Here is a 57,305-nt window from a genome sequence, read left to right as displayed (position 1 = left end):
TCCGCGGCGTCGCGACGCCCGGCACGCCCTCTCGCCGCACCGGGCGAAAGCCCGAGTACGTCCAGTACGAGGTCTTCCGCCCGGCACGCCGAGAGCACGCACCGAACGCCGCTCCTTCTCCCACGGAGATCCGTCAGAAGGGCCCTAGTGGTGGAACCCCGTCGCCGCCCCCGCATCCCGCGTCAACGGCCCCCGCTGCCGCCGCAGTTCGGGCAACAGGCTGCCGAGGTCCTCCATGAACAACCCCGCGAGATCCGACGTGAACCCGTTGCGGCACACCACCCGCAGCACGGACAGATCCTCCCGGTTCTCCGGGAACGTGTAGGCCGGCACCAGCCACCCCCTCTCCCGCATCCGCCGGGCCACGTCGAAGACGTCGTACGCGGTGACGTCCTCGTTCGTGGTGAACGCGAACACCGGCAACTCGTCGCCCCGTGTGAGGAGCCGGAAGTCCCCGAACCCGCCGACCTGCTGCGCGAGCAGCGTCGCCACGTCCCGCGTCGACTGCTGCACCGCGCGGAACCCCTCACGCCCCAGCCGCAGGAACGTGTAGTACTGCGCGACGACCTGCGCCCCGGGCCGCGAGAAGTTCAGCGCGAACGTGGGCATGTCCCCGCCCAGGTAGTTCACCCGGAACACCAGCTCCTCCGGCAGCTCCTCGGCGGACCGCCACAGCGCCCAGCCGACCCCGGGGTACACCAGCCCGTACTTGTGCCCCGAGGTGTTGATCGACGCGACCCGGGGGAGCCGGAAGTCCCAGACCAGCTCCTCGTCGAGGAAGGGCGCCACCATCGCGCCGGACGCGCCGTCGACGTGGACGGGCACGTTCAGCCCCGTACGTTCCTGCAGATCGTCAAGGACCGCGCACAGCTCTGCGATCGGCTCGTACGACCCGTCGAAGGTCGAGCCGAGGACACCCACGACCCCGATCGTGTTCTCGTCGCACAGCGCCGCGGCCGCCGCCGGGTCGAGATGGAACCGGTCGCCCTCCATGGGCACCTGCCGGGCCTCGACCTCCCAGAAGTTGCAGAACTTCTCCCAGCAGACCTGGACGTTGACGCCCATCACGAGGTTGGGCCGGGCGTCCGCCGAGGGATACCGGTCGGCGTTCCGCTTCGCCCACCGCCGCTTGAGGGCCATCCCGGCGAGCATGCAGGCCTCACTGGACCCGGTGGTCGAGCAGCCGACGGCGGCGGCCGGGTCCGGCGCGTTCCACAGATCGGCGAGCATCGACACACAGCGCCGCTCCAGCTCGGCCGTCCGCGGGTACTCGTCCTTGTCGATCATGTTCTTGTCCCGGCACTCACCCATCAGGACCCCGGCCTCGGGCTCCATCCAGGTGGTGACGAAGGTGGCGAGGTTGAGCCGCGAGTTGCCGTCCAGCATGAGTTCGTCGTGGACGAGCTGGTACGCCGTCGAGGGGGGCAGCGGGGCGTCGGGGAGCCGGTGCTTGGGCGGGGCCTCGGTCATCCCGCCCGCCGGGTTGGCCTGGCCGTAGAAGGGGTTCACGGCGAGCCGGTGTCCGTCCTTCCGGCCGTTCCCGCCGTCCCGCGCGTCGTCGCTGTCCCATCGGTGCAGTGGCATGAGTCCGACGGTAGGTCCGCCGCCGGGGACGCGCATCTCACGCGTGTGCGTCAGGGGCGCGCGGGGCCCGTGAGGACGATGTGCCGGTCGTCTCCTCCGTCGATTACGCTGCCGAACGCGCATCACGGAGGACAAGAGCGAACACAGCAGGTGGAGTTGCGCGTGCCGCGGACCCACGTGCGCGACCGGGGAGGGACGGCGGAGTTGCCCACCCTTGACCATCTGATCGACGAGCGGCCGCTGCGGCTGCGGTTCCTCCAGCCGGGCCACGCCGCCCGCTACGGGGCGAACAGGGTCACCGAGGTCGTCGCCCGCCCGCTGGCGGACCCGCCGCACCCGCTCGGCGACCTCTCGGCCGACACCCCGTTCGCCGACGGGACGCTGTTCCTGGCCACGCTGAGCACCCCCGGCCCGACCCGGGCCCACCTGCGGGCCCTCGACCAGCTGATCCGGCTCCTGGCCCGGCGCAAGGCGTCCGGTCTGGTGATCGGCACCCCCGGCCACGAGCTGGGCACCCTTCCCGACGCCGTCCTCACCGCCGCCAACCGTCTGCAGCTGCCCCTGCTGACCACCTCCGCCGAGACCGCCGCCTGGGGCCGTGTCAACGAGGATCTGCGGCTGCGGCGCGCCGAGCTCGCCGAGCGCCAGGTCGCCCATCTCGACGGTCTCCTCAACCGGCTGCCGGCCCGTCTCGCCGACCCCACGGCCGCGCGGCGCATCGCCGACTGGCTCTCGGTGGCCCTGGACGCCGAGGTGCTCGTCAGCTCGGCCCGGCGCGGCGTCCTGGCGGCCGTGCCCGACAGCGCGCCCGCCGGACTCGCCCACGCCGTCATCACCGGCGCCCACGGCGCTCAGTACGGCGCACACGCCTCCCCACACGCCTCCCCGTACGACGCGGCGACCGCACCGCAGCCGGGCGCCGCCCCCGCCGGCACCATGCACACCCGCATCGTGCCCGTCTCCCCAGGCGCCCCCACAGCCCGCACCGCCCCCACAGCCCCTTCAGTCCCCTCGGCCCCCAGCGCCCCCAGCGCCCTCGATACCCCCGCCACCCTCGGCTTCCCGGCGGACGCGGACGAGGTCAGGCTCGCCATCGCCTCCCACACCCCCTTCGACAGCGCGGGCACGGCCCTGATCCGGCACGCGGCGAAGCTCCTCGGCCTGTGCGACCAGGCCCGCCGTGAGCACCAGGCCACGACGGAGACCCCGAGGGCGGTGCGGCATGCCGCGTTCCAGCTGCTCATGCGCGGAGAAACGGTTCTGGCGCAGGTGGTCTACACGGGCGCCGCGCAGGCCCTGCTGGACACCGACACCGCACGCGTCTACGTCGTCGACACCGGCCCGCAGGAGCGCGAGGCCACCCTCAGCTGGTGCGAGCGGGCCCTGGCCGAGCAGGCCATCGTCTCCGCCTGTCCGGGCAAGCCCCGGCACATCCTGATCCTCGACCCCGTCCGCGAGAGCGACCGGGTCGAGACGCTCCTCAAGGAGATGATCGCGGCCCGCGAGGGCCACCTGATGGGCCAGAGCCGCCTGCATCCGCTCGCCGAGACCGCGGTGGGCTATCTGGAGGCACTGACCGCGGTGGGCGACGCGGCCGGGACCCCGCACCGCGTCCGGCTGGGCGGCTCCCGGGCCAAGTTCGCCCCGCTCCTGCCCAGACGGGAGGCGAAGGCATGGGCGGCGGCCCTGATGGCCCCGCTCCTCGACGACTTCCCCGGCCGGGGCGACGAGCGCAAGCTGCTGCTGGAGACCCTCCCCACCGCCCTCGGCTTCAAGCACACCGAGGCCGCCGGCGGCCTGGGCGTCCACCGCAACACGGTCACCCAGCGGCTCACCCGGGCCGGGAAGATCCTCTCCCTCGACCTCCGGGGCTCGGCCAACGACCGTGTCCTGACGCTGCTGGCCCTCGACATCCTCGCGCTGCCGGACCAGGGGACTCCCTCGGACGCGGGCGCCCCCGACCGCTCCCGGGCGCCGGACTTCGCGGCGCTGACGGCGGCCGCCGTCGAGGACGGCGGCCCCACGGCCTGGGCCGAGGAGCGGCTGCGCCCCGTACGGGAGGATCAGCGCGGCCTCGTCGAGACACTCTGCGTCTGGCTGGAGTCCGACCTCAGCACCCGGGAGGCGGCCCGCGCCCTGGGCCTGTCCGAGGCCACCGTCCGCAACCACACCCGCGACGCGGCGGCCCTCCTCGGCATGGACTTCTCGACGAGGACGGTGGGCGTCACCGACACCGACGTGGTGACCGTGGCCGACATCGCCCTCGCCCTGCACGTCCTGCTGGGCCGCCCGGCCCTGACCCAGCCGCCCCGCCCCTGACCGCCGGGGCACGAGTCCGCCGTACCCCTGCCTGGATCGGACGGACCCGCAACCCGCGCACGTGCCCCCGCACGCGCGCGGGCGGCTCGGGTGCCCCGGCGGCGCGAGCGGCCTGCCGGCCCGCCGACGCCACACCTGGCCCGCACCCCCGTGCCGGGCCGGGCGTCTCGTCGACGGACACACCGTAGGAGGACCGCCGGGCGGCGGGCCATGGCACGGATGCACAGTCCGCACGCCCGGACTTCGCGTTGTGCACAGGGAGACGCGTGTGACCGGACGCCAGTGCGTTTCACCAGCACCCGGCCCTGCGGAACCGCACAGTCCGCCACGGTCCGCGCGCGTGCCCGGCGCGTACGGCACGAAAGGACTTGCACCTCACGCGACGTGAGGACCCAGTCTTGAAGACGTACCGAGAAAGGGAGCGGAAGCATGGGCCACACCGTGGGACAGGTCGCGGGCTACGCCGGCGTCACGGTGCGCACGCTGCACCACTACGACGAGATCGGTCTCCTCGTCCCGAGCGAGCGCACCGGCGCCGGTCACCGCCGCTACGGCGAGGACGACCTCGACCGGCTCCAGCGGATCCTGTTCTACCGGGAACTCGGCTTCCCCCTCGACGAGGTCGCGACCCTGCTCGACGACCCGGAGGCGGACCCGCGGACGCACCTGCGCCGCCAGCACGAACTGCTGACCGCCCGGATCGAGAAGCTGCGGAAGATGGCCGCGGCCGTGGAACACGCCATGGAGGCACGCAAGATGGGCATCAACCTCACCCCCGAGGAACGGTTCGAGGTCTTCGGCGACAAGGACCCCGACCAGTACGCCGAGGAGGCGGAACAGCGCTGGGGCGGCACGCAGGCGTACGCCGAGTCGCAGCGCCGGGCCGCCTCGTACACCAAGGCCGACTGGAAGCGCATGCAGGACGAGGTGGCCGACTGGGGCGCGCGCTACGACGCCCTGATGACCGCAGGCGAGGAACCGGCCGGCGAGGCCGCCATGACCATGGCCGAGGAGCACCGGCAGCACATCTGCACCTGGTTCTACGACTGCCCGTACGAGATGCACGAGAACCTGGGCGAGATGTACGTCTCCGACGAGCGCTTCAAGGCGTTCTACGACGCCATGCGTCCGGGTCTTGCCGAGCATCTGCGGGACGCGATCCACGCCAACGCGGCCCGGCGGCGCCCCTGACCCCCTCCCGACCCCACCGCTGACCACACAGCTTGGTCTCAGTGCGGCCACAGGGCACCCTGGGGGAGCCGGTGGAACCTAGCGGGGTGACCGTGCGTTGATAGCTTTGGTCACCCCTGTGGGCCCCACCGTCGTGGGCCCCCGCCCACAGGCCCGCACTGTCTCTCACCCCCCAGGAGCCCGGAACCGTGACGACGATCGCCCTCGGACCGAGCTGGTTGGATCCGGACTATCTGCTCGACTCGTTCGGTATCTGGGGCCTGCTCCTGATCGTGTTCGCCGAGTCCGGCCTCCTCATCGGCTTCTTCCTGCCGGGCGACTCGCTGCTGTTCACGGCGGGCATGCTGATCGCCACCGACGTGCTGGACTTCCCGCTCTGGCTGGCCATCGTCCTGATCTGCGTCTCCGCGATCGTCGGCGACCAGGTGGGCTACATGTTCGGCAAGAAGGTGGGCCCCGCGCTCTTCAGGCGGCCCGACTCCCGCCTCTTCAAGCAGGAGAACGTCACCAAGGCCCACGAGTTCTTCGAGAAGCACGGCCCGAAGTCCCTGGTCCTGGCCCGCTTCGTGCCCATCGTGCGGACGTTCACGCCGATCATCGCGGGCGTCAGCGGCATGAAGTACCGCACGTTCCTCATCTTCAACATCGTCGGCGGCATCCTCTGGGGCGCGGGGGTCACGCTCCTCGGCGCCTGGCTCGGGCAGATCGATCTCGTCCGCAAGAACATCGAGGCGATGCTCATCCTCATCGTCCTCATCTCGGTGCTCCCGATCATCATCGAACTCCTCAAGGCGAGGAAGGCGAAGAAGAACGAGCCCCAGCAGTCCTCGCAGCCCCCCGCCGCCCCGGCCATGGACGACGCCACGACCCAGCTCCGCCGCGTCCCGTCCTCCGACCGGCCCCAGCAGCAGCCGTACGGCCCGGACCAGGGCTACGACAACCAGGGTTACCAGCAGCAGGGCTACGGCAACCAGGGCTACCCGCAGCAGGGTTACGGCGGCCAGGGGCACCAGGGCCACCACGGCGACCAGGGCCAGGGCCGGCAGGACTACGGCTACCAGCAGCCCCAACAGCAGCCGTACGCCCCGCAGTACCCCCAGGGCAACCAGTACCCGCCGAACCAGAACCAGCAGGGGTACCAGGGCCAGGACTACCCGCAGTACTGAACGCCGGAAGTACCGAACGCCCGCGGTACCGAACGCCCGTAGTGCCGAACGCCCGAGGCCCCGCGACCCGCTCCTGCGGGGCGCGGGGCCTCGGCCGTTCAGAAGCCCCTGGTGCGCTTCGCGGCCTTCCGGCCCGCCCGCGCGGCGCCCGGCAGGAAGAGCCGGAACACCTCGGACCCGAGGTTCACCCCGATCGCGATGGCCATCGCCAGCGCCGCCGCCTTCGTCAGCGACACCAGGCCCGCGTCCACGTCGTTCTGCGCGAACCCCAGCAGCCCGAAGTACGTCGCCGAGCCCGGGAGCAGGGGCCCGATCGCGGCGGTCGTGTAGGGCAGCGCGGAGGCGAACCGGTAGCGCGAGAGCAACTGCCCGAACAGTCCCACGAGCCCCGCGGCCACCGCCGTGGAGGCCACCGGCGAGATCCCGCCCGCCTCGTGCATGGCTCCGTACACGGCCCAGGCGACGCCCCCGTTCAGGGTCACCGCCAGCACGGTGGACCGTTCCTGCTGGAGCAGCACCGCGAAGGTCAGCGACAGCAGCATCGACGCCCCGAGCTGCAGCAGCGGGCGGTCCGCGCTGCCGAGGGCCGCGTCCGGGTTCAGTTCGGCACCCACCTTCACGCCGAAGTACAGGACGAGCAGCACCCCCACCACGATGCCCACGAAGAGGTACATGACCTCCAGCAGCCGGGCGGAGGCGGTGATGTAGAAGCCGGTGAGCCCGTCCTGGACACCCGCGACCAGCGCCCGCCCGGGCAGCAGGGCGAAGAGCCCACCGGTGATCACGGCGGACGCGGCCACGTCCACGTGCGTCACCGTCAGGGCCACGCCGATCGCCGCCGGAGGCATCGCCGCCACCAGGAACTGGTAGAACTCAGGCAGCCCCCGCCCCGAGCACAGCCAGGCCAGCCGGTCGCCGAGCATCGCGCCCAGCGCGGCGGCGACGAAGACGACGACCCCGCCGCCGACCAGCAGGGAGGCGGCGCCCGCGAGCAGTCCGCTGGCCGCGGTCAGCGCCCAGCCGGGATAGGGGTGCCGGTTGCGCCGTATCTCCGCGAGGCGCCGGTATGCCTCCTCCAGCGAGATCGCGCTCTCCGGTGCGCTGAGGTCGTCCACCAGATGGAAGACGGCCGCGAGCCGGGTGTAGTCGGTGGCCCGGCGCCGTACGATCCGGGCCGCCGTCACCGGGTCGTCCACCAGCGACGGCTGGTAGGTGACCGACAGCTGGGTGAAGGTGACGGTCGGCTCGCAGCGGTCGAGGCCGTAGGAACGGCACACGGCGAACATCGCCGCCTCCACGTCCTCCGCGCCCTCGCCGCCCGCGAGCAGCAGCTCCCCGATACGCAGGGTGAGGTCGAGTACGCGCGGTACCGCGGGCCCCGTGTCGCCCTCCGCGCGCGAGGGCGGCTCCGGCGCGGGACGGTCCGCCACCGGCATCCGGAGCATCGTGCGCATCCGGTCCTGCCAGGGCACGTCCTTGGTCAGACTGACGGCCGGAATCCCGCCCGCCGGGGTGAAGGCGACCGGCGCCTGCCGCGCGCTGTAGGTGCGCGGCACGCTGAACGCGGACCCCTCGTGCTCCGTCGCCGGCGGCTCGGGCTGCGCCAGCCCCTCCGGCAGCGCGAACTCGGAGGTCGTCTGTGACTCCGACTCCGCCCCGGCGGCCGGAACGTCCAGCCCGGCCGGGATCTGGAACTCCGAGGTCACCGACGCCTCGCCGTCGATCCCCAGGGCCACGCCCACCGGCACGAACGCCTCGCCCGCCTCGTCCGACACCGGCTTACGGCCCTCCCCGGGTCCGCGCTTCCCCGGTTCCGTCACTCCCACTTCGCCGCACTCCCTGAACGACACCTCAGTACGTCTCAGTATGCGCACCGGCACACACCGGCACACGAACGGGCCGCGCGCCCCTCCAGGGGGCACGCGGCCCGTTCGTGTGATCAGCCGACAAGTGTGGCCAGGGTCAGTGACCCTGCTCCTTGAAGCGCAGGTACGACTTCTCGACCTCGGCCTCGGCCTCGGTGCGGCCGACCCAGTCGGCGCCCTCGACGGACTTGCCGGGCTCCAGGTCCTTGTAGACCTCGAAGAAGTGCTGGATCTCCAGGCGGTCGAACTCCGAGACATGGTGGATGTCACGCAGGTGCTCCACACGCGGGTCGGTCGCCGGGACGCACAGCAGCTTGTCGTCGCCGCCGGCCTCGTCCGTCATCCGGAACATGCCGATCGCGCGGCACTTGATGAGGCAGCCCGGGAAGGTCGGCTCGTCCAGGATGACCAGCGCGTCCAGCGGGTCGCCGTCCTCGCCGAGAGTGTTCTCGACGAAGCCGTAGTCGGTCGGGTAGGCGGTCGAGGTGAAGAGTCGACGGTCCAGGCGGATCCGACCGGTCTCGTGGTCCACCTCGTACTTGTTCCGCGAACCCTTCGGAATCTCGATCGTGACGTCGAACTCCACCGGTGGCTCCTCCATGATCAACACATAGTTCTGGTGGTTAAGTGTCCCTCACGCAGGTGGGTGATCGCGAAAGGGGCTGGTGGTCGTGCGGGAGCCGAAGGTCTGGCGGGCCGCGAGACCGCATGTGGCGCGGGTCGCGCACAGCGTGAAACCGGGGATCGCGCGCGTCACGCGCGCCGTACGGCCCGGTGCCGCGCGCGTCGCACGGGTGGTGAAACCCGGCGTCGAACGCGTCACGAGCGCCGTCACGGCACGCTCTTCGCAGCTCGCGGGGAGCACGAAGAAGCTCACGACCCTCCAGTTCACCGCCGGCGCGGCCACCCTGGGGCTGGTGCTCTCGGCCGGGGCGGTGACCGCCGCCGGACCCTGGGACTCCTCCGGTCAGCGTACGGCCGAGCGCGACCGGGCCGCATCGGGGGCCCGTCAGGGTGGCGCAGATCACGGACGCGGCTCGGGGCGGTCGTCCGGCACGGCAGGGGCGCCCAAGCCCGCGCCGAGCGCCCCCGCCGTGCTGGCCGGTGTGGACGGCGCCTCCGGCGCGAACTCCCTGCCCGAGGCCGGCGCCCTGGCCGCCGCCCTCGACCCTTTCCTGAAGGCGCCCGTCCTGGGCCCCCGCCGCGCGGCCGCCGTCGTCGACGTCAAGACCGGCGAACGGCTGTACGCCCAGAACGCGGACGACGCCCTGACCCCCGCCTCCACGACCAAGATCGCCACGGCCGTCGCGGCCCTCTCGGCGGTCGGCCCCGACCACCGCATCGAGACCCGCGTGGTCCTGGCACCCGGCTCCGCCGAGGCCGTCCTCGTCGGCGGCGGCGATCCCACCCTCACGGCCCACAAGGACACGGGCGGCTACGCGAGCCTGCGTACCCTCGCCGACAAGACGGCCGCCGCCCTGGAGAAGCGTCACCTCAAGAAGATCACACTCACCTACGACACCTCCCTCTACGAGGGCCCCGAGCAGCACACCATCGGCCGGAACGGCAATCTCGCCCTGGTCGTCCCGCTCATGGCCGACGAGGCCCGCCTCAACGACTCCTCCAGCGGCAGCGCGGACCGCGACCCGGACCCGGCGGCGGCCGCGACCGCCACGTTCGCGGACCTCCTGGAGGAACGGGGCATCGGCACGCGGACCGAGGGTTCCGCCCGGGCCCCGAAGGACGCCGCGGAACTCGCCGCGGTCTCCTCGCCGCCCCTGACGACCCTGGTCGAGCGCATGCTCACCCACAGCGACAACGACATCGCCGAGGCCCTCGCCCGCCAGGTCGCGCTCGCGACGGACGGGAAGCCCAGCTTCGACGGCGGCGCGGCGGCCATCAAGAGCGCGCTGAAGAAGCTCGAACTGCCCCTCGCGGGGGTCGCGTTCGCGGACGGCAGCGGCCTGAGCCGGGGCAACCGGCTCACCCCGGACCTCCTCACCGCCCTCCTGGCCAGGTCCGCGGACCCCGCCCACCCCGAACTCCGGACCGTCCTCACCGGCCTGCCCGTCGCCGGCTTCACCGGCACCCTGCGGAGCCGCTACCCCGGCGACGCCATGGGAACCGGCGTCGTCCGCGGCAAGACCGGCACCCTGAGCAACGTGAACACCCTCGCCGGCACGGTCGTCGACGCCGACGGCCGGCTGCTCGCCTTCGCGTTCCTCGCCACGGAGACGGACCTGGCCGACACCGACCTCGCCAAGAAGGCCCTGACCGACGCCACCTCCACGCTGGCGAACTGCGGCTGCCGCTGAGGCCGGGGAGAGCAGGGGCGAAGCCCCGTGCTCTCAGGGGCGCGGGGCAGAGTCGACGTGCGGCTCCGCCGCGTGGGCGCGAGAACCCCCACCGACCCGCACGTACCCACCGGCCCTCACGCACCCTCACCCCACGGCCTGCCCCCAGCGGCAGCGCTCACGTACGGTTGACGACATGACTCGTATCGGTGGTGCCGAGATGGTCGACTGGAATCTCGCGGTGGCGACCGCGACCCGGCTCGTGCGGCCGGGCCCCGAGGTGAGCCGCGACGAGGCCAGGGCCATCGTCGCCGAGCTCCGCCGGCACGCGAGGGCGTCGGAGGAGCACGTCCGCGCCTTCACGCGGATGCTGCCCGACACCGGCGACGACACCCCCGTGCTGGTCGTGGACCGGCCCGGCTGGGTCCGGGCCAACGTGGCCGGCTTCCGGGAACTGCTGAAACCGCTGCTGGAGAAGATGCAGGAACGTCGCGGCAGCACCCCGGGCGGGGCCGTCCTCGGCGCGGTCGGTGGCAAGGTCACGGGCGTCGAGCTGGGCATGCTCCTGTCGTTCCTGTCCTCCCGGGTCCTCGGCCAGTACGAGACGTTCGCCCCGGCGACCCGCGAACTCCCGGCGGGCGAGAACGGCGGTGGCCGGCTGCTTCTCGTCGCGCCGAACATCGTGCACGTGGAACGCGAACTGGACGTGCGGCCGCACGACTTCCGCCTCTGGGTCTGCCTGCACGAGGAGACCCACCGGACCCAGTTCACGGCGGTCCCCTGGCTGCGGGACCACCTGGAGGGCGAAATCCAGTCGTTCCTGGCCGAGACCGAGGTCGACCCCACGACCTTCCTGGAGCGCATCCGGGAGGCCGCCCAGTCACTCGCGGGTGGCCGGCCCGAGGGAGAGGTGGGCGACGACGGTCACTCGATCGTGGAGTTGGTGCAGACCCCCGCGCAGCGCGAGATCCTCGGTCGGCTGACCGCCGTCATGTCCCTCCTGGAGGGCCACGCCGACTTCGTGATGGACGGCGTCGGCCCGGCCGTCGTGCCCTCGGTCGCGGAGATCCGCGAGAAGTTCCAGCAACGGCGCGCCAAGGGCGCCTCCCGCCTGGACCAGGCCCTGCGCAAGCTGCTCGGCCTGGACGCCAAGCTCAGGCAGTACAGGGACGGCGAGCGGTTCGTACGGGCGGTCGTCGAACAGGTCGGCATGGACGGTTTCAACCGCGTGTGGACCTCCCCGAACACCCTGCCGACCAAGGCGGAGATCGCCAAACCGGCGGACTGGGTCGCCAGGGTGCACCGCAAGGCGGAGTCGTGAGCCACGCGTGAGCGGGGTGGGCGAAACCGGCCGACGGCAGGCGAACGCACCTCCAATCACCCGTCCGAGGGACCGTGAGCGAAGGGTAGGCGTGCAATGCTCGGGGAACGGCCCGGTTCTGTCACCATCTACACACGCTGAGTGACTGAACTCGGGCTCACCTCCCGACAACTTCATGAAGGGAACCGGACATGGGTCCCCACCCCGCGGTCGCGGCGATACGCCTGGCGGTCCGCCGCGTACTCCACGACCTCCTCACCGAACTCGACACCCACGACGCCCCGCACGCGCCCGCCCGCGCGACCGCCGGCGCGCCGTCGCCCACGGGCGCACGACCGGCGTCCGCGCCCCCCGTGGCCGGCCCGCCCGCGGTCGTGCCCATCGACGTCAGGCGCGGCGCGTCCGCGCGCCCGGGTGTCCCGCGCCCCGGGACCACCGGCGACGAGCGGCCGCTCGTGCTCGTGGCGTGCTCCGGCGGCGCCGACTCCATGGCCCTCGCCTCCGCCCTCGCGTTCGAGGCGCCCAAGCTGGGCGTCCGCGCCGGCGGCATCACCGTCGACCACGGCCTGCAGCCCGGCTCCGACCTGCGCGCCGAGGAAGTCGTCCTGCGCCTGCGCGAACTGGGCCTGGACCCCGCCGAGTCCGTCGCCGTGACCGTCGGCCGCGACGGCGGCCCCGAGGCCGCCGCCCGGGACGCCCGCTACGCCGCCCTCGACGCCGCGCTGGAACGCCACGGAGCCGCCGCCGTCCTGCTCGGCCACACCCGCGACGACCAGGCCGAGACCGTCCTGCTCGGTCTCGCCCGGGGCTCCGGCATCCGCTCCCTGTCCGGCATGGCCGCGGTCTCGGGGGCCGACGGCCGCTACCGCCGGCCGTTCCTGCAGCTCGACCGGCAGACCGCCCGCAAGGCATGCATGGTCCAGTCGCTGCCCGTGTGGGACGACCCGCACAACACCGACCCCGCCTACACCCGGTCCAGGCTCCGCCACGAGGGGCTGCCCGCCCTGGAGAAGGCGCTCGGCAAGGGTGTCGTCGAGGCCCTCGCCCGTACGGCCCAGCTGTCCCGGGACGACGCCGACGCCCTCGACACCTGGGCCCGTCAGGCCGAGCCCGGCGTCCGGGACGCCGCCGGCCTGCTGGAGTGCGCGAAGCTCTACGCCCTGCCGCCCGCCGTACGCCGCCGGATCCTGCGCCGGGTCGCGATCGAGGCCGGTGCCCCGGCCGGTTCCCTCTTCGCCCGGCACATCGAGGAGGTCGACCGGCTCATCACCGGATGGCGCGGTCAGGGGGCCATCAATCTCCCCGGCCGGGTCGTCGCCCAGCGCCAGGGTGGCAGACTGGTGATTCGGCAAGGCTGAATCCGGACGCCGAAGGGGCCCTCGTGCAGGGCCCCGAACCCCCCGCACGGGGTGTGCGCGTCCGGGAGCGGCCCTGGGACGACCGACCGAAAGTGATGCGGGTGGACGCGAAAGACATGGGTGCCGACCTCAAAGAGGTGCTCATCACCAAGGAAGAGATCGACGCGAAGCTCGTCGAGCTGGCCTCGAAGATCGACGCGGAGTACGCGGGCAAGGACCTGCTGATCGTCGGAGTGCTCAAGGGCGCGGTCATGGTCATGGCGGACCTCGCGCGGGCGCTGTCCACCCCGGTCACCATGGACTGGATGGCCGTGTCCTCCTACGGCGCGGGCACCCAGTCCTCGGGTGTGGTGCGGATCCTCAAGGACCTCGACACCGACATCAAGGGCAAGCACGTCCTGATCGTCGAGGACATCATCGACTCGGGCCTGACCCTGTCCTGGCTGATCTCCAACCTCGGCTCCCGCGAGCCCGAGTCCCTGAAGATCTGCACCCTGCTGCGCAAGCCCGACGCCGCCAAGGTCGCCATCGACGTGGAGTGGGTCGGCTTCGACATCCCCAACGAGTTCGTCGTGGGCTACGGCCTCGACTTCGCCGAGAAGTACCGCAACCTCCCGTTCGTCGGTACGCTCGCGCCCCACGTCTACGGCGGCTGAGCAACCCCGGTAAGACGCTCGGGAACCCCAGCGGGTTTCGCGCCGTTGGAGCATGCGTGGACGGGATTGCGAGCAGTCCCCTGCGGCTTCGGGTGACAATGCTGGGGTACCGTCCGAAGAACAGTCTTTTATCAAACTCACTATGGCAGGAGGGACGGGGCGGCACCGCTCCGTATGGATGGACGTGAAGCGATACTTCCGTGGGCCAGTCATGTGGATCGTGCTGGCCGTCCTTGCCGTGGTCGTGTTGATGCAGGTCGTCGGCTCGTCCGGCGGCTACAAGACGGTGGACACCGGCCAGGTGGTCCAGGCGATCAATGACAACAAGGTCAAAGAAGCCAAGCTGACCACCGGCGAAGAGCAGCTCATCAAGGTGCAGCTCAAGGACGGTCAGAAGATCGAGGACAGCTCGAAGATCCAGGCGAGCTACATCGGCGACCAGGGCGTCACCCTCGCCAACACCCTGCAGGACAAGTTCCAGAACAAGCAGATCCCCGACGGCTACACGGTCTCCCCGACCAAGCAGAACGCTTTCGTCGGCATCCTGCTGTCCCTGCTCCCCTTCGTCCTGATCGTCGTCGTCTTCCTGTTCCTGATGAACCAGATGCAGGGCGGCGGCTCCCGGGTCATGAACTTCGGGAAGTCCAAGGCCAAGCTCATCACCAAGGACACCCCGAAGACGACGTTCTCCGACGTCGCCGGTGCGGACGAGGCGGTCGAGGAACTCCATGAGATCAAGGAGTTCCTGCAGGAGCCGGCCAAGTTCCAGGCCGTCGGCGCCAAGATCCCCAAGGGTGTGCTGCTCTACGGCCCGCCCGGTACGGGCAAGACGCTGCTGGCGCGTGCCGTCGCCGGTGAGGCGGGCGTCCCCTTCTACTCGATCTCCGGTTCCGACTTCGTCGAGATGTTCGTCGGTGTCGGTGCCTCCCGGGTCCGTGACCTCTTCGAGCAGGCCAAGGCGAACGCCCCGGCGATCGTCTTCGTCGACGAGATCGACGCGGTCGGCCGCCACCGCGGCGCCGGCCTCGGCGGTGGTCACGACGAGCGCGAGCAGACGCTGAACCAGCTGCTCGTCGAGATGGACGGCTTCGACGTCAAGGGCGGTGTGATCCTCATCGCCGCGACGAACCGCCCGGACATCCTCGACCCGGCGCTGCTGCGCCCGGGCCGCTTCGACCGTCAGATCGCCGTCGACCGCCCGGACATGCAGGGCCGTCTGGAGATCCTGAAGGTCCACCAGAAGGGCAAGCCGGTCGCGCCCGACGTCGACCTCGGCGCCGTCGCCCGCCGCACCCCCGGTATGACGGGTGCCGATCTGTCCAACGTCCTGAACGAGGCCGCGCTCCTGACGGCCCGCAGCGACAAGAAGCTGATCGACAACCACATGCTGGACGAGGCGATCGACCGTGTGATCGCGGGCCCGCAGAAGCGGACCCGGATCATGTCGGACAAGGAGAAGAAGATCACCGCGTACCACGAGGGCGGTCACGCCCTGGTCGCGGCGGCCTCACCGAACTCCGACCCCGTCCACAAGATCACCATCCTGTCCCGGGGCCGCGCCCTCGGGTACACGATGGTGCTGCCGGACGAGGACAAGTACTCGACCACCCGTAACGAGATGCTCGACCAGCTCGGCTACATGATGGGTGGCCGCGCCGCCGAGGAACTGGTCTTCCACGACCCGACCACGGGCGCCTCGAACGACATCGAGAAGGCCACCGGCCTGGCCCGTGCGATGGTCACCCAGTACGGCATGACGGAGCGTCTGGGCGCCATCAAGTTCGGCGGCGACAACTCGGAGCCGTTCCTCGGACGTGAGATGGGTCACCAGCGCGACTACTCGGAAGAGGTCGCCGCCCTGGTGGACGAGGAAGTCAAGAAGCTCATCGAGAACGCGCACAACGAGGCCTGGGAGATCCTGGTCGAGAACCGCGACGTCCTCGACAACCTGGTGCTCCAGCTGCTGGAGAAGGAGACGCTGGGCAAGGAGCAGATCGCCGAGATCTTCGCCCCCATCGTCAAGCGTCCGCCCCGGCCCGCGTGGACCGGCTCCTCCCGCCGCACCCCCTCCACCCGTCCGCCCGTGCTCTCCCCCCGGGAGCTGGCACTGACGAACGGCGCGAACGGCGCGACGCCGGCGATCACCACCAAGGCGCCCGTCGACGCGACTCCGGAGGAGAACGCGGAGAGCTGACGCACCACCCGGTGAGAACCGGCCACCGGGAGCCCCGGCTTCCGGCCCGGATTCCTCACCAGGCCCGGAATGGATGCCGTGCCCCCCAGGTTCTAGCCTGGGGGGCACGGCATTTTCGTATAACCGGAACATGGCCGAAAAAATGAGACGCGTGGCCGTGCGCGTCGCAGGCTCGGCCCAGGAGCGAGGCACAGCATGACCGACCCCGTGACGCTGGACGGTGGCGGCGCCATCGGCGAGTTCGACGAGAAGCGCGCCGAGAACGCCGTACGGGAGCTGCTGATCGCGGTCGGCGAGGATCCCGACCGGGAGGGGCTCAAGGAGACGCCGGCGCGGGTGGCGCGGGCGTACCAGGAGATCTTCGCGGGGCTGTGGCAGCAGCCGGAGGACGTGCTGACCACGACCTTCGACCTCGGGCACGACGAGATGGTGCTCGTGAAGGACATCGAGGTGTACAGCACCTGCGAGCATCACCTGGTGCCCTTCCGCGGTGTCGCGCACGTCGGGTACATCCCGTCGACCAGCGGAAAGATCACCGGTCTGTCGAAGCTGGCCCGGCTCGTGGACGTCTACGCCCGGCGGCCGCAGGTGCAGGAGCGGATGACGACGCAGATCGCCGACTCGCTGATGGAGATCCTGGAGCCGCGCGGGGTGATCGTGGTCGTGGAGTGCGAGCACATGTGCATGTCGATGCGGGGCATCCGCAAGCCCGGCGCGAAGACCATCACGTCGGCCGTGCGCGGCCAGCTGCGGGACGCGGCCACCCGTAACGAGGCGATGAGCCTGATCATGGCCCGCTGACCCGCGGGCCCTTCGGGGACGGGTCGCTCTACGTCGCCCGGGCCGCCCCGCCGCCCGTGTCGTCGTCCTCCGGGAGCTTGCAGACGCGCTCCAGGAAGAAGGCGGCCACTATGACGGCGATGCCCGCGAGGACCGAGAACCCGGCGTAGATGGCCTGGTCGCGGCGGGCCGGGACGTCCAGGGACTCCAGGAGGAAGATCCCGACCCCGCCGTACATCCCGGCGACGAGGGCGGCGACGAGGGCGCTGGCCTGGCCGAAGACGACCGCGCGGGCGGCCATCAGGGGCTCCACGCCCTTGGCGCCCGGCCGGCGCTCGCGCTGGGCCTTGAGCCGGTTGCGCAGGGACAGTGCGGTGGCCGTCAGGACGGCGGCGATCAGGGCGAGCACGATGGGCGCGGCCAGCGGGACGCTCGGCAGCGTGTCCAGCGAGTTCCACAGCCGGGCCCCGGCCCAGGACAGCACCCCCGCCACCACGAACACCGCGGCCAGCGTCCTGATGCGCAGCTCTTTCACGATGCCCCTTCGACGAGCCCGATGCGGCGGCGTCGGGGATGTCCCGACCCGGTAGACCTTAACGACTACGCGGGCAGGTGGAGTTCCAGGTCGGCGCGGGGCGTCACGCCCTCGCGGGCGACACCGTCGAGGAGCGCGGCGACCGGGCCGCGGCCCGTCAGCAGGGCGTCGGGGTCGACGTCGTGCCAGGGGACGAGGACGAAGGCCCGCTCGTGCGCGCGCGGATGCGGCAGGGTGAGCAGCGGGTCGTCGGAGACGACGTCCGCGTACGCCACGATGTCGACGTCCAGCGTGCGCGGCCCCCAGCGCTCGTCCCGCACCCGGTGGAACGCCTCCTCCACGGCCTGGGCCCGCTCCAGCAGCGAGGAGGGCGGCAGGGTGGTCTTCAGGACGACGACCGCGTTGAAGTACGAGGGCTGGCTGCCCGGCGCCACCCCCCACGGCTCGGTCTCGTACACCGGCGACACGGCCTTGACGCGGACGCCCGGCGTGTCCTCCAGCGCGTCGATGGCGCCCTGGAGGGTCTCCAGCCGGTTGCCCAGGTTCGAGCCGAGGGAGAGGACCGCCCGGCGGGGGTTGTGCAGGGTCGAGTCGGCCTCGTCCACCTTCCGCACGACGGAGGCGGGCACCGGCTGTACGGTCGGGTCGCTCTGACCCGCGGTGAAGGACGCGGTCATGCTCGGCTCCGGGTGATGGTGACGGTCACGTCGTCGAAGGGGACGGTGATCGGCGCGTTCGGCTTGTGCACGGCGACCTCGACCTCCTGGACCCCCTCGTGCGCGAGGCACGCGCGGGCGATGCGCTCGGCGAGCGTCTCGATGAGGTTCACCGGCTCGCCCTCCACGAGGGCGACGACCTCCTCCGCCACGATCCCGTAGTGCACGGTCTTCGCCAGGTCGTCGTCGGCGGCGGCGGGCCGGGTGTCCAGGCCGAGCGTGAGGTCCACCACGAAGGTCTGGCCCTCCTCGCGCTCGTGCGGGAACACCCCGTGGTGTCCACGGGCCCTGAGGCCACGCAGCGCGACACGATCCACGCGAATCACTCCTGCAGTCGTCGGGAACGGCCGGTGCCACCCGCCTCGTCCGTGTCGTCCGTACGCGGTCGGCACACCGGCCACCTTCGAATCTACCTGCGAGCGACGACAACGCTCACGCACGTGGACCCGGGTGGACCGCCTACCCCGTCAGGAGGGTGTGTCCTCGCTCTCGTCCTCATCGGTTTCGGTCAGCACCGGGGAGCCGTGGTGCGACCAGAGCTTCCAGCCGTCGGACGTGCGCCGGAACACGTTCGTGGCCACCACCAGCTGGCCCACGAGCGGCCCCAGCTCGTCACTGCCGTCCGGCGCCGGAGCGCCGCTGAGGATGTTCTCGGTGCAGGTGACGAGCGCGGTGTCCCCGGTGACCGACACATGCACGTCGGTGAGGAAGAACTGGATGTACTCCGTGTTCGCCATGATCAGCGCGTACGACCGCAGCACCTCGCCGCGCCCGGTCAGCACCGGCCAGCCGGGGTGCACGCAGGAGATCACGCCCGTCTCGGCGGGGTCGTGGTACTCCTCGTCCACGCCCACGTCGGCCGGGACCAGCCAGAGCGAGGAGAGCGTCTCGAAGTCGCCCTGTTCCATGGCCTCGTAGAAGGCCCGGTTGGCGAGTTCGACCTGTTCGACGTCGGTGTGGGGAGCGCTCACCGCTCCCGGGCCCCTTCGACGGCGCGGGCCACGCGGACCGCGTCGGCGGTGGCGCGCACCTCGTGCACCCGGACCGCCCAGGCGCCCTGCCGGGCGGCCAGGGCCGACACGGCGGCGGTCGCGGCGTCCCGCTCGCGCGCCGGCGGCGGGGCGCCCTCCGGGCCCGCCAGCACCCGGCCGAGGAATCGTTTGCGGGACGCGGCCACCAGCAGGGGGTGGCCGAGGCCGAGCAGCCGGTCGAGGTGGGCGAGGAGGGAGAGGTCGTGCTCGGCGTCCTTGGAGAACCCGAGTCCCGGGTCGACGACGACACGGTCCGCGCGGACACCGCCCTCCAGGACGGCCTCCACGCGCGCGTGCAGCTCCCGCGTCACCTCGGCGACGACGTCCTCGTAGACGCCGCGGACGTTGCCGCCCTCCAGGAAGCCGCGCCAGTGCATCACCACGAAGGGGGCGCCCGCCTCGGCGACCACCGGGATCATCGCGGGGTCGGCGAGGCCGCCGCTGACGTCGTTGACGAGGGCGGCGCCGGCGGCGAGCGCCTGTTCGGCCACGGAGGCGCGCATGGTGTCCACGGAGACGGTCACGCCCTCGGAGGCCAGGCCCCTGACGACCGGGACGACCCTGCGGAGCTCCTCCGCCTCGTCGACCCGGGCCGCGCCGGGGCGGGTCGACTCTCCGCCCACGTCCACCAGGTCCGCGCCCTCCGCGACCAGGTCCAGGCCGTGCTTGACGGCCACCGTGGTGTCGAACCAGCGGCCGCCGTCGGAGAACGAGTCGGGGGTGACGTTGACGACCCCCATGACCGCGCAACGGTCCCACACGGGCATTCCGGCCACCCGGCCGCGCCCGTTCTGCATGCTCATGCGTCAAGCCTAGGCCCACGGCGCCGGCGGCCCCGACCCGAGCCGAAGCCGTCCGGCGCTCGCGCGTCCGGGTTTCCTCGTGCGTCCGGGTCCGCCGGCACGGCCCTAGGCCGCCCGTACGTTCTGTTCGCCCACGCCGTGCTCCGCCACCGTGTGGGCGCACGGCCGGTGGGTCTTCGCGCGCAGGCGCAGGAAGCGGGGGAGGGCGAGCTGGACGAAGCCCTCGGCCTGCATCGCGGCGAGGCCGATGCGGGGCAGGTCGCGCGAGGCGGCGTAGACGACGAAGCGCGGCTCCCAGCGGGGGCGGAACTTCGCGTTGAACTTGTACAGGGACTCGATCTGGAACCAGCGGGACAGGAAGACCAGCAGTCCGCGCCACGCGCGCAGCACCGGGCCCGCGCCGATCTTCTCGCCGCGCGCCAGGGCCGAGCGGAACATCGCGAAGTTCAGGGACACCCGCTCGACGCCGAGGCGGGGGGCCGCCTCCAGGGCCGCGACGATGAGGAGCTCGTTCATACCGGGATCCGCCGAGCGGTCGCGGCGCATCAGGTCCAGGGAAGCGCCGTCGGGGCCCCAGGGCACGAAGTGGAGCACGGCCTTCAGGTCGCCGTACGCCCCGGGGGTCTCGTCGGCCCGGTGGGCGGTGGCGATGAGGCAGTCCCCGTCGGCCGGGTCGCCGACGCGGCCGAGTGCCATGGAGAAGCCCCGCTCGGTGTCGGTACCGCGCCAGTCCTCGGCGGCGCGCCGGATCCGCTCCAGCTCGGCCTCGCCGAGGTCACGGACGCGCCGGACCCGGGTCTCGTAACCGAGCCGCTCGATGCGCTTCACCATTTGACGCACGTTGCGCATCGCGCGTCCGGCCAGGGAGAAATCCGCGACGTCCACCACCGCCTCGTCGCCCAGTTCGAGGGCGTCGAGACCGGTCTCGCGGGTCCACACCTCGGCGCCCGTCTCCGAGCAGCCCATGACGGCGGGGGTCCAGGAGTGGGCCTTGGCCTCGTCCATGAACCGTTCGATCGCGCCGGGCCATGCCTCGACGTCGCCGATCGGGTCGCCGCTGGCCAGCATCACGCCGGAGACCACGCGGTAGGTGACCGCCGCCTTGCCGCTGGGGGAGAAGACGACCGCCTTGTCGCGGCGGAGCGCGAAGTGGCCGAGCGAGTCGCGGCCGCCGTGCCGGTCCAGCAGGGCGCGCAGCCGGGCCTCGTCGTCGGCGGTGAGGCGGGCCGCCGGGTGCTCGGGGCGGAAGGCCAGGTAGACGGTGGTGATCGCGGTCAGCAGGCCGAGGGCGCCGAGCGAGAAGGCCACCGTCCAGGAGGTGTTGCCGAGGTAGCCGACCGGGCCCTCGAAGCCGAACAGGCCGTAGATGACGTGTTCCAGCCGGTCGGCGAGGCTCGGGTCGCCGACCATGCGGTGCGGGTGGGCGCTGACGACGAGCAGGCCGAGGAGGATCGAACCCGCGCCCATCAGCACGAAGTTGGCCAGGGCCCGCCAGCGGCTGGTCGGGTCGGGCAGGGCGCGGAACTCCTCGCGGTGGCGCAGGAGCGGGACGAGCAGCGCGACCGAGACGAGGACACCGACGAGCGAGTGACGGTAGGTGAACTGGGCGATCGCCCCGGCTGGCAGCAGGACCACGGCCGCGCGCCAGGCCCGCCTCTTGCGCCGGCGCAGGCCGTGGGCGAGCAGGAGCAGCAGGACGCCCACGCTCAGGGAGAGGGCCGCCGCGAACGGGCCGAGGGCGCCGGGAAGCACCTCGGCCAGGGCGTGCATCCGGCTGTAGCGGAAGCGCGGGAACACCCCCGCGGCGATGTCCACCAGCCCGACCAGCGTGCAGGCCCTGGCGACCAGGGCGGGCACGGCCTCGGGGCGCGGCCCGCGCAGCGCGCCGCGCACGGCGCCGTATCCGCGCCCGGCGGCGCTCACCGGGAGGTGGTCCGGACGAACCGGAACCTCGCCCGACTTTTCCCCATCTGTCCTGACAGACATCGCATCCCATTGTTCCGCGAGTGAGCTTGGATCCGGCGCCTTTCCGGCATCCGGCGACATTGCGCCCTCTAGGACGGTGCCGTGGCGAGCGAGGTTCACTCTCCAACGGAAAGCTGAACCCAAGGAAAGCCAAAGGTAAGGAAAGAAAGGTCGGCAGGGGACAACCCGATGGGTCTTACGAGCAACAACGTGCTGTTCCTGGCGGTTCTGTCCGCCGTGCTGCTGTTCGTCGGCACGGTGTGGCTGTGGCCCGGACTGGCCCGCCGCGGCTGGCGCGCGGTCGGCGGCCGGGTCGCCGCGCTGCTGGCCACGCAGATCGCCCTCTTCGCCTGTGTCGGCCTCGTCGCGAACCAGGCGTTCGGGTTCTACGCCAGCTGGGCCGACCTCCTCGGCCGGGAGACCGGCCAGGGGGTGGTCGTCGACCACGACGGCGCCGGCACCGGCGGCGGTCCGTTGCGGGTCGTCGGCACCCGGCCGGTGGACGTGACCGGGGGCGAGCGCCCCCAGGTCGGCGGCCAGATCCAGAAGGTCGAGATCGCCGGCCGTACGACCCGGATCGCCACCCCCGCCTACGTGTATCTGCCGCCGGAGTACTTCCAGGCCCGGTACCGCACCCGGACCTTTCCGGCCGTCGTGGTCCTCACCGGCTACCCCGGCACCGCCGAGGCGCTCGTCAAGGGCCTCCACTATCCGCGGACGGCCCACGGGCTGGCCCGCGAGGGCGCCGCCCAGCCGATGATCCTGGTCATGCTGCGGCCGACCGTGGCACCGCCGCGCGACACCGAGTGCGTGGACGTCCCCGGAGGCCCGCCGGCCGAGTCGTTCTTCGCCCGGGACCTGCCGGACGCCGTGGGACACCACTACAGGGTCGGCAGGAAGCCCGGCAGCTGGGGGATCGTCGGCGACTCCACCGGCGGCTACTGTGCGCTGAAACTGGCCATGCACCACCCCCGGGTGTACGCCGCCGGGGCGGGCCTCTCGCCGTACTACGCGGCCCCGCACGACCCGACGACCGGTGATCTCTTCCACGGCGACAAGACGCTGCGGAACGAGGCGGATCTCTTCTGGTATCTCCGGCACAGGCCGGCGCCGGACACCTCTCTGCTGGTCACCAGCAGCAAACAGGGAGAGACCGACTTCAGGACCACGTCGGAGTTCATCGAGTTGGCGGAGAAGAAGCGGCCGACACGGATCTCGTCGATCATCCTCGACAGCGGCGGACACAACTTCAACACGTGGCGGCGGGAGATCCCGGCGACTCTGCAGTGGATGAGCGGGCGGCTGAGCGACCGGTGAGGGGCGTGCGGGCCGGGGCGCGCAGGGGGCGGCGGGAGCGCCGGCAATTCGACGGAATTCACCGGCCGGAGGGGAGCGTCAGATGTGGCCAAGACGTATGCGGATTCAATGAGGTTGATCCAACAGAGGAGTTGCCGGTGGACGCATTGGTGCACCGGCGGTGAGGGAGCTTGTGAGGGCTTGTGAGAGGTGAGAGGGACGGCTGAGTTTTTACGGCCCGGGCCACCATCATTCGCCTACGCGCGGTAAGTTTCTGGCCATGCCACGTGGACGTCACCGCCATTCACCTCCTCTGCACAGGCTGCTGCCCCCCACGGCTATCGCCGGCGTCTCGCTCGTCTGCGCCCTCGGGCCCTGGGTGTTCTCCGAGCCGTCCGTGCTCCGGGTCACCGCCGCCATCGCGGCGGCGACCGCGGCCGTGGGCGCGGCGGTGATGCGCCGCTGGGACGTCGAGGCGGGCAAACGCGTCGCCGACCTCACGCGCGCGCGGGCGAGTGACGAGTGGCGTCACGAGGAGCGGATCGCCGAGCTGGAGACCGACCTCGACGAGTCGCGTGAGCTGCGGACCAAGCTGGAGCACAAGCTCCGGGCCAAGCGCACCGAACTCGCGGGCCTGCGCAACGAACACGCCGCGCTGCTGCGCCGCTACGCCACCGCCGAGACCGAGCGGGCCAGCGCCCTGGAGGGCCGCCGCCTGCTGGAGATCGAGGCGACGGCCCCGGAGGAGGCGCGGGAGCTGCCGGCGGCCGGTGCGGGTGAGGACGCGGGCGGGAGCGACAAGGACAAGGCGCGCCCGGCGGCCGAGGCATCGCCGGTGCCGCCGCAGGGCGTTCCGGCGGCGGGGGCGCCGTGGGCCTCGTGGGAGACGGCCTCCAAGGCCGCCGCGAAGGCTGCGGAAGCGGTGGAAGCGGTGGAGGCGGCCAAGACCGCGAAGGCCGCGAAGTCGGGTGCGTCGGAGGACGCGTCCGAGGACGCGCCGGACGACGGGGCTGTGGCTGCCCCGGCCGGGGCGGGTGCGGGCGGTCCGGCGGCCGACGGGGACGCGACGGACGGCGCCAACGAGGCCGCCGGTGCCGAACCGGCCGACGAGGAGGCGCTGATCGCCGCCGGGACGGACGAGGCGGACTCCGGGGCCGGGGAAGGGCCCCTCGAAGGCACCGGGGAGAAGTCGGCGGGTGCCCCGGTGTTCTCGCCGTCCGGGTCCGGGCTCTTCCTGCGCGCCAACTCGGCGCTGGACCGCATCATCACCCAGCGGGGCTCGGCCGAGGACCGGGAAGAGGGCGCCGAGACCACCGGCGAGGCCGGGACCACCGGCGAGGCCGGGACCACCGGCGAGGCCGGGACCACCGGCGACGCCGAGACCGAGGCCGAGACCAGGATCGAGTCCGTGTCCGAGGGCGACGAGCGGCCCGAGGCCGAGGTCGGGACCGCGGACATGACCGGGCCCGAGGCGACCACGGAGCCCGAGTCCGAGGCCCCCACGGAGCCCGAGGCCGTCGCCGAGCCCGAGCCGGTGTCCGAGGCCACCCTTGAGCCCGAGTCCCGGGCCGCCCAGGTCCCGAACGAGGCGGCAGCGCCCGCCGACGCGGAGGCCGAAGGCGCCCCTGCCGCAGGGGAGAACGCCGCCGAGCCCGAGCAGGAGGCAGGGCCCGAGCCCGAGCAGGAGCCCGAGCCCGCCGGCACCACGAAGGCCGGCGCCGACGCGCCCGTGCCGGGCGGGACGGTCGGCGAAGCGCCCGCCGAGGACCGGGCGCCGAAGGGCGGTGCGCCCAAGGGGCCCTGGCCCGAGGGCGATCCGGACGGGCCGACCGGCGGAGGGACCCGGCAGGGACGTTCCGCCGGGCCGGCACAGGACACCGCCGCGGTGCTCACGGCGGAGGAGGACGACGCGACGGGGAAGTCCGTGGCGGTCCGCGGACACGAACGCGCGGCCGCCGACCCCGTACCCGCGGTCACCGCTCCGGCCCCCTCGACGGGGGCGGGGGAGCTGACACGGGTGGAGCCGTCGGGGCGGGCGCTGCCCGCGCTCCCGCCGGCCGGTCACTTCACGGTGCCCACCGCTGTGGCCGTCGTGCCGGCCACGCCGCAGCGGCGGGCCGCCGTCGAGGGCGGGTTCGACTTCTTCGGTACGCAGAAGGGCGCGGACGCACTGGAGGCCGTGCAGAACGAGGACCTCGCCGACGTGGTCGGCCAGGAGGCCCTCGCGCTCCACAAGGCCGAGTCCGAGGCCCGGTTCAAGCCGGCCGACGAGGCGTCCCGCGGTGTCGGCCAGGTCATCGACCTCACGGCCCACGACGAGACGGAGCAGATCGACCTGAAGGGCCTGCGCACCGCGGCCTCCTAGCGACCAGCGACCAGCGACGAAGGACCCGCGACGAAGGACCAGCGACCGCGTCGCGGCACTGGTCCCCGTGGGGCGCCCGGCATCAGCCGCCGGGCGCCCCACGTGTCGTCCGCCTCCGTCCCGGACTCACGCCATCCAGCGGTCCGGCAGGGCCTCCCGCCGCCCCGTGCGGGATCGTTCCGCCTGGGCCCGCAGCAGCTCAGCCGCCTCGCCCGCGTCCCGCAGCCGCGCGGTCACGGTCTTGGAGGCGCCGGTGTCGACATGGACGTCGGCGAGCCCGTGGTACCGCTGCCAGGGCCCCTGCGCCAGCCGCACGCTCTGCACCTTCGCGTGCGGGACGAGGTCGAGCCGGCGCCGCAGCAGCCCGTGCCGCGCGGCGAACACCGCGTCGCCGACGGCGAGTCCGTACCCCCGCCACCAGAACGGCACGCACCACCGGGCCCGGTCCGGCGGGCGGACGAGCGCCACCGAGTCCGGCACGCTCACCCCGGGCAGCACGTGCGCGATCACCGCCTCGGCCACCTCGCGCGGCGCGACCGGCACGAGCACGGAGTTCGAGGAGCCGGCCACGTCCAGCTCGACCCGGACCCATCCGCGGCGCCGCCACAGCAGCGGCTCGACGACACGGACGGTCTGCACGCGGCCGGGCGGCACCGTCTCGTGGGCCCGGTCGAGCAGCCCGTGGTCGATGCGGAGCCCGTCGGGGGAGTCGCCGACCGTCCAGTCGTACTCCCCGACGAACCGCCCCACGCTGCTCGCCCCGGCGGCGCCGAGCAGCGGCAGCGCGGTCGCGAGGACGGTCCACACGCTCTCCGTGGCGAACCACAGCACGGACGGCACGACGACCGCGGCCACCAGGGTCCCCCAGGTGGCGCCGGTCAGGACGAGGGACATGGCCAGCACGCCCGCCGGGACCCTGAGCAGCTGCCGCACGGGAGCCTCGCCGACCTCGTGCGCGGTCTCCGGCGCGAAACCGGCGGCCCGGGCGAGGAGTTCGGCCCGCAGCGCGCCCGCGTGCGCCTCGCCGAGGTAGGCCAGCTCGTCCTTCTTGTCGGTGCCCACGACGTCCAGCTTGAGCTTGGCGACCCCCGCGATCCGGGCCAGCAGCGGTCGGGTGACGTCGATGGCCTGAATGCGTTCGAGGCGGATGTGGGCGGTGCGGCGGAACAACAGGCCGGTACGGATGCGCAGTTCGCTGTCCGTCACCGCGAAGTGGGTGAACCACCAGGTCAGGAACCCGTACAGGGCGGCGGCCGGGATGAACACGCCGAGCGCGATCAGCAGGGTCGTGGTGTCGAGCCGCATCAGATTGCGCTGCGCCCCGTCCGGATCGTGCACGGCCCAGCCGATCAGCACCGCCACGGGCGCCCAGGCCCGCCGCAGGGGCGTCACCGGATGCAGCCGGTGCTCGACGACCGCCGGCGCCCCGTCCACGCCACCGCCGCTCAGCTCCATGGCCTCCCCGCCGTCCGCCGTGCCCGCCGCCCCACCGGCGTCCTCCGCCCCGTCCTCCGGCCGGTCGCCACGGGGCGTCTCGTGCGCGTCCCGCGCCGGCACCGTCACAGCCCCGCCGATCGGGCCTCGCCCAGCTGGGTCAGATGATCGCGCAGGCGTTCGGCCTCGGCCGGTTCGAGGCCCGGTATACGGGCGTCCGAGGCGGCCGCGGCCGTGTGCAACTGGACGCTCGCCAGGCCGAAGTGCCGTTCCACCGGCCCCGAGGTCACCTCGACCAGCTGCATCCGCCCGTACGGCACCACGGTCTCCTCCCGCCAGAGCACTCCCCGGCTGATCAGCAGGTCGTCGGCGCGTTCGGCGTACCGCCAGGACCGCCAGTTGCGGCCGATCATCGGCCAGCCCCACAGCAGCGCGCCCAGCGGCAGCAGCGCGCACGCCGCCCAGGGCGGGCCCGCCAGCCGGCCCGGCAGCACGGCCGCGGCGATCGTGAGCGGTACCAGCCACACCACCAGCAACAGCCGCCTCATCCGCAGCAGCCCGCGCGGCAGTCCCGTCCAGACCGGTTCGCCGTCCGCGCGACCGGCGCCGTTCTCCAAGGTCCCCGTCTCCATTCCGTCAGCGTACGTACGACAGACTGTGTCCATGACTCCCCCGACGGAGACCCGAGAGACGACGGTCGGTATCGGCGGTGCCGCCGAGAGCACGGACATGGTGCTCAACATCGGCCCGCAGCATCCGTCCACCCACGGTGTGCTGCGGCTGCGGCTCGTCCTCGACGGCGAGCGCATCCAGCACGCCGAGCCGGTCATCGGCTACATGCACCGGGGCGCGGAGAAGCTGTTCGAGGCGCGCGACTACCGCCAGATCATCATGCTCGCCAACCGCCACGACTGGCTCTCCGCCTTCTCCAACGAGCTCGGCGTCGTCCTCGGTGTCGAACGCATGCTCGGCATGGAGGTGCCCGAGCGCGCGGTCTGGACGCGTACGCTCCTCGCCGAGCTGAACCGGGTCCTGAACCACCTGATGTTCCTCGGTTCCTACCCGCTGGAGCTGGGCGGCATCACTCCGGTCTTCTACGCGTTCCGGGAGCGCGAGGAGCTGCAGAACGTCATGGAGGAGATCTCCGGCGGGCGCATGCACTACATGTTCAACCGCGTCGGGGGCCTCAAGGAGGACCTCCCGGCCGGCTGGACGGCACGCGCGCGTACGGCGGTCGCGGACGTCCGCTCCCGGATGGGCGTCTTTGACGACCTGGTCCTCGGCAACGAGATCTTCCGGGGCCGTACCCGTGACGTGGGCGTCCTCTCCCCGCAGGCCGTGCACGCGTACGGCGTCAGCGGCCCGATCGCCCGCGCCTCCGGCGTCGACCTCGACCTGCGGCGCGACGAGCCGTACCTGGCGTACGGCGAACTCCAGGACGTCCTGAAGGTCGTCACGCGGGAGGAGGGCGACTGCCTCGCCCGCTTCGAGTGCCTGCTGGAGCAGACCCACAACGCCCTCGCCCTCGCCGACGCCTGCCTCGACCGGATCGCCGACCTGCCGCCCGGCCCGATCAACCAGCGGCTGCCGAAGGTCCTCAAGGCGCCCGAGGGCCACACCTACGCCTGGACCGAGAACCCGCTCGGCATCAACGGCTACTACCTCGTCAGCAAGGGCGAGAAGACCCCGTACCGCCTCAAGCTCCGCTCCGCCTCGTACAACAACATCCAGGCCCTCACCGAACTGCTGCCGGGCACCCTGGTGGCCGACATGGTGGCGATCCTGGGCTCGCTGTTCTTCGTGGTCGGGGACATCGACAAGTAGGGCCGGTGATCCGGGGCCGCTACGGGGTGCCGCCGGGGAACGGGTCCGGGATCCCGGCCGGCTGCACCAGCCAGCCGAAGTCGCCCAGCCCGCCCCGCGCGGTCAGTTCGGCGGCCTCGCCCGCGCCCGCGAGGGCCCGTACGTACGCCGCCGGGTCGGAGGTCGCGAGGGCGAGCGGCGGACGGCCCGCGGTGACCCCCAGGGCCCGCAGCGCCTCCCGCTGGGTGAGCAGACGGGCCCCCGGCAGCGCGCACGCGTCCAGCGCCACGTGCGCGGTGAGGTCGCACGACCCGTCCGGGACCGGCGCGGTCTCCCTCCCCTCCCGGAACCCGGTGAGCGTCCCGAAGGGCGGCCTGGCGTCCGCCAGGTGGCCGTAGTCGACCGCGACGGCGAGCCCCCGCGCCACGCCCGCCACGGCGGCGGCCCACGCCCGGTCCCTCGGCAGCCCGACCTCGGCCCGCAGCCCTTCCCCGGGCCCCGGCGGCCACCACCTGTCCAGCCACCGGGCCGCCTCCCCGGCCACGGGCTCCCCGAGCCGCTCGCTCCCGTCCTCCCGTACGAGCACCAGCCGGGCCGTACCGGCCGCGTCCACCTCGACGACGTCCACGGGCACGTTGTCCAGCCACTCGTTGGCGAACAGCAGCCCGGTGACCCCCGTCGGCGGTTCCGCGTGCCACTCGATGCGGTGATCGAGACCGTCCGGCCTCCCGGCCAGTTCGACGGCGTACGCGCGCGTACGGGACGACACCGGCGCTGGCAGGGCCGCCAGCACCCCGCTGACCAGCTCCCCCCGCCCGGCCCCCAGGTCCACGAACGCCAGCTCGCCGGGATGCCCCAGCGCCTCGTCCACCCGGCACAGCAGCCGTGCCACGGCGGCGGCGAAGAGCGGGGAGGCGTGCACGGAGGTCCGGAAGTGCCCGGCGGGCCCCTCCGGCCGCCGGTAGAAGCCGGCGGGCCCGTACAGGGCCTCCTCGGCCGCGTCGCGCCAACGACGCCAGGTTTTCGGCCCTTCCGGGGCGGCGGGCGGTGACGTGTGCGGTGGCGCGGGACGATCCCTCATCACGTCAGGCTATGCGGAACGGCTAACACGGCCTCCACCTTGGGGAGTACGTGCCCCGGTCACGGATCGGCCCTCCGGTTGACCCCGGCACACCGACCCCTTCCCTACGCTGGGTCACGTGCAGCGCCTCTATGACTTCCTCCGCCGGCACCCGACATGGGTCGACGGCTTCTGGGCCGTCGTCCTGCTCGGGACGAGCCTGGTGAGCGGGCCGATCGACTCGGTCTACGCGAACGACATCAACGAGCCCGCGTTCGTGGTGATCTCGCTCGCGCTCTGCCTGTCGATCGCCCTGCGGCGCCGCATGCCCGAGAAGATGCTGGTGCTGGCCGCCGCGGCGGGCATCGCCCAGCTGATCGTCGGAGTACCGAGGATCCCCGCCGACTTCGCGATGCTCGTGGTCATCTACACGGTCGCGGCGGACGGCGCCCGCTGGGCCTCCTGGTTCGCCCTCGGCGGCGGCCTCTGCGCGGCCTCGCTGGCGCAGCTGCGCTGGACCGAGCAGCAGACCAGCACGCTGGGCAACGCGGTGCTCGCCGTGGTCCTGACCGTGCCGTTCGCGCTGGCCTGGGTGCTCGGCGACTCCCTGCGCACCCGCCGCGCGTACTTCGCGCAGCTGGAGGAGCGCGCCGCCCGGCTGGAGAAGGAACGCGAGGCCCAGGCCAAGGTCGCGGTCGCCGCCGAGCGCGCCCGGATCGCCCGGGAACTGCACGACGTGGTCGCGCACAACGTCTCCGTCATGGTCGTCCAGGCCGACGGCGCCGCGTACGTCCTCGACGCCGCCCCCGACCAGGCGAAGAAGGCGCTGGAGACCATCTCCTCCACCGGCCGTCAGGCCCTCGCCGAGATGCGCCGCCTGCTCGGCGTGCTGCGCACCGGCGAGCACAAGGAGGTCGGCGAGTACGTCCCGCAGCCCGACGTGGAGCAGATCGACGACCTCGTCGAGCAGTGCCGGGTGGCCGGCCTGCCCGTCGACTTCAAGATCGAGGGCACCCCGCGCCCACTGCCCAGCGGGGTGGAGCTGACGGCGTACCGCATCGTCCAGGAGGCCCTCACCAACACCCGCAAGCACGGGGGCCCGAACACCGGCGCGAGCGTCCGGCTGGTCTACTTCGACGACGGGCTCGGCCTGCTGGTCGAGGACGACGGCAAGGGCGCGCCCCACGAGCTGTACGAGGAGGGCGGCGCCGACGGGCAGGGGCACGGCCTCATCGGGATGCGGGAGCGCGTCGGTATGGTCGGCGGCACGCTGGACGCGGGGCCCAGGCCCGGCGGCGGCTTCCGGATCAGCGCCCTGCTGCCCCTGAAGCCCGCACACTGACACCCGCTCCTTCAGACCCCTCGCGAAGACACGGAAGAGGACCCGATGGCGATCCGCGTGATGCTCGTCGACGACCAGGTGCTGCTGCGCACCGGTTTCCGGATGGTGCTGGCGGCCCAGCCGGACATGGAGGTCGTGGCGGAGGCGGGTGACGGCGTCGAGGCCCTGCAGACGGTCCGGACGACCGAGGTGGACGTGGTCCTGATGGACGTCCGGATGCCGAAGCTGGACGGCGTCGAGGCCACCCGCCGCATCTGCGCCGAGCAGGACCCGCCGAAGGTGCTCATCCTGACCACCTTCGACCTCGACGAGTACGCCTTCTCCGGGCTGAAGGCGGGCGCGTCCGGCTTCATGCTCAAGGACGTGCCGCCCGGCGAGCTGCTGGCCGCGATCCGCGCCGTGCACAGCGGCGACGCGGTCGTGGCCCCCTCCACCACCCGGCGGCTGCTCGACCGCTTCGCCCCGATGCTGCCGAGCACCGGCTCGGAACCCCGGCACAAGGAGCTGGAGCGGCTCACCGAACGCGAGCGCGAGGTCATGATCCTCGTCGCCCAGGGCCTGTCCAACGGCGAGATCGCCGCCCGTCTCGTCCTCTCCGAGGCCACGGTCAAGACCCACGTCGGCCGCATCCTCACCAAGCTGGGCCTGCGCGACCGCGTCCAGGTGGTTGTCCTCGCCTACGAGACGGGACTGGTCCGGGCGGGCGGACAGGGCTGACCGGCGCCCGGGGCCTGCCGGACGGGCCCTACTCGCCGGCGACCTTGCCCACCAGCGTCACGAAGTCCGCGACGGCCCCGTGCACGTCCGCCGCCGTCCACTCCAGGGCGGCGGCCCGCACCTCGATCTCCGTGACCGCCAGCCCCGGCCCGCCCCGGTCCCAGGGGCGGGCGAAGAGCAGCGCGCCGGTCTGTTCGCCCTGACGCACCGACGCCTCCGCGACGACGTCGACCTCGTACGGCAGCCAGACCTGGAACTCGTGGGTGTGCGGCTCCTCGGGGTGCACCCGGGCCCAGGGCACCCCCGCCGCCGCGAACCCCTCGCGCAGCGCGGCGGCGACCACGCGCGCGTGGCGCACGTACTCCGGCAGCCGGGGCAGCTCCCGCTCCAGGCCGACGAGGGCCGACAAAGCGGTGGGGAACTGCTGGAAGATCTGGCCCCCGTACCGGTGCCGCCAGGACTTCGCCTCGTCGACCAGCGTCCTGGGACCGGCGACCGCGGCACCGCCGTAGGCGCCCAGCGACTTGTAGTACGACACGTAGACGCTGTCGGCGAGGGCCGCGATCTCGTCGACCGGGCGGCCGAAATGCGTCGTGGACTCCCACAGGCGGGCCCCGTCGAAGTGGACCACCGCCTCCCGCGCGCGTGCCGCCTCGGTGACCTCCTCCAGCTCCTCCCAGGAGGGGAGCGCGAAACCGGCCTCCCTGAGCGGCAGTTCGAGCATCAGCGCCCCGAACGGCTCGTCCAGACCGCTCACCTCCTCGGCGGTCGGCTGCCGCGGCTCGCTCGTCAGCCGGACCGGGCGCAGGCCGCTGACCTGGCTGAAGGCATGGCGCTCGTACATCTCGGGGTGCGAGAGGGCGTGCAGGGCGACCGCCGGGTTCCCGGTGCGGGCCGCCCAGCAGCGCAGCGCCACCTGCTGGGCCATCGTGCCGGTCGGGAAGAACGCGGCGGCCTCCATGCCGAGCAGTGCGGCGGTCCGCTCCTCCAAAATCTCGACGACCCCGTTGCCGTACATGTCGGCGGTCCGGTCCAGGTCGTACACCTCCGCGGCCGAGTCCAGCAGCGCCAGCCGCTCCCGGACCGTCGCCAGCGCACTCGCCCGTGCCAGCACCCGCCCGGCCGCCCGATGGGCGGCCTGCCGCCGCTCGTACCGTTGCCTCACCGCATCGCTCATCCTGGGATCATCCCCCCGGCCCGCCCCGCCCGGCACCCGGATTTCGAGCCGACGGGGCCGCGCGACCGGGGCCCGTCACGACCCGCGGGAACGGGCCGCGGCCGTCCACGGCCTGTGGACGACCGAACGCCCCTCGAACCAATCGCGTTAACATGACGAGAAATCGTCCGGTACCCAGAGCGGACTGGAACGGGAAGGCCACCACCGAGTGAGTACATTCCAGCAGCCAGAGCCGAAGGACCGCCCCGCGCGGCTCGCCGTCGGGGTCGTGGGCGCCGGCCGCGTCGGCCCCGCGCTGGCGGCGTCGCTCCGCCTGGCGGGCCACCGCCCCGTCGCCGTCTCGGGCGTCTCCGACGCCTCCCGCAGGCGCGCCGCCGAACTGCTGCCCGACGTGCCGCTGATGTCCCCCGCCGAGGTGCTGCGCCACGCCGACCTGGTGCTGCTGACCGTCCCCGACGACGCCCTGCCGGGCCTGGTCGAGGGCCTCGCCGAGACCGGCTCCGTACGGCCGGGACAGCTGCTCGTGCACACCTCCGGCCGGTACGGCGCGAAGGTGCTGGACCCCGCGCTCCGGGCGGGTGCGCTGCCGCTGGCGCTGCACCCCGCGATGACGTTCACGGGCACCGCGGTGGACGTGCAGCGGCTCGCCGGGTGCTCCTTCGGGGTCACCGCCCCGGACGAGCTGCGGATGGCCGCCGAGGCCCTGGTGATCGAGATGGGCGGCGAGCCCGAGTGGATCGCCGAGGAGAACCGCCCGCTCTATCACGCGGCCCTCGCCCTGGGCGCCAACCACCTGGTGACCCTGGTCGCCCAGTCCATGGAACTGCTGCGCACGGCCGGCGTCTCCGCCCCCGACCGCATGCTCGGCCCGCTGCTCGGCGCCGCCCTGGACAACGCGCTCAGGTCGGGCGACGCGGCGCTCACCGGTCCCGTCGCGCGCGGGGACGCGGGCACGGTCGCCGCGCACGTCGCCGAACTGCGCGCGCACGCCCCGGCGACCGTCGCCGGGTACCTGGCGATGGCCCGCGCGACCGCCGACCGGGCCCTCGCCCACGGCCTGCTCAAGCCGGAACTGGCCGAGGACCTCCTCGGCGTGCTCGCCGGCGGGACGGACCGGACCACCGGAGCGGGCGGCACCGACGGGACCGAGGGGGACGCCCGATGACCATCACCGTGCTGCGCACCGCCGGCGAACTGTACGCACGCGCGCGTGCGGGACGCCGGGCCGTCGTGATGACCATGGGCGCCCTGCACGAGGGCCACGCCACCCTGATCCGCACCGCGCGCGAGATCGCGGGCGGCACGGGTGAGGTCGTCGTGACGGTCTTCGTGAACCCCCTCCAGTTCGGCGCCGGAGAGGACCTCGACCGCTATCCCCGCACCCTGGACGCCGACGTCGAGCTCGCCGCGGCAGCGGGCGCCGACGTGGTGTTCGCCCCGTCCGCCGACGAGGTCTACCCGGGCGGCGAACCACAGGTCCGCGTCACCGCGGGACCCATGGGCGAGCGTCTGGAGGGTGCCTCCCGGCCCGGCCACTTCGACGGCATGCTCACCGTGGTCGCCAAGCTGCTGCACCTCACCCGCCCCGACGTGGCGCTCTACGGCCAGAAGGACGCCCAGCAGCTCGCCCTCATCCGCCGCATGGTCCGCGACCTGAACTTCGGCATGGACGTCGTGGGCGTGCCGACCGTCCGGGAGGACGACGGCCTGGCCCTGTCCAGCCGCAACCGCTACCTGTCCACCGAGGAGCGCCGCACGGCTCTGGCGCTCTCCCAGGCACTGTTCGCCGGCCGCGACCGGCACGCCGCCCAGGAGGCGCTGCGCGCGCGTGCCCGCGAGGTGCCCGCCACGCGTGCCCGTGCCGAGGCCCTGAGCGCGATCGGCGAGTCCCGCGCGGCCGCCGACGCGCACGCCATGGCCAAGTCGGCCCCCGGCGGCCCGGCCGCCGTCCGCGCCGCCGCCCGCCTGGTCCTCGACGAGGCCCGGCGCATGAAGCCGCCGCTCGCCGTGGACTACCTGGCCCTGGTCGACCCGTCGGACTTCACCGACATCCCCGACGACTTCACCGGCGAGGCCGTCCTCGCCGTCGCGGCCCGGGTGGGGACGACCCGGCTGATCGACAACATCCCCCTGACCTTCGGACCCCTCGGAGCCGCCTCGTGACCAGCACCGGCATACGACTGCACGCGCCCGCACCGGGCTGGTCCATCGACGCTGACGTCGTGGTCGTCGGCTCGGGCGTCGCCGGACTCACCGCCGCGCTGCGCTGCGAGGCCGCCGGTCTCAGCACGGTCGTGGTCACCAAGGCCCGCCTCGACGACGGCTCCACCCGCTGGGCCCAGGGCGGCATCGCCGCCGCCCTCGGCGAGGGCGACACCCCCGAGCAGCACCAGGACGACACCCTGGTGGCCGGCGCGGGCCTGTGCGACGAGCAGGCGGTACGGCTCCTGGTCACCGAGGGACCCGACGCCGTACGCCGTCTGATCGCGACCGGCGCCCACTTCGACGAGTCGGAGGAGGGCGGCCTGGAGCTGACCCGCGAGGGCGGCCACCACCGCCGCCGCATCGCGCACGCGGGCGGCGACGCGACCGGCGCCGAGATCTCCCGGGCACTGGTCGAGGCCGTCCGCGCGCGGGGGCTGCGCACGGTCGAGAACGCGCTCGTCCTGGACCTCCTGCTGGACGCCGACGGCCGCACCGCCGGTGTCACCCTGCACGTCATGGGCGAGGGCCAGCACGACGGCGTGGGAGCCGTCCACGCCCCCGCCGTCGTCCTCGCGACGGGCGGCATGGGCCAGGTCTTCTCGGCGACCACCAACCCGTCGGTGTCGACGGGCGACGGCGTGGCCCTCGCCCTGCGCGCCGGGGCGGAGGTCTCCGACCTCGAGTTCGTCCAGTTCCACCCGACCGTGCTGTTCCTCGGCGCGGACGCCGAGGGCCAGCAGCCCCTCGTCTCCGAGGCGGTCCGCGGCGAGGGCGCCCACCTGGTCGACGCCGACGGCGTCCGCTTCATGCTCGGACAGCACGAGCTGGCCGAACTGGCGCCCCGCGACATCGTCGCCAAGGGCATCATGCGCCGCATGCAGGAGCAGGGCGCCGAGCACATGTACCTGGACGCCCGGCACTTCGGCGCGCACATGTGGGAGCACCGCTTCCCGACGATCCTCGCCGCCTGCCGCGCCCATGGCCTCGACCCCGTCACCGAGCCCATCCCGGTCGCCCCGGCCGCGCACTACGCGTCCGGCGGCGTCCGCACCGACTCCCACGGCCGGACCACCGTCCCCGGCCTCTACGCCTGCGGCGAGGTCGCCTGCACCGGCGTCCACGGCGCCAACCGGCTCGCCTCCAACTCCCTCCTGGAGGGTCTGGTCTACGCCGAGCGCATCGTCGCCGACATCGCCGCCGCCCAGGCCGGGAACGGCCTCCCCGCGCGCGTGCCCCAGCCCGTCCCGTACGCGGCGAAGCCCGCGCACCCGCTGCTCGAATCGGAGATCCGGTTCGCGATCCAGCGGACCATGACCGAGGGCGCCGGCGTCCTGCGCTCCGAGACCTCCCTCGCGACCGCCGCCGAGGCCCTGGACCGGCTGCACGCGCAGGCCCGCGACACCCTCGCCGAGAACGGCAAGACGGCGGAACCCGGCGTCGACACCTGGGAGACCACCAACCTCCTGTGCGTGGCCCGGGTCCTGGTCGCCGCCGCCCGGCTGCGCGAGGAGACCCGCGGCTGCCACTGGCGTGAGGACCGCGCCGAGCGCGACGACACCGCCTGGCGCCGCCACATCGTCGTCCGGCTGAATCCGGACCGGACGCTCGCCGTACACACCACGGATACCGCAGACTTCCCCCCGACCCGGCCGCATCACCAGGAGCAGTGACAGACGTGAGCACCCCCGAACTTCCCCTCGCCTCCGGCGGCGGCTGCGGCGACGGCTGCGCCTGTGGCGCCGACGACGGCCTGACCGAGGCGTACCTGGAGTGCGGGCTCGACCCCGCGCTCGCCCAGCTCCTGGCCGACGCCGGACTCGACCCCGTCGAGGTCGAGGACATCGCCAACGTCGCCCTCCAGGAGGACCTCGCCCACGGCGTGGACGTCACCACGGTCGCGACCATCCCCGAGGACGCCCGCGCCACCGCCGACTTCACCGCCCGTGAGGGCGGCGTCGTCGCGGGCCTGCGGATCGCCGAGGCGGTCCTCTCGGTGGCCTGCACGGACGAGTTCGAGGTCGAGCGGCACGTCGACGACGGCGACAGCGTCGAGGCAGGCCAGAAGCTCCTCAGCGTCACCGGCGCCACCCGCGACCTGCTCACCGCCGAGCGCAGCGCCCTGAACCTGCTGTGCCGCCTCTCCGGCATCGCGACCGCCACGCGCGCGTGGGCGGACGCCCTGGACGGCACGAAGGCGAAGGTCCGCGACACCCGCAAGACGACGCCGGGGCTGCGCTCCCTGGAGAAGTTCGCGGTCCGCTGCGGCGGCGGGGTCAACCACCGCATGTCCCTCTCGGACGCGGCCCTCGTCAAGGACAACCACGTGGTCGCCGCCGGCGGTGTCGCCCAGGCGTTCGAGGCCGTGCGCGCGATGTTCCCCGAGGTGCCCGTCGAGGTCGAGGTCGACACCCTCCACCAGCTCCGCGAGGTCGTCGACGCGGGCGCCGACCTGATCCTGCTCGACAACTTCACACCGGTCGAGTGCGAGGAGGCCGTGGCGCTCGTCGACGGCCGCGCCCTCCTGGAGGCCTCGGGCCGGCTGACGCTCACCAACGCCAAGGCGTACGCGGACACGGGCGTCGACTTCCTGGCCGTCGGGGCCCTGACGCACTCGTCCCCGATCCTGGACATCGGCCTCGACCTGCGCGCGGCCGAGTAGGGCGGGGACGGCCATGCTGCTGACGATCGACGTGGGCAACACCCACACCGTCCTCGGTCTGTTCGACGGCGAGGACATCGTCGAACACTGGCGCATCTCCACCGACGCGCGCCGCACCGCCGACGAACTGGCGGTCCTCCTCCAGGGCCTCATGGGCATGCATCCGCTCCTCGGCGAGGAACTGGGCGACGGCATCGACGGCATCGCGATCTGCGCGACGGTCCCGTCCGTCCTGCACGAGCTGCGCGAGGTGACCCGCCGCTACTACGGAGACGTCCCCGCGGTCCTCGTCGAACCGGGGGTCAAGACGGGCGTCCCGATCCTCACGGACAACCCCAAGGAGGTCGGCGCCGACCGCATCATCAACGCGGTCGCCGCCGTCGAGCTGTACGGCGGGCCCGCCGTCGTCGTCGACTTCGGTACGGCGACGACGTTCGACGCGGTCAGCGCGCGCGGGGAGTACGTGGGCGGCGTCATCGCCCCCGGCATAGAGATCTCCGTGGAGGCGCTCGGGGTGAAGGGCGCCCAGCTCCGCAAGATCGAGGTGGCCCGGCCGCGGAGTGTGATCGGCAAGAACACGGTCGAGGCGATGCAGTCCGGGATCGTCTACGGGTTCGCCGGGCAGGTCGACGGGGTGGTGAGCCGGATGGTCCGCGAACTGGCGGACGACCCCGAGGACGTGACGGTCATCGCGACGGGTGGGCTCGCGCCGATGGTGCTGGGCGAGTCGTCCGTGATCGACGAGCACGAGCCGTGGTTGACGTTGATCGGGTTGCGGCTGGTGTACGAACGGAACGTGGCCCGGCTCTGAGGGACGCGGCAGGGGGTGCGGGGTGAGGGTCGTACGGCGGGTGCGGGTCCGGTGGGGCTTCTCGCGCAGTTCCCCGCGCCCCTGAAAAGCAAGGGCTGCGCCCCGTGCTTTTCAGGCCCGCAGGGCCGTTGGCTTTCAGGCCCGAAGGGCCTGGTGCTTCTAGGGGCGCGGGGAACTGCGCGACCAGCCCCCACCCACCCGCACCCGACAACGCACCGCCCCCTCGCCCCGCCGCGCGCCCCCGTCCCCCCAGGCGGGTGGTCCCCGGCGCCACACGCCCCGATCGACCCGCTTTTGTCTGATTAGCGCGTATCGTCGCGGCATGCCCACGCCCCACGGAACCCGCGGCGGCATGGCGTTCGGCGCCGAGGAGCTTCGTGTGCTCCGCCGTGCCCTCGCCCTCGCCCTCAACCCCAGCCCCGCCTCGGCGCAGGAGGTGCAGGACTGCCTCCGGCTCGCCGAGTCCGTCGACGAGGCGACCCGCGAGGACGCCCGTCTGAGGGCCTTCCTGCTGGCCGACCTCGCCCGCTACCGCGCCGCGCTCCCCGGCACGCTCACGGGCTACGCGGCCCTCCTCGCACAGGCCCTGGACGCCGGGTACCGTCCCGGCCCGGACGACCTCACCGCCCTGCGCGCGCTGCGCGGCAATCCCACCGCCGCGGCCCTTCTGGAACGCTGCCGCCCGCTCGCCGAAGAGGACGTGCGCGCCCGCTTCGCGGGGCGCGCGGCCCCCTCGGCGGTGGTCGTCCCCGCCTCCCGCTCCGGCTCCGGCCGCTCCCGGCTCCGGCTCACCGCCCTCCCCGGCGGCCTGCTGGAACCCGGCGCCCCCGCCCTCGCGCACGACGCCGCCGGGGATCCCGCCGCACCCAAGCCCGGCCGGCCGTCCCGCCCGGCCCGGCCCGCCGAGAAGCCGGGTCCCGTCCCGCGCCCGGACGCCCCGAGTCCGGCCCGCCGCCCCGTCCCCACCCCGGGCGAGGTCTTCCCGCCCAAGCGCAAACCGGCCGCCCCGCCCGCGAATCCGCCCCAGCAGCTGGCCGCCGTCTAGCCCTGGCTAACCTGGACCCATGGACTACGTCTCCGCGCTGCTGCCCCCCTTCGTGATGGCCGTGCTGTTCCTCGCCCTCATCAGGGTGATCGTGAAGACCCAGGGCGGCTCCAACAAGGCCAAGGAGGACGCGGCGGTCGACGCCGCCCTCGCCCGCGCGGAGAACACCCGCCAGGCCGGTGACGCCGGCCCCGGCGGCAACGGCGCCTGACGCGACGCCCCATCGGCGTACGACTCGTGTGTTTTTCGAGTCGTACGCCCTTTTCGTTCTGCTTCCAGCGGTTTCTCCGGATATTGTGCGGAACTGTGCCTCGCCCCTTGGGAGAACTCGAAGACGCGGTCATGACGCGGGTGTGGAAGTGGAACCGCCCGGTGACCGTTCGGGAAGTCCTGGAAGACCTCCAGAACGAACGGACCATCGCGTACACCACGGTGATGACCGTGCTGGACAATCTTCATCAGAAGGGCTGGGTGCGCCGCGAGGCGGAAGGCCGGGCCTATCGATATGAGGCGGTCTCCACGCGTGCCGCCTACGCGGCCGCACTGATGAACGAAGCCTGGTCGCAGAGCGACAACCCCGCGGCCGCCCTCGTCGCCTTCTTCGGGATGATGAGCGAGGAACAGCGTCAGGCGCTCACCGACGCCGTGCGCATCGTGCAGGGCCCCGGCACCGCCAAACCCGAACCGCCCGCCGGCGCCGCCCCGGCCGTCGAAACCCCTGTGGAAACCCTGGGCGAATCCACCGAATCGTCCGGCGAAACACAGGGGACCCCCGGCGAATCCCCTGATCTCCCCGGGCGATAGCGTCCGCTCATGCCAGCATCGAGTCCCGAAGTCACCTCAAAAGCCATCACCGTCCGGCGGGCTCGGACCAGCGATGTCCCGCACGTACGCCGCCTCCTCGACTCGTACGTCCAGCGCAGCATCCTGCTCGACAAAGCGACGGTCACCCTTTACGAGGACCTCCAGGAGTTCTGGGTCGCGGAACGGGACGACAACGCCGAGGTCGTCGGCTGCGGCGCGCTGCACGTGATGTGGGAAGACCTCGCGGAAGTCCGCACTCTCGCGGTGAACCCGGCCGCCAAGGGGCTCGGCGTCGGCCACCAGTTGCTGGAGAAGTTGCTCCACACCGCTCGCTGGCTGGGTGTTCGCCGGGTTTTCTGTCTGACCTTCGAAGTCGAGTTCTTCGCGAAGCACGGCTTCGTGGAGATCGGCGAGACTCCGGTCGACACCGATGTCTACGCCGAGCTGCTGCGTTCCTATGACGAGGGCGTCGCGGAGTTCCTCGGTCTCGAACGGGTGAAACCGAACACCTTGGGCAACAGTCGGATGCTTCTGCATCTGTGATCGTCGGCCGATCCGCAAGGAAGGCAGACGTTCATCGGGGAACCCCGGCCCCTATTCAACCGGGGCTCCTTGCCCAGGTGCCCTATGTCCGAAACGCGCATGTTTCCGGTCTTCCCGGGGCTCCCCGCCCTCTCGGTCGCCTCTCCCCGGTCTCTCCCCGGTCTCTCCCAGGGGTTTGTGTTTTTCCTGGAAAAGCGGTTTGCTTTCCGACGTACTGCAGTACTGCATATAACAGGGGACGCGAAACAGCGGTGCACGCCGCAGGCCCTCGGCCCTGAAGTTATCGATGAAAGGAAATCCGGTGGCACAGAAGGTTCAGGTCCTTCTTGTCGATGACCTCGACGGCGGCGAGGCGGACGAGACCGTCACGTTCGCGCTGGACGGCAAGACGTACGAGATCGACCTCACGACCGCCAACGCGGACAAGCTCCGTGGCCTGCTCGACCCCTACGTCAAGGGCGGCCGTCGTACCGGAGGCCGTGCTGCGGGGGGACGGGGCAAGGCCCGTGCCGCCGCCGGCGGCAGCCAGGACACCGCGGCCATCCGCGCCTGGGCGAAGGAGAACGGCTACGAGGTCAACGACCGCGGCCGCGTCCCCGCCTCCATCCGCGAGGCCTACGAGAAGGCCAACGGCTGAGATTCCGACGGCCCGGTGCTCGCGCGCCGCAGCCGGACGCGGTGGCAGTGCGTCGCCACCGTGTCCACCACCCGCACGAGGTCAGGGGCGACCCCACCGCCCCCCAGCGCCGACAAGCTCGGCAGCGAGGGTTCCATCTCGCACCCCGGCTCGGGGGGCCGCAGCCACACGGCGGCCCCCTGTGAACCGGCCTCCCCGCGCCCGCCCACCGGCCTCACGGCCCCGCCCGGTGGCGCCGGCGCCACCAGGTGACCGCCCGTTCCGACGGCAGTGAGGTCCAGGTCGAGGCCGCCCCAGTCCAGCCACTGCAGCAGGCCCGGCAGCTCCTCCGCGCAGCCCGCCGCGACCAGCAGCAGCATCCGCCCGCCGCGCAGCGCCACCGGTGAGCCCGGACCGGGCACCGGACCCAGATGCCTGAGTGCCGCGACGCCCGCTTCCTCCGGTACGTCGAGCACATCGAAGCGCAGGCCCGTAATGAGGTGTACGGGCGCCCCGGGCAGGGTCGCCCAGCCGAGGTCGTTCTCGTACCACCGCCGCACCGCGTCGCACGCGGGATCACCCGGGACATCGCGGGCGACGGCACCCGGGACGTCGCTCGGGTCGAGCGGTCGGCGGGGAAGGGGGACGATGGCCATGTCAGGAGCAACCGTGCGAAGAGGCCCGGAGTTACGCTGGGTATCTGCTCGAATGCGAGGAGTACCGGGAAAGGGGGCGTTCGGCTATGAGTGACGGCGCAAGGATGTTCGCCCTTAGCGGAGGGAACCGGTGCATCCGGCATGGAGTGTCAGTCCCTACGGGTAAGACATCCCTAGTGGGAGGGGGCGACACGCAGGAAAGGCCGTCTCACGTTCGCCATCGGCGTACTGATGGTGGGGGTAACTGCCTGGCCTGCGGGAACATCGTCTCGCACCATCGGGTTGGAGCAGATGTCGGCGTTCGGGACCCAGGAGGCAGCAACTTCTGTCTCCGCGAGAGCGGAGGTGAACCGGACGGTGTCGGCAGTTGGAATGAGCGGTCCCCGCTTGCGGGACTAAGCTGCGGAAGGACAGAGAGGGGAGCGTCCCCTCACTGCCTGACCGCTCTGAGGAGCGATTAACGATGTTCGAGAGGTTCACCGACCGCGCGCGGCGGGTTGTCGTCCTGGCTCAGGAAGAAGCCCGGATGCTCAACCACAACTACATCGGCACCGAGCACATCCTCCTGGGCCTGATCCACGAGGGTGAGGGTGTCGCCGCTAAGGCCCTGGAGAGCCTCGGGATTTCGCTCGAGGCGGTCCGCCAGCAGGTGGAGGAGATCATCGGGCAGGGGCAGCAGGCTCCGTCCGGCCACATCCCCTTCACCCCCCGTGCCAAGAAGGTCCTGGAGCTGTCGCTCCGCGAGGCCCTTCAGCTGGGCCACAACTACATCGGCACGGAGCACATCCTGCTCGGCCTGATCCGTGAGGGCGAGGGCGTCGCCGCCCAGGTCCTGGTCAAGCTGGGCGCTGATCTCAACCGGGTGCGGCAGCAGGTCATCCAGCTGCTCTCCGGTTACCAGGGCAAGGAGACCGCCACCGCCGGCGGCCCCGCCGAGGGCACCCCCTCGACGTCCCTGGTCCTCGACCAGTTCGGCCGGAACCTCACCCAGGCCGCTCGTGAGTCCAAGCTCGACCCGGTCATCGGGCGCGAGAAGGAGATCGAGCGGGTCATGCAGGTGCTGTCCCGCCGCACCAAGAACAACCCGGTGCTGATCGGTGAGCCCGGCGTCGGCAAGACCGCCGTCGTGGAGGGCCTCGCCCAGGCCATCGTCAAGGGCGAGGTGCCCGAGACCCTCAAGGACAAGCACCTCTACACCCTCGACCTCGGCGCGCTGGTCGCCGGCTCCCGCTACCGCGGTGACTTCGAGGAGCGCCTGAAGAAGGTCCTCAAGGAGATCCGCACCCGCGGCGACATCATCCTGTTCATCGACGAGCTGCACACGCTGGTCGGTGCGGGTGCCGCCGAGGGCGCCATCGACGCCGCCTCGATCCTGAAGCCGATGCTGGCCCGCGGTGAACTGCAGACCATCGGTGCCACCACGCTGGACGAGTACCGCAAGCACCTGGAGAAGGACGCGGCCCTGGAGCGCCGCTTCCAGCCCATCCAGGTCGCCGAGCCCTCGCTCCCGCACACCATCGAGATCCTCAAGGGCCTCCGTGACCGGTACGAGGCGCACCACCGCGTCTCCATCACGGACGAGGCCCTGGTGCAGGCGGCGACGCTCGCCGACCGGTACATCTCGGACCGCTTCCTCCCGGACAAGGCGATCGACCTGATCGACGAGGCCGGCTCCCGGATGCGCATCCGCCGGATGACCGCGCCGCCGGACCTCCGCGAGTTCGACGAGAAGATCGCCGGCGTCCGCCGCGACAAGGAGTCCGCGATCGACTCGCAGGACTTCGAGAAGGCCGCCTCCCTGCGCGACAAGGAGAAGCAGCTCCTGGCCGCCAAGGCCAAGCGCGAGAAGGAGTGGAAGGCCGGCGACATGGACGTCGTCGCCGAGGTCGACGGCGAGCTGATCGCCGAGGTCCTCGCGACCGCCACCGGCATCCCGGTCTTCAAGCTGACCGAGGAGGAGTCCTCGCGTCTGCTGCGCATGGAGGACGAGCTCCACAAGCGGGTCATCGGCCAGGTCGACGCCGTCAAGGCGCTGTCGAAGGCGATCCGTCGTACGCGTGCGGGCCTCAAGGACCCGAAGCGCCCCGGTGGTTCGTTCATCTTCGCCGGCCCGTCCGGTGTCGGTAAGACCGAGCTGTCCAAGGCGCTCGCCGAGTTCCTCTTCGGTGACGAGGACGCGCTGATCTCCCTCGACATGTCGGAGTTCAGCGAGAAGCACACGGTCTCCCGTCTCTTCGGTTCGCCCCCCGGTTACGTGGGCTACGAAGAGGGCGGCCAGCTGACCGAGAAGGTCCGCCGCAAGCCGTTCTCCGTCGTCCTCTTCGACGAGGTCGAGAAGGCCCACCCGGACATCTTCAACTCGCTGCTGCAGATCCTGGAGGACGGTCGCCTGACCGACTCGCAGGGCCGGGTCGTGGACTTCAAGAACACGGTCATCATCATGACGACCAACCTCGGCACCCGGGACATCTCCAAGGGCTTCAACCTGGGCTTCGCGGCCTCGGGCGACAAGAAGACCAACTACGAGCGCATGAAGAACAAGGTCTCGGACGAGCTGAAGCAGCACTTCCGGCCCGAGTTCCTCAACCGTGTCGACGACGTCGTCGTCTTCCCGCAGCTGACGCAGGAGGACATCCTCAAGATCGTCGACCTGATGATCGGCAAGGTCGACGAGCGCCTCAAGGACCGGGACATGGGCATCGAGCTCTCCCAGGCCGCGAAGGAACTGCTGTCCAAGAAGGGCTATGACCCGGTGCTGGGTGCGCGACCGCTGCGTCGCACCATCCAGCGCGAGGTCGAGGACACCCTCTCCGAGAAGATCCTCTTCGGCGAGCTGCGCCCCGGCCACATCGTGGTCGTGGACACCGAGGGCGAGGGCGACGCGGCCACCTTCACCTTCCGGGGTGAGGAGAAGTCGGCGCTGCCGGACGTCCCGCCGATCGAGCAGGCGGCCGGCGGTGCGGGCCCGAACCTGAGCAAGGACGCGTAACCGCTGCGCTCGGCCTGAGCAAAGCGACAAGGGGCTGCCCCGGGACTTCGGTCCCGGGGCAGCCCCTTTTTGCCGTGCCGGGGAGTGCTCCTGGTTGTCGGGTTGGGGCGTCGGCAGGGAAATGAGTGACGCGGACCTCGTAGTCGCCGTCACATGCGCGCGTGCTTTCCGGCCGTTATCGGTGACGAGCCGCACAGGTCTTTTGTCCGGTACTAGGCGGAATAGTGGCGAGAGATCGTCGGGCAAAACGGACATTCGGGTCTCGGGGTGAGGGATTCGGTTCGTGCTGTGCAGGTGAGGGGCGGTTTAGGGGGTGATGTCAATGTGAGGTGTGATTGCGGGATATCTACGACTTTCCGTCGTAGGTCACATGTTTGAGGCGTTTCGGGGCGTCGGGGTACCAAGGGGTGTCCCGTTCGGCGGACGCAGAAGTGCGCCGGGTGGGACGCGTGTCCGTCGAGGCACGTTCCCCTGTCTCCGTCCCCCGTGAGGTACTCCATGTCGCAGCGTGTTCGCACTCCCCGTTCCGGTATGTCCCAGCTCCGCGTCCGCGCCGCCGTGATGGCCGTGGGCGTGGGTGTCTCGGGTGTGCTGGGGGCCGGGGTCGCGGCCGCCGCCGGTGGTGCCCAGGCCACGAGCGCCGGCACCGCCACCGTCCAGGCCGCCGCCGCCAAGAAGGCGGTCTCCTGGGTGAGCCCCGTCAAGGGCTACAAGCTGAGCGCGCGCTTCGCGCAGGCCGGCAACATGTGGTCCGCCAAGCACAGCGGTCAGGACTTCGCCGTCAAGAGCGGTACGGCCGTCGCCGCCGCGCACGGCGGCACCGTCGTGAAGGCCGGCGGCAACGGCGCCGGTGACGGTCCGGCGTACGGCAACGCCGTCGTCATCAAGCACGGCAACGGCACGTTCTCGCAGTACGCCCACCTGTCCAAGGTCGGCGTGAAGGTCGGCCAGGTCGTGAAGACCGGGCAGCGCATAGCCTTCTCCGGCAACACCGGTAACTCCAGCGGGCCGCACCTGCACTTCGAGATCCGTACGACTCCGAACTACGGCTCCGCCATCGACCCGGTCGCCTTCCTGCGGACCAAGGGCGTCAAGGTCTGAGTCGCTCGCGCCTCGGGCCGTGGCCCTTCAGCACGGGCCGTAGTCCTGGCCCGTGCCGCACATCGGAGTGTCGGCGTAGTAGTCGTTGAGCCAGACCATGATCAGGAGCGACACGATTCCGACCGCCACGGTGACGGCGAGGGCGATGCGGTGGCTTCTGCGGTCGCGGGCGGCGCGCTCCTCGTCGGTCATCCGGGCGTGGTCCTCGGCGTTCACGCGGGCCTCCTCGTGCGGGTGTCCGGGAGACTCCCGAAAGCTCTGCGGGTCTACCCGGAGACGACGGGCTTCAGGCATCCCCGGTTCCGCGGTGTGCCTGGGTCACCAGGTCGATCGCGACCTCCAGGACCGCCTTGCGCTTCTCCTCGGGGTCGCCCTCGACGTCCCGGAGGACGAACATGCCGGCGTGCATGGTGAACAGGGCGCTGGTGCAGCGGACCTGGTCGGTCAGGGCGGCGTCGGGTTCCTTGATGGAGTCGATCAGCCGGAGCATGCGGTCCTTGAACGTCTCGCCGACGCTCAGCTCGCGCACCGTCGCCTGGTTCTCCTGCATGAAGCGGAACAGGGGGGCCACGTCGACGAGGGCCACGCTGTAGCGGCGCAGGATCTCGCGCTTGGTGTCGAGGGTGCGCGGCTGGGTGCCGGCCCAGTCGATCAGCTCGTCGATCGGCCGCTGCAGATCCTGGAAGAGGCTGACGAGGATGTCTTCCTTGGTCTTGAAGTGGTAGTACAGCGCCGCCTTCGTCACGTCGAGGCGTTCGGCGATCTCCCGCAGTGAGGTCTTCTCGTAACCCTGCTCGGCGAAGAGTTCGAGGGCGACGTCCTGGATGCGCTGGCGGGTGTCGCCGCGGCGCTGCCGTTTCGCCGCCGGCGCGGGCGCTCCGTGGGGCACGTCCGCCGCGCCCGCCACGTCCGCCGCGCCCGTCGCGTCCGCTGTCGGGTCGCTCATCCTCGTACTCCTCGCCGTCACGGAAGGTCCTGCACCGGTCAAGCCTCGACCAAGCCGGTCGAACTTACTTGACGCCCGGCTAGTTAGGGGCCTAGCTTCCCTTAGTGTAGACAACTAGCCGGTCGGCAAGTAAGTACTCGGTGGCTCCGGGGGGAGTGGAGGACCGCGATGGATGCGGAGACGAAGAACGACGTGAGCGGTGGGTCCGGCAAGGACGGACCGCAGCCGCGCAGTGTGCGGGTGGTCCTGCTCGCGCTGATGATCGCCATGCTGCTGGCGATGCTCGACAACATGATCATCGGCACCGCGATGCCGACGATCGTGGGCGAGCTGGGGGGTCTGGAACATCTCTCCTGGGTCGTGACCGCCTACACGCTGGCGACCGCCGCCTCCACCCCGATCTGGGGCAAGCTCGGCGACCTCTACGGCCGCAAGCGCATCTTCATGACCTCGATCGTGATCTTCCTGATCGGTTCGGCGCTGAGCGGTATGGCCCAGGACATGGGCCAGCTGATCGCGTTCCGCGCGGTGCAGGGACTCGGCGCCGGCGGGCTGATGGTCGGCGTCATGGCGATCATCGGCGACCTGATTCCGCCGCGTGAGCGCGGCAAGTACCAGGGGATGATGGCCGGTGTCATGGCTCTGGCCATGATCGCCGGACCGCTGGTGGGCGGGTCCATCACCGACCACTGGGGCTGGCGCTGGTCCTTCTACATCAACCTGCCGCTCGGGGTCGTGGCGCTGGTCGCCATCAGCGCCGTACTGCACCTGCCGAAGCCGTCGCGGGACGGGCGGTCGGCGCGGGACATCGACTACCTGGGTGCGGCCCTGCTGACCGTCGGCATCACGGCGATCGTGCTGGTCACGACGTGGGGCGGAACCGAGTACGCCTGGGGGTCGGCCGTCGTCATGGAGCTGATCGCGCTGGGTGTGGCCTCGCTGGTCGGCTTCCTGTTCGTGCAGAAGCGGGTGGCCGAGCCGGTGATCCCGCTGCACATCTTCCGCAGCCGGAACTTCACGCTGATGTCCCTGATCGGTTTCTTCACCGGCTTCGTGATGTTCGGCGCGGTGCTGTTCCTGCCGCTGTTCCAGCAGTCCGTGCAGGGGGCGTCCGCGACCAACTCCGGGCTGTTGCTGCTGCCGATGCTGGGCGCGATGCTCGCGGTGTCGATGGTGGCCGGACGGGTGACCACGGGAAGCGGCCGCTACAAGGTGTTCCCGGTCGTCGGCAGCGTCCTGATGATGGTGGGCCTGTTCCTGCTGGCCCAGATGGACACCGGTACGAGCCGGCTGACGTCCGGGGTGTACATGGCCGTGCTGGGCGCCGGCATGGGATGCCTGATGCAGATCACCATGCTGGTCGCGCAGAACAGTGTCGAGATGAAGGACATGGGTGTCGCCTCGTCCACGACCACGCTGGCCCGCACGCTCGGGTCCTCGTTCGGGGTCGCGATCATGGGGGCGCTGTTCAACAGCCGGGTCCAGGACGTGATGGCCGAGCGGGCCGGGGCGCTGGGGTCCCAGCTGACCGAGCGGTCGGCTCAGCTGGACGCGGCGAGCCTGGCGAAGCTGCCTGCGGCGGCGCGGGAGGCGTACCAGTACGCGGTGGCTTCCGGGACGCACTCGGCGTTCCTGCTGGGGGCGGTCGTGTCCGTGGTGGCGCTGGTGGCCGCGGTGTTCGTGAAGGAGGTGCCGCTGCGGGGGGCCGGGGGGCCGTCGGCGGTGGACTCCGCCGGTGCGGGTGCCGGTGGGGCCGAGGCGAAGGAGGCGGCAGGGGTCTGATCGGGCCGTTCCCCCCGGGTGCGCGGGAGAGCTCGGGGGGTTCGGTGCGGGTGCGGGTGCGGGTGCGGGTGCGGGTGCGTGGGGCTTCTCGCGCAGTTCCCCGCGCCCCTGAAAAGCAGGGGCTGCGCCCCGTGCTTTTCAGGCCCGCAGGGGCCTGGGTTTTTAGGGGCGCGGGGAACTGCGCGACCAGCCCTCACCGGACCCGCACCCACCCACGCTTCAGCCCGCCCCGTCCAGCGAAGCCGGCAGCATCGGATAGCTGCCCGTGTTCGTGGGGGCGTGTTCCGGGAGCCACAGGACCGCTACCGCGCCCTCGGCCGGGACGCCCTCCGGGGAACCGGGCGGGCGGACGTTGCGGAAGGTGAGCCGGGCACCGAGAACGCGGGCCTGCCCGGCGGCGATCGTGAGCCCGAGGCCGTGCCCCTGCCCCGCACGGTCGGAGGCACCGGTGCGGAAGCGGCGCGGGCCGTCCGCGAGCAGGTCCTCGGGGAAGCCGGGCCCATGGTCGCGGACCCGGATGACCCGGCCCTCGACGGACACCTCGATCGGCGGCCTGCCGTGCTTGGCCGCGTTCGCCAGAAGGTTCAGCAGGACACGTTCGAGGCGGCGGGGATCCGTGGTCACCTCCGACTCGTGCACGACCCGCACCCGCACGTCCGCGTCCTTCGCCGCCACCCGCCGGGCCACGAACTCGCCCAGCATGATGTCCTGCAGCTCGGCCCGCTCGGAGGCCCCGTCGAGGCGGGCCACCTCCAGCACGTCCTCGACGAGGGTGCGCATCGCCTGCGCCCGGTCGCGGACCAGCTCGGAGGGGCGGCCCGGCGGCAGCAGCTCCGCGGCCGTGAGCAGACCGGTCACCGGCGTGCGCAGCTCGTGCGCGATGTCCGCCGTCACCCGCCGCTCCGCCTCGATGCGCTGCCGCAGGGTGTCGGCCATGGCGTCCACGGCCCACGCCAGCTCGGCCGTCTCGTCGCGTACGACACCGCCGATCGCGTCCCGCACCCGTACGTCCGACTCGCCCTTGGCCACCTGGTGCGCGGCGGCGGCCGCCTTGCGCAGCCGGCGGGACATCTGGCCGCCGATGAGCACCCCGAGGGCCGAGCCGCCGAAGACGACCGCGATCGAACCGATGAGCAGCGCCTGGTCGAGGTCGCGCAGCACCGCGGAGCTGTGATCGGTGAAGTCGGTGTGCAGGGACAGGACCCGCTTGTCCTTCAGCGGAACGGCCGCCCAGATGTCGGGCACCCCGTTGCGGCCCTCGGTCACATAGGTGGCGCGGCGGCCCTCCGCGACCTTGGCCAGCAGGTCCTTGGGGATGTCCGGGTCGTCGAGCTGCACGCCGAAGGCGCCGGACTTCAGCGGGCGGCCCGACTCGTACATGCGCTGGGCGACCTGGATGCGCTCGTCGGCGAGGTCGCGCGAGTTGTCGAGCATCGACACCCGCGCCGCGTTGTGCACGACCAGGCTCAGCGCGATCGCCACCAAAGCCCCGACCAGCGCGATCGCCGCGCTCAGCTGCCACCGCAGACCGGTGCGGATGCCCGAGGCGAGCCCCGCGCCGGGCCGTCGGCCGACGACGCCCGCGGGCGCCGGCTCCGGCCCTCCTCGTATCCCCCTCGTGTTCATCTCGCCCCGCCCCGCTCAGGCCTTGAGCTTGTAGCCGAAGCCGCGGACCGTCTCGATACGGTCCTGGCCGATCTTCGCGCGGAGCCGCTGGACGTGGACGTCGACGACCCGGGTGTCGCCGCCCCAGCCGTAGTCCCACACGCGTTCGAGCAGCTTGTCACGGGAGAGGACCGTGCCGGGGGCCGACGAGAACTCCAGCAGGAGCCGCATCTCGGTCGGCGTCAGCGCCACCGGCACACCGGACTTCAGGACCTCCATGCCCTCGGTGTCGATGACCAGTTCGCCGAAGGTGAGCACCCCGCCGGTGCTCGCGGCCCCGGCCTCCTCGGCCCTGGTGTCACCGCCGCTCGCGTGCCCGAAGCGGCGCAGCACCGCACGGATCCGGGCGACCAGGACGGCTCCGTCGAACGGCTTGGTCACGTAGTCGTCGGCGCCCGCCTCCAGGCCCAGCACCACGTCGATGGAGTCGGCACGCGCCGAGAGCATGATCACGGGCACGGTCGACTCGTCACGGATGCGGCGGCACAGGGAGACCCCGTCCAGACCCGGCACCATGACGTCCAGCAGCGCGATGTCGGGCCGGTCCGCGCGGAACGCCTCCAGCCCCGACAGTCCGTCGGGCATGGCCGTGACCGCGAAGCCGTCGCGCTCCAGTGCGAGCTGAGTGGCCTCGCGGATCACGTCGTCGTCCTCGACGAACAGGACATGGGTCTGCTCTGCCATCCGGTGATCTCGCTCGCTCTCGGTCGGGGTGGGACGGAACCGGTCTGGTCGTTCGTGCGCGGCACGCTGCCCTGCGCCCGGGTCAGCCCGTCTCGGGGGTCGCCGTCTCCGCGCCGCCCACCGCGCTGCTGTACTCGGTGCGCGTGCTGGAGCGCTGGACGAAGCCGTCCTTGATCCAGCGGTAGGTCGTGACCTCCTCGCTGGACGGGTAGGACGACGGGTCGCCGTTCTCGTACAGCTGCCGGGTGACCATGAGGTCTCCCCGGTCGATCTCCGCGTAGACGGGCGGCTGTTCGGAGAGGAACACGCTCCGGTACGTCCCCTTCTCCGAGCGGTACACGTACGACGCGACCCCGACGGCGTCCGCGCAGGTCATCACGTTGACCACGAGGTCGTCGCCGGAGCCCCCGGTCAGGTTCCCGTAGGACACGTCCACCGGGTACTCGTCGGCCACGCACGGCTTCAGATCGCTCTTGACGGTCCGGCTGACCTCCGGGTCCGCGCGGACCATGCGGACGACCTCGTCGACACTCGGGTGATCACCGTCGCTGTCGCTGTCGCCGTCGACCGACGCGGACAGGGAGGGCGAGGCCGCGCCCGCCGCGAGGGAGTCGTTGTCCGCCGGTCCCTCGTCCCGGGCACCGGTGCCGCCCGTGCCGCAGGCGGAGACGAAAAGGCCGAGGGCGGCGAACACGGTCACCGCCGTGATCACCGCCTTCGACGCCTGCCGGACCCCTGGTCCCGGGCCGGCCGCTGTACTCAGGCCGCGCAACGCTCCTGCTCCTCGCTCGCTTCGAACGCGCGGGCGGCACGCTCGTCGATGTCCCGCGACTCCAGCTCCTCACGGAGCCGGGCCAGCGCACGGTGGAGCGTGCTCTTGACGGTGCCGGCCGACATGCCGAGGGCGGCGGCCGTCTCCTCCGTGGACATCTGCTCCCAGTGTCGCAGCACCACGACGCTGCGCTGCTTGGGCGCCAGCACCTTCAGGATGTCCATCAGCAGGGCGCGGTCGGCGTGCTGCTCGGTGGAGTCCTCGATGCGCGCGTCCGGCAGCTGCTCGGTCGGGACCTCCTCCAGCTTCCGGGCCCGCCACCACTCCGTCCGCGTGTTGATCATGACCCGGCGCAGATAGGCGTCCGCCAGCCGCTTGTCCGCGATGCCCTCCCAGCGGCCGTACGTCCGCGCCAGCGCGGTCTGCAGCAGGTCCTGGGCGTCGACCGGGTCCGGCACGAGCCGACGGGCGCTGCGCAGCAGCGCGTCCTGCCGGGTACGGACGTACTCCTCGAATTCGAGCACCTCGCCGTGCGCCATGATCAACCGCCTCCGTCCCCGTTTCCGGCTCCGCGCCGTGGCGCGGCGCCGGGTGTCCGCCGCTTCGTCTCGCTGGTGCGATCCGCTCGTGCCGCCCGGCCCGCCGGTACGTTTCGCGGGTTCCTGCGGTACGCCAATGAAGCTACGGAGGGGTTGTCACGGGGACGTCCGAACCAGCCTGCGGTGAACGCTCGGCTGTCCGTCGGTTGTGTAACAGAAGGAGGAACGGGGTAAAGCGCTCCACGCTTTGGGATGGTGATGTGCCGTTTCGCCCCGTCCGGCGCGGGCGCGGTCCGTGTCGCGGTCGGGCCCCGGCCGTGCGTGGCCCGTGACGTACGGCGGGCCGGCCGTCAGGTGAGGGGCAGCCGGTAGAGGCCGCCGTGCAGGGGCTCCACCAGACCGTCGGAGACCAGCCCGTCGAGCGCGCGGGCGCGCTGCACCGGCTCGTCCCACACCCGGTCGAGGACCGCCTGCGGTACGGGCGCGATCGCGTCCCGCAGGACGGCGAGGAGCTTGCCGCGGACCTGCCGGTCGGTACCGGCGTACGTCTGGCCGCGCCGCGCCGGCCCCTCGTGCGCGGGCTTCCCGGCCAGCCGCCACGCGCACTGCCCGGCGATGGGGCAGCGCCCGCACGTCTCGTTCTTCGCCGTGCACACCAGCGCGCCCAGCTCCATCGACGCGGCCGCCCAGCGGGACGCCGTGCCGTCGTCCTCGGGCAGCAGCGCGCGGGCCAGCTTCCGTTCGGCGGCCGTGGTCGCGTTCGGCGGGTACTGCGTGCCGCTGACCGCGCGGGCGAGGACCCGCCGCACGTTCGTGTCGAGCACGGCGTGCCGCTGGCCGTAGGCGAAGGACGCCACCGCCGCGGCCGTGTACTCGCCGATCCCCGGCAGCGCGAGGAGCTGCGCGTGGTCCCGGGGTACGTCCCCGCCGTGCCGTTCCGTTATGGCCACCGCGGCGCCGTGCAGCCGCAGGGCGCGGCGCGGGTATCCGAGCCGGCCCCAGGCGCGGACCGCCTCGCCCGGCGGTTCCTTCGCGAGGTCCGCGGGGCGCGGCCAGCGCGCCAACCACTGTTCGTAGACGGGCAGGACGCGGTTGACCGGCGTCTGCTGGAGCATGAACTCGCTGACCATCACCCCCCAGGGGCCGGCCTCCGGGCGCCGCCAGGGCAGGTCACGGGCGTGCGTCTCGAACCAGGAGATCACCGGGGTGTGCAGGGTGGTGGGTGCGGCCGAGGGGGCCGGGGTGGGGGTTGCGGTGGCTGGGCTGCTCTGGGGCTTCGTGGGTGCAGTCATGGCACGGTCGATCCTGCCATGCGGGTTCTGGTGGCGGTGGCTTCTGGTGGGGGGTGTCTGGGGTTCGTCGGCGGGTGCGTTGTCGGGTGCGGGTGAGTGAGGGCTGGTCGCGCAGTTCCCCGCGCCCCTGAAAAGCCGGGGCTGCGCCCCGTGCTTTTCAGCGTCCACACCGGCCGCCCTCGAGGCCCCCGAGGCCTGGGCTTTCAGGCCTGCGGGGCCTGGGCTTTTAGGGGCGCGGGGAACTGCGCGAGAAGCCCCACGCACCCGCACCCGCCGACGCACCCGAACCCCCGAGCGAAGAGGCGCCCCCCACCCAAGCGGAGCGCCCCCTCACCCGCCCGCCCGCCACCCCAGCTCAGGCCCCAGCTTCGTCGCGACGTCCGTCAGGATCTGGACGTAGTCCTCGTGCTCGAAAGTGAACGGCAGCGCGAACGCGACCTCGTCGACCTCCCGGAACGCGACCTGGGCCCGCAACCGCTCGGCGATCTCCGCCGACGTGCCCACCAGGTCCGGCGCGAACAGCATCCGCGCCGGGCCCTGCGGCGCGGCGGTCCGGGGCAGCCGCTTCGCCGCGTACGCCTCGTACTTGGCGCGCTGCTCCGGCGTCGCCGAGTCGGTGGGGATGACGACGAGCCCCTGAGACACCCGGGCCGCCTCCCCGTCCGGGTGGTGCGCCCGGAACTCCCGGATGTGGGAGAGTTGGACGGCGGCGAAGTCCACCGCCCCGGTCGTCTCCCCCTCGGCCTTCACCACGCTGCTGGTCAGGAAGTTCATCCGGTTCTCACCGGCCCACCGCGCCGACCGGAGGCTGCCGCCGCCGTACCACATACGGCCGCCCAGCCCGGGGGACTGCGGCTGCACCCGGTCGGAGAAGACCTCGAACCCCTCGGTGCCGCTGAACTCGCCCGCCTTCTCGCCCCGGACGAACCCCAGGAGCCGCCGGACGCGTTCGAAGCCGAAGTCCTCCGCGTCGGCGGTGTCCGGGTAGAGCGCAGCCTTGACGCTGTCGTAGTGCATCGGGGGCCCGACGCTGATCCCCGGGTTGAGCCGGCCTCCGGAGAGCAGGTCGACCGTGGCCAGGTCCTCGGCGAGCCGCAGCGGGTTCTCCCAGCCCAACGGGATGACGGCGGTACCCAGTTCGATGCGGCTGGTGCGCTGCGAGGCCGCCGCCAGGACGGCGACGGGGGAGGAGATGCCGTACTGAAGATGACGGTGGCGCAGCCACGCGCTGTCGAAGCCGAGCCGCTCACCCAACTCGATGATCTCCAGCGTCGACTCGTGACCCCGGCGCGGATCGTCCTCGTCGAACAGCCCGATGGTCAGGAACCCGAGCTTGCGCAACGGCCTCGGCGCCGACGCGGTGACACCGTCCTCCACGGATCCGTCCATGGTCCTCTCCCAGCACTTCGACACACTTCGCGGTGATGGGGAGATTGTGTCAGCCGGGGATTGCGGGACCATGAACGGATCTGTGGGGCGCGGAAGTTCACACTGCGGGCGAGGCACCGGAGCGGTCACGGAGGGTGCCCGCACGGGTCGTGTGATCACGTAAAGCGATCATGTGGCGTTCCGTCGGGGCGGTGAGGGGAACGACCGGGATGATGATCCGGAAAAGTTGAGGTTTCGGGCGGCGGGTGGGGCCGGTGAAGGGCTCGATCTCTCGTACAGTTTGCGCCGTGGGATCTCTGCGCAATCCGATCGGGCCGCTTCCCTCCACCATCTACTGGCGACGGAGGGCCGTTCTGCTGACCGTCGTCGGTCTGCTGGCGATCCTGGTCGTCTGGATCGTCACCGGCGGCGGGGGCGGCGGGAACAACGCGGGGGAGCCCGACGGCAAGAACCCCGTCACCTCGATCACCCCCGGCCCGTCGGATTCCGGTCCCGCGATCAGTGAAGCGCCGGGCGGGCGGGACGAGTCGGGCGACGAGTCGAGCGCGGGCGGGGACGGTTCGGGCTCCGGTTCGGGGTCCGGCTCCGGTTCGGGTTCCGGTTCCGGAGGGTCCGACGGCGGGTCCGGCACCACGGGCGGGGGCACGTCGGACGACGGCGGCAAGAACGGGAGCAGTTCCGGGGAGCAGGTCGAGGCGGGGTCGAGCCTGCCCAACTGCACCGCCGGAGCGGTGAAGTTGACCGTACGCAGTGTGCACAACGCCTACGCGCCCGGGGTGAAGCCCACGTTCGAGCTGATCGCGCGCAACTCCTCCGGCGGTGACTGCAAGCTCGATCTCGGGCCGGACAACACGGTGGTGACGATCACCGCGGCCGACGGGGACGACGCGTTCTGGGCGTCCGACGACTGCCACGAGACCGCGGGCAGCCTGTTGTTCCGGGTGCCGGCCGGGGACCGGGTCACCTACACCCTGGAGTGGAACCGCGACCCCAGCGCGCCCAACTGCGCGACACCGTCGGCGGGTTCGGCAGCCGCGGGGACGTACCTGCTGGAGGCGAAGGCTCCGGGGCTCGCCACCGCCAGGGCGTCGTTCGTACTGGAGAAGGACTGACGGACGGGGCCGGGCGGGGGCGCGCCCCGGGACGTACCGTCGGCCGCACCGCACCGCACCGCCACCGCTGCCCGGTCCGTCCGGACGTGGCTAGACGTACCGCTCCAGGATCGAGGACTCCGCCAGGCGTGACAGGCCCTCGCGGACGCTGCGGGCGCGGGCCTCGCCCACGCCGTCGACCGTCTGGAGGTCGTCGACGCTGGCGGCCAGGAGCTTCTGGAGACCGCCGAAGTGCTCCACGAGGCGGTCGATGATGGCACCGGGCAGACGGGGCACCTTGGCCAGGAGGCGGTAGCCGCGCGGGGAGACCGCGGAGTCCATGCCTTCCGGGGAGCCGGTGTAGCCGAGGGCGCGGGCGACGGTGGGCAGTTCGAGGAGCTCCGAGTGGGCGAGGGCGTCGAGTTCGCGCAGGGCCTCGTCGACCGTGCGGGAGCGCTTGGCCGTCGGCTCGGGGACGTAGTCCCGCACGACCAGTTCGCGCTCCGGCTCGACGCCCGCGATCAGCTCGTCGAGCTGGAGGGCCAGAAGACGGCCGTCCGTGCCCAGTTCGACCACGTATTCGGCGATTTCGGTGGCGATGCGGCGGACCATCTCCAGGCGCTGGGCGACCGCCGACACGTCCCGGACCGTGACCAGGTCCTCGATCTCCAGCGCGGAGAGGGTGCCGGCCACCTCGTCCAGCCGGAGCTTGTACCGCTCCAGGGTCGCCAGGGCCTGGTTCGC

The 57,305-nt window shown here is 72.1% G+C and carries 51 protein-coding genes (1 of these 51 running past the window's edge); 28 read left to right on the top strand and 23 right to left on the bottom strand.

The window, feature by feature from the left end; all coding sequences use genetic code 11:
- Nucleotides 1-144 precede the first annotated feature (144 nt).
- A complete protein-coding gene (locus SCAB_RS18970) occupies nt 145-1,584 on the bottom strand; it encodes a glutamate decarboxylase (RefSeq protein WP_013001690.1) in 1,440 nt (479 codons plus the stop codon).
- 162 nt (nt 1,585-1,746) lie between these two features.
- Here SCAB_RS18970 and SCAB_RS18965 point away from each other — a divergent pair, with 162 nt between their 5' ends.
- From SCAB_RS18965 to SCAB_RS18955, 3 genes are all read left to right on the top strand, one after another.
- Nucleotides 1,747-3,903: a helix-turn-helix domain-containing protein gene (locus SCAB_RS18965; protein ID WP_231885073.1), complete on the top strand. Its 2,157-nt coding sequence runs from the start codon at nt 1,747-1,749 to the stop codon at nt 3,901-3,903.
- A 429-nt stretch (nt 3,904-4,332) separates the two neighbouring features.
- The gene (locus SCAB_RS18960; RefSeq protein ID WP_013001688.1) at nt 4,333-5,094 is read left to right on the top strand and encodes a MerR family transcriptional regulator; all 762 of its coding nucleotides are present in this window, start codon (nt 4,333-4,335) and stop codon (nt 5,092-5,094) included.
- Between the two features lie 188 nt (nt 5,095-5,282).
- Nucleotides 5,283-6,260 (top strand): DedA family protein, encoded by a 978-nt coding sequence (locus SCAB_RS18955; RefSeq protein WP_013001687.1) that lies wholly within the window; start codon nt 5,283-5,285, stop codon nt 6,258-6,260.
- A 98-nt stretch (nt 6,261-6,358) separates the two neighbouring features.
- Here the strand turns inward: SCAB_RS18955 and SCAB_RS18950 are convergent, their stop codons facing one another.
- A complete protein-coding gene (locus SCAB_RS18950; protein ID WP_374194903.1) occupies nt 6,359-8,086 on the bottom strand; it encodes a threonine/serine exporter family protein in 1,728 nt (575 codons plus the stop codon).
- A 136-nt stretch (nt 8,087-8,222) separates the two neighbouring features.
- The gene (locus tag SCAB_RS18945; protein ID WP_013001685.1) at nt 8,223-8,711 is read right to left on the bottom strand and encodes an inorganic diphosphatase; all 489 of its coding nucleotides are present in this window, start codon (nt 8,709-8,711) and stop codon (nt 8,223-8,225) included.
- Nucleotides 8,712-8,790: 79 nt separating this feature from the next.
- On the opposite strand from SCAB_RS18945, the gene dacB reads away from it, so the two are divergent.
- The 6 genes from dacB to folE all read left to right on the top strand — a co-directional run bounded on the left by dacB (nt 8,791) and on the right by folE (nt 16,749).
- Nucleotides 8,791-10,440: a D-alanyl-D-alanine carboxypeptidase/D-alanyl-D-alanine endopeptidase gene (gene dacB, locus SCAB_RS18940; RefSeq protein WP_013001684.1), complete on the top strand. Its 1,650-nt coding sequence runs from the start codon at nt 8,791-8,793 to the stop codon at nt 10,438-10,440.
- 175 nt (nt 10,441-10,615) lie between these two features.
- Complete coding sequence (locus tag SCAB_RS18935; protein WP_013001683.1) at nt 10,616-11,740, top strand: zinc-dependent metalloprotease; 1,125 nt, start codon at nt 10,616-10,618, stop codon at nt 11,738-11,740.
- Between the two features lie 191 nt (nt 11,741-11,931).
- Nucleotides 11,932-13,098 (top strand): tRNA lysidine(34) synthetase TilS, encoded by a 1,167-nt coding sequence (tilS, locus tag SCAB_RS18930; protein WP_013001682.1) that lies wholly within the window; start codon nt 11,932-11,934, stop codon nt 13,096-13,098.
- A gap of 95 nt (nt 13,099-13,193) precedes the next feature.
- Entirely contained in the window at nt 13,194-13,754 is a 561-nt protein-coding gene (gene hpt, locus SCAB_RS18925; protein WP_013001681.1) for a hypoxanthine phosphoribosyltransferase, read from the top strand.
- Between the two features lie 178 nt (nt 13,755-13,932).
- Nucleotides 13,933-15,948 carry an ATP-dependent zinc metalloprotease FtsH gene (gene ftsH / locus SCAB_RS18920; RefSeq protein WP_037726195.1) on the top strand — a complete coding sequence of 672 codons (2,016 nt, stop codon included), beginning with the start codon at nt 13,933-13,935 and terminating at the stop codon, nt 15,946-15,948.
- A 195-nt stretch (nt 15,949-16,143) separates the two neighbouring features.
- Nucleotides 16,144-16,749, top strand: coding sequence for a GTP cyclohydrolase I FolE (folE, locus tag SCAB_RS18915; RefSeq protein ID WP_013001679.1), 606 nt, complete (start codon nt 16,144-16,146; stop codon nt 16,747-16,749).
- Between the two features lie 28 nt (nt 16,750-16,777).
- Here the strand turns inward: folE and SCAB_RS18910 are convergent, their stop codons facing one another.
- The 6 genes from SCAB_RS18910 to SCAB_RS18885 all read right to left on the bottom strand — a co-directional run bounded on the left by SCAB_RS18910 (nt 16,778) and on the right by SCAB_RS18885 (nt 21,799).
- A complete protein-coding gene (locus SCAB_RS18910) occupies nt 16,778-17,263 on the bottom strand; it encodes a DUF3180 domain-containing protein (protein WP_013001678.1) in 486 nt (161 codons plus the stop codon).
- 65 nt (nt 17,264-17,328) lie between these two features.
- Nucleotides 17,329-17,940 carry a 2-amino-4-hydroxy-6-hydroxymethyldihydropteridine diphosphokinase gene (folK, locus tag SCAB_RS18905; RefSeq protein ID WP_013001677.1) on the bottom strand — a complete coding sequence of 204 codons (612 nt, stop codon included), beginning with the start codon at nt 17,938-17,940 and terminating at the stop codon, nt 17,329-17,331.
- Nucleotides 17,937-18,296 carry a dihydroneopterin aldolase gene (gene folB / locus SCAB_RS18900; RefSeq protein ID WP_013001676.1) on the bottom strand — a complete coding sequence of 120 codons (360 nt, stop codon included), beginning with the start codon at nt 18,294-18,296 and terminating at the stop codon, nt 17,937-17,939. Before folB ends, folK begins: the two co-directional genes overlap by 4 nt.
- A gap of 150 nt (nt 18,297-18,446) precedes the next feature.
- A complete protein-coding gene (locus SCAB_RS18895; protein ID WP_013001675.1) occupies nt 18,447-18,950 on the bottom strand; it encodes a nuclear transport factor 2 family protein in 504 nt (167 codons plus the stop codon).
- Nucleotides 18,947-19,813: a dihydropteroate synthase gene (gene folP / locus SCAB_RS18890; RefSeq protein WP_037726200.1), complete on the bottom strand. Its 867-nt coding sequence runs from the start codon at nt 19,811-19,813 to the stop codon at nt 18,947-18,949. Before folP ends, SCAB_RS18895 begins: the two co-directional genes overlap by 4 nt.
- A 105-nt stretch (nt 19,814-19,918) precedes the next feature.
- Nucleotides 19,919-21,799: a phosphatidylglycerol lysyltransferase domain-containing protein gene (locus SCAB_RS18885; RefSeq protein WP_231885071.1), complete on the bottom strand. Its 1,881-nt coding sequence runs from the start codon at nt 21,797-21,799 to the stop codon at nt 19,919-19,921.
- A 168-nt stretch (nt 21,800-21,967) separates the two neighbouring features.
- Between SCAB_RS18885 and SCAB_RS18880 the strand changes: the two genes are divergently transcribed.
- Nucleotides 21,968-23,095 carry an alpha/beta hydrolase gene (locus SCAB_RS18880; RefSeq protein WP_013001672.1) on the top strand — a complete coding sequence of 376 codons (1,128 nt, stop codon included), beginning with the start codon at nt 21,968-21,970 and terminating at the stop codon, nt 23,093-23,095.
- Nucleotides 23,096-23,354: 259 nt separating this feature from the next.
- A complete protein-coding gene (locus SCAB_RS18875; protein WP_231885068.1) occupies nt 23,355-25,439 on the top strand; it encodes a coiled-coil domain-containing protein in 2,085 nt (694 codons plus the stop codon).
- A 126-nt stretch (nt 25,440-25,565) separates the two neighbouring features.
- Here SCAB_RS18875 and SCAB_RS18870 read toward each other — a convergent pair whose 3' ends face one another.
- Nucleotides 25,566-27,002 (bottom strand): PH domain-containing protein, encoded by a 1,437-nt coding sequence (locus SCAB_RS18870; protein WP_013001670.1) that lies wholly within the window; start codon nt 27,000-27,002, stop codon nt 25,566-25,568.
- Nucleotides 26,999-27,505: a PH domain-containing protein gene (locus SCAB_RS18865; RefSeq protein WP_013001669.1), complete on the bottom strand. Its 507-nt coding sequence runs from the start codon at nt 27,503-27,505 to the stop codon at nt 26,999-27,001. Before SCAB_RS18865 ends, SCAB_RS18870 begins: the two co-directional genes overlap by 4 nt.
- A gap of 31 nt (nt 27,506-27,536) precedes the next feature.
- Between SCAB_RS18865 and SCAB_RS18860 the strand changes: the two genes are divergently transcribed.
- Nucleotides 27,537-28,697: an NADH-quinone oxidoreductase subunit D gene (locus SCAB_RS18860; protein WP_041669368.1), complete on the top strand. Its 1,161-nt coding sequence runs from the start codon at nt 27,537-27,539 to the stop codon at nt 28,695-28,697.
- Nucleotides 28,698-28,716: 19 nt separating this feature from the next.
- Here the strand turns inward: SCAB_RS18860 and SCAB_RS18855 are convergent, their stop codons facing one another.
- Complete coding sequence (locus tag SCAB_RS18855) at nt 28,717-29,757, bottom strand: SAM-dependent methyltransferase (RefSeq protein ID WP_041669367.1); 1,041 nt, start codon at nt 29,755-29,757, stop codon at nt 28,717-28,719.
- 118 nt (nt 29,758-29,875) lie between these two features.
- Here SCAB_RS18855 and SCAB_RS18850 point away from each other — a divergent pair, with 118 nt between their 5' ends.
- Nucleotides 29,876-31,078 carry a sensor histidine kinase gene (locus SCAB_RS18850; protein WP_013001666.1) on the top strand — a complete coding sequence of 401 codons (1,203 nt, stop codon included), beginning with the start codon at nt 29,876-29,878 and terminating at the stop codon, nt 31,076-31,078.
- 45 nt (nt 31,079-31,123) lie between these two features.
- Nucleotides 31,124-31,795 carry a response regulator transcription factor gene (locus tag SCAB_RS18845; protein WP_013001665.1) on the top strand — a complete coding sequence of 224 codons (672 nt, stop codon included), beginning with the start codon at nt 31,124-31,126 and terminating at the stop codon, nt 31,793-31,795.
- Between the two features lie 28 nt (nt 31,796-31,823).
- Here SCAB_RS18845 and SCAB_RS18840 read toward each other — a convergent pair whose 3' ends face one another.
- Nucleotides 31,824-32,972 carry a threonine aldolase family protein gene (locus tag SCAB_RS18840; RefSeq protein WP_013001664.1) on the bottom strand — a complete coding sequence of 383 codons (1,149 nt, stop codon included), beginning with the start codon at nt 32,970-32,972 and terminating at the stop codon, nt 31,824-31,826.
- A 208-nt stretch (nt 32,973-33,180) separates the two neighbouring features.
- Between SCAB_RS18840 and SCAB_RS18835 the strand changes: the two genes are divergently transcribed.
- From SCAB_RS18835 to SCAB_RS18790, 10 genes are all read left to right on the top strand, one after another.
- The gene (locus tag SCAB_RS18835; protein ID WP_013001663.1) at nt 33,181-34,137 is read left to right on the top strand and encodes a Rossmann-like and DUF2520 domain-containing protein; all 957 of its coding nucleotides are present in this window, start codon (nt 33,181-33,183) and stop codon (nt 34,135-34,137) included.
- Nucleotides 34,134-35,135, top strand: a complete 1,002-nt coding sequence (gene panC, locus SCAB_RS18830; RefSeq protein WP_013001662.1) for a pantoate--beta-alanine ligase — start codon at nt 34,134-34,136, stop codon at nt 35,133-35,135. The genes SCAB_RS18835 and panC overlap by 4 nt, the downstream gene beginning before the upstream one ends.
- Nucleotides 35,132-36,847, top strand: a complete 1,716-nt coding sequence (locus SCAB_RS18825; protein WP_013001661.1) for an L-aspartate oxidase — start codon at nt 35,132-35,134, stop codon at nt 36,845-36,847. The genes panC and SCAB_RS18825 overlap by 4 nt, the downstream gene beginning before the upstream one ends.
- A gap of 5 nt (nt 36,848-36,852) precedes the next feature.
- Nucleotides 36,853-37,836, top strand: coding sequence for a carboxylating nicotinate-nucleotide diphosphorylase (nadC, locus tag SCAB_RS18820; RefSeq protein WP_013001660.1), 984 nt, complete (start codon nt 36,853-36,855; stop codon nt 37,834-37,836).
- A 13-nt stretch (nt 37,837-37,849) separates the two neighbouring features.
- Complete coding sequence (locus SCAB_RS18815) at nt 37,850-38,647, top strand: type III pantothenate kinase (RefSeq protein ID WP_013001659.1); 798 nt, start codon at nt 37,850-37,852, stop codon at nt 38,645-38,647.
- Nucleotides 38,648-38,999: 352 nt separating this feature from the next.
- Nucleotides 39,000-39,692, top strand: a complete 693-nt coding sequence (locus SCAB_RS18810) for a serine/threonine-protein kinase (RefSeq protein WP_037726212.1) — start codon at nt 39,000-39,002, stop codon at nt 39,690-39,692.
- 19 nt (nt 39,693-39,711) lie between these two features.
- Nucleotides 39,712-39,903: a hypothetical protein gene (locus SCAB_RS18805; RefSeq protein ID WP_013001657.1), complete on the top strand. Its 192-nt coding sequence runs from the start codon at nt 39,712-39,714 to the stop codon at nt 39,901-39,903.
- A gap of 131 nt (nt 39,904-40,034) precedes the next feature.
- Entirely contained in the window at nt 40,035-40,496 is a 462-nt protein-coding gene (locus SCAB_RS18800; protein ID WP_231885258.1) for a BlaI/MecI/CopY family transcriptional regulator, read from the top strand.
- 9 nt (nt 40,497-40,505) lie between these two features.
- On the top strand, nt 40,506-41,039 hold the full coding sequence (locus tag SCAB_RS18795) for an amino-acid N-acetyltransferase (protein WP_013001655.1): 534 nt from the start codon (nt 40,506-40,508) through the stop codon (nt 41,037-41,039).
- A gap of 301 nt (nt 41,040-41,340) precedes the next feature.
- The gene (locus SCAB_RS18790) at nt 41,341-41,676 is read left to right on the top strand and encodes a histone-like nucleoid-structuring protein Lsr2 (protein ID WP_013001654.1); all 336 of its coding nucleotides are present in this window, start codon (nt 41,341-41,343) and stop codon (nt 41,674-41,676) included.
- On the opposite strand, the gene SCAB_RS18785 is transcribed toward SCAB_RS18790, so the two are convergent.
- The gene (locus tag SCAB_RS18785) at nt 41,655-42,311 is read right to left on the bottom strand and encodes an SCO3374 family protein (RefSeq protein WP_013001653.1); all 657 of its coding nucleotides are present in this window, start codon (nt 42,309-42,311) and stop codon (nt 41,655-41,657) included. The two genes, SCAB_RS18790 and SCAB_RS18785, sit on opposite strands and share 22 nt — an antisense overlap.
- Before the next feature lie 463 nt (nt 42,312-42,774).
- Here SCAB_RS18785 and SCAB_RS18780 point away from each other — a divergent pair, with 463 nt between their 5' ends.
- A complete protein-coding gene (locus SCAB_RS18780) occupies nt 42,775-45,300 on the top strand; it encodes an ATP-dependent Clp protease ATP-binding subunit (RefSeq protein ID WP_013001652.1) in 2,526 nt (841 codons plus the stop codon).
- A 498-nt stretch (nt 45,301-45,798) separates the two neighbouring features.
- The gene (locus SCAB_RS18775) at nt 45,799-46,401 is read left to right on the top strand and encodes a M23 family metallopeptidase (protein WP_013001651.1); all 603 of its coding nucleotides are present in this window, start codon (nt 45,799-45,801) and stop codon (nt 46,399-46,401) included.
- Between the two features lie 27 nt (nt 46,402-46,428).
- Here the strand turns inward: SCAB_RS18775 and SCAB_RS18770 are convergent, their stop codons facing one another.
- Together SCAB_RS18770 and SCAB_RS18765 are read right to left on the bottom strand one after the other, a co-directional pair.
- On the bottom strand, nt 46,429-46,617 hold the full coding sequence (locus tag SCAB_RS18770) for a hypothetical protein (protein WP_037726218.1): 189 nt from the start codon (nt 46,615-46,617) through the stop codon (nt 46,429-46,431).
- 70 nt (nt 46,618-46,687) lie between these two features.
- On the bottom strand, nt 46,688-47,347 hold the full coding sequence (locus tag SCAB_RS18765; protein ID WP_013001649.1) for a TetR/AcrR family transcriptional regulator: 660 nt from the start codon (nt 47,345-47,347) through the stop codon (nt 46,688-46,690).
- 168 nt (nt 47,348-47,515) lie between these two features.
- Between SCAB_RS18765 and SCAB_RS18760 the strand changes: the two genes are divergently transcribed.
- A complete protein-coding gene (locus tag SCAB_RS18760) occupies nt 47,516-49,129 on the top strand; it encodes an MDR family MFS transporter (protein ID WP_013001648.1) in 1,614 nt (537 codons plus the stop codon).
- Between the two features lie 219 nt (nt 49,130-49,348).
- Here the strand turns inward: SCAB_RS18760 and cseC are convergent, their stop codons facing one another.
- The 6 genes from cseC to SCAB_RS18730 all read right to left on the bottom strand — a co-directional run bounded on the left by cseC (nt 49,349) and on the right by SCAB_RS18730 (nt 55,470).
- Entirely contained in the window at nt 49,349-50,755 is a 1,407-nt protein-coding gene (gene cseC / locus SCAB_RS18755) for a two-component system sensor histidine kinase CseC (protein ID WP_013001647.1), read from the bottom strand.
- A gap of 15 nt (nt 50,756-50,770) precedes the next feature.
- Complete coding sequence (gene cseB / locus SCAB_RS18750) at nt 50,771-51,478, bottom strand: two-component system response regulator CseB (protein ID WP_013001646.1); 708 nt, start codon at nt 51,476-51,478, stop codon at nt 50,771-50,773.
- An 82-nt stretch (nt 51,479-51,560) separates the two neighbouring features.
- Nucleotides 51,561-52,250, bottom strand: a complete 690-nt coding sequence (locus tag SCAB_RS18745) for a hypothetical protein (protein ID WP_013001645.1) — start codon at nt 52,248-52,250, stop codon at nt 51,561-51,563.
- Nucleotides 52,238-52,789, bottom strand: a complete 552-nt coding sequence (locus SCAB_RS18740; protein ID WP_013001644.1) for a SigE family RNA polymerase sigma factor — start codon at nt 52,787-52,789, stop codon at nt 52,238-52,240. The genes SCAB_RS18745 and SCAB_RS18740 overlap by 13 nt, the downstream gene beginning before the upstream one ends.
- A 350-nt stretch (nt 52,790-53,139) precedes the next feature.
- Nucleotides 53,140-54,081, bottom strand: coding sequence for an HhH-GPD family protein (locus tag SCAB_RS18735; RefSeq protein WP_013001643.1), 942 nt, complete (start codon nt 54,079-54,081; stop codon nt 53,140-53,142).
- A 330-nt stretch (nt 54,082-54,411) separates the two neighbouring features.
- Nucleotides 54,412-55,470, bottom strand: coding sequence for an LLM class flavin-dependent oxidoreductase (locus tag SCAB_RS18730; protein WP_013001642.1), 1,059 nt, complete (start codon nt 55,468-55,470; stop codon nt 54,412-54,414).
- Nucleotides 55,471-55,757: 287 nt separating this feature from the next.
- On the opposite strand from SCAB_RS18730, the gene SCAB_RS18725 reads away from it, so the two are divergent.
- Complete coding sequence (locus tag SCAB_RS18725) at nt 55,758-56,582, top strand: hypothetical protein (protein WP_013001641.1); 825 nt, start codon at nt 55,758-55,760, stop codon at nt 56,580-56,582.
- A 90-nt stretch (nt 56,583-56,672) separates the two neighbouring features.
- Here the strand turns inward: SCAB_RS18725 and disA are convergent, their stop codons facing one another.
- A protein-coding gene (gene disA / locus SCAB_RS18720; protein ID WP_037726228.1) for a DNA integrity scanning diadenylate cyclase DisA crosses the window boundary here: on the bottom strand, nt 56,673-57,305 show its 3' portion. 492 nt of this gene lie beyond the right edge of the window; only the last 633 of its 1,125 coding nucleotides appear in the window; the start codon falls outside the window, past its right edge; the stop codon is at nt 56,673-56,675.

Source organism: Streptomyces scabiei 87.22 (assembly GCF_000091305.1).
GTDB lineage: Bacteria > Actinomycetota > Actinomycetes > Streptomycetales > Streptomycetaceae > Streptomyces > Streptomyces scabiei.
This window is presented reverse-complemented; position numbering and strand designations above follow the sequence as displayed.

Excerpts from the sequence above, each read along its gene's own strand:
- SCAB_RS18735 (WP_013001643.1), bottom strand. The coding sequence starts at position 54,081 with ATGACTGCACCCACGAAGCCCCAGAGCAGCCCAGCCACCGCAACCCCC.
- SCAB_RS18805 (WP_013001657.1), top strand. The coding sequence starts at position 39,712 with ATGGACTACGTCTCCGCGCTGCTGCCCCCCTTCGTGATGGCCGTGCTG.
- hpt (WP_013001681.1), top strand. The coding sequence starts at position 13,194 with ATGCGGGTGGACGCGAAAGACATGGGTGCCGACCTCAAAGAGGTGCTC.
- SCAB_RS18960 (WP_013001688.1), top strand. The coding sequence starts at position 4,333 with ATGGGCCACACCGTGGGACAGGTCGCGGGCTACGCCGGCGTCACGGTG.
- SCAB_RS18970 (WP_013001690.1), bottom strand. The coding sequence starts at position 1,584 with ATGCCACTGCACCGATGGGACAGCGACGACGCGCGGGACGGCGGGAAC.
- SCAB_RS18740 (WP_013001644.1), bottom strand. The coding sequence starts at position 52,789 with ATGGCGCACGGCGAGGTGCTCGAATTCGAGGAGTACGTCCGTACCCGG.
- folK (WP_013001677.1), bottom strand. The coding sequence starts at position 17,940 with ATGACCGCGTCCTTCACCGCGGGTCAGAGCGACCCGACCGTACAGCCG.
- ftsH (WP_037726195.1), top strand. The coding sequence starts at position 13,933 with ATGGACGTGAAGCGATACTTCCGTGGGCCAGTCATGTGGATCGTGCTG.
- SCAB_RS18775 (WP_013001651.1), top strand. The coding sequence starts at position 45,799 with ATGTCGCAGCGTGTTCGCACTCCCCGTTCCGGTATGTCCCAGCTCCGC.
- SCAB_RS18780 (WP_013001652.1), top strand. The coding sequence starts at position 42,775 with ATGTTCGAGAGGTTCACCGACCGCGCGCGGCGGGTTGTCGTCCTGGCT.
- SCAB_RS18810 (WP_037726212.1), top strand. The coding sequence starts at position 39,000 with ATGGCGTTCGGCGCCGAGGAGCTTCGTGTGCTCCGCCGTGCCCTCGCC.
- SCAB_RS18885 (WP_231885071.1), bottom strand. The coding sequence starts at position 21,799 with ATGTCTGTCAGGACAGATGGGGAAAAGTCGGGCGAGGTTCCGGTTCGT.
- cseC (WP_013001647.1), bottom strand. The coding sequence starts at position 50,755 with ATGAACACGAGGGGGATACGAGGAGGGCCGGAGCCGGCGCCCGCGGGC.
- SCAB_RS18765 (WP_013001649.1), bottom strand. The coding sequence starts at position 47,347 with ATGAGCGACCCGACAGCGGACGCGACGGGCGCGGCGGACGTGGCGGGC.
- SCAB_RS18880 (WP_013001672.1), top strand. The coding sequence starts at position 21,968 with ATGGGTCTTACGAGCAACAACGTGCTGTTCCTGGCGGTTCTGTCCGCC.
- SCAB_RS18815 (WP_013001659.1), top strand. The coding sequence starts at position 37,850 with ATGCTGCTGACGATCGACGTGGGCAACACCCACACCGTCCTCGGTCTG.
- cseB (WP_013001646.1), bottom strand. The coding sequence starts at position 51,478 with ATGGCAGAGCAGACCCATGTCCTGTTCGTCGAGGACGACGACGTGATC.
- tilS (WP_013001682.1), top strand. The coding sequence starts at position 11,932 with ATGGGTCCCCACCCCGCGGTCGCGGCGATACGCCTGGCGGTCCGCCGC.
- SCAB_RS18800 (WP_231885258.1), top strand. The coding sequence starts at position 40,035 with ATGACGCGGGTGTGGAAGTGGAACCGCCCGGTGACCGTTCGGGAAGTC.
- SCAB_RS18760 (WP_013001648.1), top strand. The coding sequence starts at position 47,516 with ATGGATGCGGAGACGAAGAACGACGTGAGCGGTGGGTCCGGCAAGGAC.
- SCAB_RS18935 (WP_013001683.1), top strand. The coding sequence starts at position 10,616 with ATGACTCGTATCGGTGGTGCCGAGATGGTCGACTGGAATCTCGCGGTG.
- folP (WP_037726200.1), bottom strand. The coding sequence starts at position 19,813 with ATGAGCATGCAGAACGGGCGCGGCCGGGTGGCCGGAATGCCCGTGTGG.
- SCAB_RS18785 (WP_013001653.1), bottom strand. The coding sequence starts at position 42,311 with ATGGCCATCGTCCCCCTTCCCCGCCGACCGCTCGACCCGAGCGACGTC.
- SCAB_RS18865 (WP_013001669.1), bottom strand. The coding sequence starts at position 27,505 with ATGGAGACGGGGACCTTGGAGAACGGCGCCGGTCGCGCGGACGGCGAA.
- SCAB_RS18730 (WP_013001642.1), bottom strand. The coding sequence starts at position 55,470 with ATGGACGGATCCGTGGAGGACGGTGTCACCGCGTCGGCGCCGAGGCCG.
- SCAB_RS18860 (WP_041669368.1), top strand. The coding sequence starts at position 27,537 with ATGACTCCCCCGACGGAGACCCGAGAGACGACGGTCGGTATCGGCGGT.
- SCAB_RS18855 (WP_041669367.1), bottom strand. The coding sequence starts at position 29,757 with ATGAGGGATCGTCCCGCGCCACCGCACACGTCACCGCCCGCCGCCCCG.
- panC (WP_013001662.1), top strand. The coding sequence starts at position 34,134 with ATGACCATCACCGTGCTGCGCACCGCCGGCGAACTGTACGCACGCGCG.
- folE (WP_013001679.1), top strand. The coding sequence starts at position 16,144 with ATGACCGACCCCGTGACGCTGGACGGTGGCGGCGCCATCGGCGAGTTC.
- SCAB_RS18795 (WP_013001655.1), top strand. The coding sequence starts at position 40,506 with ATGCCAGCATCGAGTCCCGAAGTCACCTCAAAAGCCATCACCGTCCGG.
- SCAB_RS18875 (WP_231885068.1), top strand. The coding sequence starts at position 23,355 with ATGCCACGTGGACGTCACCGCCATTCACCTCCTCTGCACAGGCTGCTG.
- SCAB_RS18845 (WP_013001665.1), top strand. The coding sequence starts at position 31,124 with ATGGCGATCCGCGTGATGCTCGTCGACGACCAGGTGCTGCTGCGCACC.
- SCAB_RS18840 (WP_013001664.1), bottom strand. The coding sequence starts at position 32,972 with ATGAGCGATGCGGTGAGGCAACGGTACGAGCGGCGGCAGGCCGCCCAT.